Here is a 51,619-nt window from a genome sequence, read left to right on the forward strand (position 1 = left end):
CGGCTTCCGAGCCATCCTCCGCCCCTAAGCCCCACCCGGCGCTGTCCCCCTGAGCCGCGCCCCGCGCCGTCCTCCGCTCCTGAGCCGCGCCCCGCGCCGTCCTCTCCTCCGTCCTCCGCGCCTGAAGTGCGTCCCCCGCGCGGGTCTCCGCCCGCGAAAGGCGCGCCCTGCGCGCGTCCGCGCCGTTCTCCCCGCCCCGAAGGGCGCGTCACGCGCGGTCCTCCGCGTCGTCAGGTGCCGTGCTTCGCGGTTGGGGTGGATCGCTGGGCCATCACAACTGCGCCGCTCGGCGCGCTCGTGCGCTGCGGCGGGTCTCCACGGCTGGATTGTGATGGCGTGGCGATCCGCCATCCAACTGTTCCTCCGAGGTTTACCTGGTGGACCGGCGACCCGCCTGTGCTTTTCATTGGTCCGGACCAATGTTGGTCTTGACGAGAGGAGCGGATGTGCGGGTGGTTGTGGTGGGTGGTGGCGTGCTGGGCACGTTTCATGCCTGGCAGGCGGTACGGCGTGGGTACGAGGTGCTGCACCTCGAGCGTGAGCTTGAGGCGCGCGGCGCGAGCGTGCGGAACTTCGGGCTGGTGTGGGTCAGCGGTCGCGCCGACGGTGCCGAGGTGGAGCTGGCGCAGCGGGCCCGTGACCTGTGGGCCGAGGTGCCGGGGATCGGCGTGCGGACCGCAGGCTCGCTGACGGTCTGCCGGAGTGAGGCCGAGCTCGCGGTCGCCAAGGAGGCGGCGGCCCGCCCGGACGCGGCGGCGCGCGGGTTCCAGGTACTCGACGCGGAGCAGACCCGGGAACGCAACCCCGCGCTGAAGGGCGATCTGCACGGCGCGCTGTGGTGCGCCCGGGACGCGATCGTCGAACCCCGCGAGGTCCTGCCGGCGCTGCGGGCCGAGCTGGAGAAGTCCGGCCGGTACCGCTTCCTCGGAGGACGCGAAGTACGCAACGTCCGGACCGGTGAGGTCGTCGACGACCACGGCGACGTCCACGCGGGCGACCTGGTGTTCCTGTGTACGGGCGCCTGGCACAGCGGGCTGATCCGCGAGCTGACCGACGACCTGCCGGTACGCCGGGTGCGCCTACAGATGATGCAGACGGCGCCGCTCGACGACACGCTCACCACCGCGGTCGCGGACGGTGACAGCTTCCGGTACTACCCGGCCTTCGCCGGTCCCGCGCTCGGGGAACTGCCGCCGCAGGCGAAGGTGGCCGACGAGCACAAGATGCAGCTGCTGATGGTGCAGCGGACGCACGGTGGGCTGACGATTGGTGACACCCACGAGTACGACGAGCCATTCGGGTTCGACGTACAGACCGATCCGTACGACTACCTGCGCGGGGTGGTCGAAAGCATTCTCGGACGGGAACTGCCCGTGATCACCCAACGATGGGCCGGCGTGTATTCGCAGGCCACCAGCAATGAGGTGGTGGTGCGGCGGGAGGTTGCTTCGGGCGTGTATCTCGTGACCGGGCCCGGCGGACGCGGGATGACCATGGCGCCGGCGATCGCCGAGGCGAGCTTCGAGGCGATCGAGGGCGCACGCTCGCCGCGACCCGGATCCCCTGCAGGCGTTGACGACCTGGCTGGACGGGCGTCCGACGAAGGGGCGGGGCGATGATTCAGCTGGCGGTGCTCGACATGGCGGGGACGACCGTTGCCGACGACGGGCTGGTCGAGCAGGCGTTCACCGCGGCGATCGGGGCCCAGGGCATCGAACCGGGGACCCCGCGGTACGACGAGATGATCGCGCACGTCCGCGCCACGATGGGCGAGTCCAAGATCACCGTGTTCCGCGCGCTGCTCGGCGCCGAGGACGCGGCGCAGCGGGCCAACGCGGCGTTCGAGGCGGCGTACGGCGAACTCGTCGACGGCGGACTGGCACCGGTCGACGGGGCCGCCGACGCGATCCAGGAACTCCGGGACGCCGGGATCAAGGTCTGCCTGACCACCGGCTTCTCCGAGACCACTCAACACCGGATCCTGACCGCTCTCGGCTGGCGGCAGCTGGCCGACCTCACTCTCTGCCCGGCGCAGGCGGGCCGTGGCAGACCGTACCCGGACATGGTGCTGAAGGCACTCCTCGAACTGCGCGCCGACGGCGTCCAGAACGTGGCCGTGGCCGGGGACACCGCCTACGACATGACGACCGGGATCCGGGCCGGTGCCGGGATCGTGGCCGGCGTCCTGACCGGTGCCCACGGCAACGAACAACTGACCGCCGCGGGCGCTACGAACGTACTCGAGTCGGTCCGGGACCTGCCCGGCCTGCTCCTCGATCGAAGGCTGGAGAAGTGAAGGCACTCAAGACCCTGCTCGCGACCACCCTCGTACTGACCGTTGCCGCCGCCTGTGGCGGGACCGGTGCGGCCTCGACCACCGGCGACGGTGCGAAGAAGACTGTCACCGTCTACACCGCCGACGGGCTCGCCGACTGGTACAAGACCCGGTTCGACGCGTTCACCCAGAAGACCGGGATCAAGGTCCAGACCGTCGAGGCCGGCTCCGGTGAGGTGGTGTCGCGGCTGCAGAAGGAGAAGTCCAACCCGCAGGCCGACGTCGTCGTCACGCTGCCGCCGTTCATCCAGAAGGCGGACAAGGACGGGCTGCTGCAGAAGTACGCCGTACCGGGCGCGGACCACGTGAAGGGCGTCAAGGGCGACGACTACGTGACGGTCGTCGACAACTACCTGTGTTTCATCGCGAACGCCCAGGCCGGTACGCCGAAGACGTTCGACGACCTGCTCGACCCGAGGTTCAAGGGCAAACTGCAGTACTCGACGCCGGGGCAGGCGGGTGACGGTACGGCCGTACTGCTGCTGCTCCAGCATCTGCTGGGCAAGGACGGCGCGCTCTCGTACCTGAAGAAGCTGGAGGCGAACAACGTCGGGCCGTCCGCGTCGACCGGCAAGCTGCAGCCGAAGGTGAGCAAGGGTGAGCTGCTGGTGGCCAACGGCGACGTGCAGATGAACGCGGCGTCGATCGCCAACGACAAGTCGGCGTTCAGCATCTTCTTCCCGGCGGTCCAGGGCAAGCGGACGACGCTGGCGCTGCCGTACGTGATGGGGCTCGGTGCCGGTGCGCCGAACGCCGACGGTGGAAAGCAGTTGATGGACTACCTGCTGTCGACGGATGCGCAGCAGACGATCTCGAAGGACGCGTACGGGTTGCCGGCGCGGGACGACGTACAGCCGGCCGACGCGAACTTCACGGCGGTCCAGAAGGCGACCGACGGTGTCGAGGTGTGGCAGCCGGACTGGGCCGCCGTACTGACGGATCTGGACGCGGACGTCGCGGCGTACACGAAGGCTGTGGGATGACCGTTCAGCTCGAGGACGTGACGGTGCAGTACGGCCGCACGGTCGCGCTGGAAGGACTGGACCTGAGCGTCGCGGCCGGTGAGACGGTCGCGTTGCTAGGGCCGTCCGGGTCCGGGAAGTCGACCGCGCTGAAGGCGGTGGCCGGGTTCGTCCGGCCGTCCCGCGGGCGGATCCGGCTCGGCGGCCGGGACGTCACCGATCTCCCGCCGGCGCGGCGGGGGATCGGGGTGGTGGTGCAGAACTACGCGCTGTTCCCGCATTTGCGGGTTGCGGACAACGTGGCCTTCGGGTTGAAGGCGGCGCACAAGCCGAAGGCGGAGGTGACCGCGCGGGTTACGGAAATGCTCGACATGGTCGGAATGGCGGAATTCCGGACCCGTTTTCCGCGGGAGTTGTCGGGTGGGCAGCAGCAGCGGGTGGCTATTGCGCGGGCGCTTGCGATCAAGCCGCCCGTGTTGTTGCTCGACGAGCCGTTGGCGGCGTTGGACGCGCAGTTGCGTGCGGACATGCTGGGTGAGCTGCAGAAGCTGCGGCGGGAGGTGCCGGACATCGCGATCGTGTACGTGACGCATGATCAGTCGGAGGCGCTCGCGCTCGCGGATCGGATCGCTGTCATGCGGGACGCGCGGCTGGTCGATGTCGCACCGGCCGCCGAGCTGTACGCCGCCCCGCCGTCGGCGTTCACCGCGTCGTTCCTGGGCGGGGCGAACCTGCTGCCCGTCGAGGTTTCCGAAGGCGCCGTCAGGGTGGCAGGCCACGAGATCCCAGGATTGAAGGCAGAGCCGGGCAAGAGCTTGTTGTGTGTGCGGCCGCATGCAATTCGGCTGGGGGCGGATGCGGGGCTGGGTGGGCGGGTGGTGGGGGTGCAGTGGCGGGGGGACTCCAAGCGGGTTACCTGTGCTGTGGAGGGGTTGGGGGATGTGGTGGTGCGGGTGGATGTTGCGGCCGATCGGTGGGTGCCGGAGTTGGGGGCTTCGGTGGTGATGGGGTTGCCGGTGGAGGCTTGCAGTTTGGTGGTGGGGGACTGATGGCTGTTGAGGCGTTGGGTACCGCGCTGGTGGTGGATCGGGGGCGACGGCGGGACGGGAAGTGGTTGTGGGTCCTGCCGCCGTTGCTGGTGATCGCCGTACTGGTGGTCTATCCGTTGGTGCTGGTGGCGGTGGAGTCGTTGCCGGCCTGGGGCACGGTGGTCGGGTCGGCGGAGTTCCGCGACGCGCTGGTGCGGACCGTGCAGATCGCGGTCGGTTCGACGATCGGATGCCTGATCGTGGGCACGTTCCTGGCCGTCGTGATCAGCTTCGTACCGTTCCCCGGAGCGCGGGTGGTTGCCGGTCTGGTGGACACGATGCTGGCGCTGCCGTCGTTCCTCGTCGCGCTGTCGTTCACCTTCATCTACGGGAGTACGGGCATCCTCCGCGCGGGCGGGTTCCTCACCTCACCGTGGGCGGTGGTGCTGGCCGAAGTCACGTTCTACACCCCCTTCGTCATGAGACCGTTGCTAGCAGCAATGAGTCGCCTCCCACGCGCGCAGCTCGACGTCGCCGCCAGCCTCGGCGCGGGCCCCTGGCGGGTACTGCGGCAGGTGGTGCTCCCCGAGGTACGACCGGCACTGGTGGCCGGCGGCAGCCTGACCTTGCTGCTCACGTTGAACGAGTTCGGCATCGTCCTGTTCCTCGGGGCGAAGAACACCACCACGCTCCCGATGCTCGTCCACACCAAAGGCATCGTGATGTTCGACTACCCGGGCGCGTGCGTGATCGCCGTCGTCCAGATCGCGCTCTCGCTCGGCCTGTACGCCGTACTGCGCGCAGCGCTTGGAGGAGGCCGCCGTGCTCGTCTGGACTAAGTCGGGGAAGGCCGTCGTCTGGACCGCCTTCGCGGTCGTCTTCGGCGTACTCGTGCTGGCACCGTTCCTGGTCGTGATCGCCGCCGCGTTCGCCGGTTCGTGGAACGGCGTACTCCCGTCGGACCCGACCACCAGCCACCTTCAACAGGCCCTGTCCGGTGACGAGCTCGCGTCGCTCTCGGTCAGCCTGCAGACAGCGTTCATGGGCGGGCTGCTCGCGGTCGTGTTCGGCACCTGGGGCGCGCTCTCGGCCGCGAACACCCGGTTCGCCCGGCTCGCGGACGCCATGCACCATCTGCCGATCGCCGTACCGTCCGTGGTCGTCGGGCTCGGTCTGCTGGTCGCGTTCTCCCGGCAGCCGATCCTGCTGAACGGCACCAAGTGGATCGTGGTGATCGCCCACCTCGTGCTGATGGTTGCCTTCAGCTACGGAACGGTCGCGGCCGCCCTGCAGCGCGTCGATCCGTCGTGCGCCGATGTCGCCGCCTCGCTCGGTGCTTCGCCGGCGCGGGTGTTGTGGCGGGTCCGGTTGCCGATGCTGCTGCCCGCGATCGCCTCGGCGGCGGGGTTGTCGGTCGCGCTGTCGATGGGCGAGGTCGGCGCGACGATCATGGTCTACCCGGCGTCGTGGCGGACGTTGCCGGTGAGCATCTTCGCGTTGACCGACCGCGGTCAGGCGTTCGTCGCCGCGGCCGAGGCGGTGGTGTTGCTCGTGGCAACCGTCGTCCTTGTCCTCATCCTCGATCGGCTGCGGGGTCGGGCTGCGGAACGCTGAGCAGCCCGGCCAGGCGGTCGAGTTCGGGATCCCAGCCCATCCGGTGGTTCGCGGCGTCCTCGGCGGTCGCGAACCCGGTGTGGCTGAGCCGCATCCGGGTACCCTCCGGTACCTCGGTCAGCTCGACCTCGACCCGGGTCGGCGCGTCGTCGGTCCCGTCCCACTTCCAGCTGAACACCAGCCGGTTCGGCGGTTCGACCTCCAGGTACGTACCGCGCGCCACATGCGGGCCCATCTCCACGACGTACGCCCCGCCCTCGCGCACGTCCGCGTCGACCTTCAACGCGAGCTGTAGGTTCGGGCAGTACCACCGCGCCAGCAGCTCGGACCGCGTCCACGCGTCGTACACTCGTGCGATCGTTGCCGGAAGCACCCTTTCGATCCGGATCTCAGTGTCCATCGCCGTCCTCCCGTAAGAGCTCTTCCAACCGGTCAACGGTGTCGTTCCAGTACGACGTGAGGTCGCCGAGCCACTGTTCCACCTCGGAGACCGCCTCCCGCCGGAGCGAGCACACCACGGTCCGGCCGGCCCGCTCCCGCCGTACCAGCCCGGCATCGACCAGCACCCGGACGTGCTTGGTCATCGCCGGCGGCGTGAGCCGGTGCGGCCCGGCGAGTTCCCCCATCGTCGCCGGGCCGCGACTCAGCCGGCCCACGATCGCCAGCCTGGTCGGATCCGCGAGCGCCCCGAACGTCCGTGGCAGTCCAGTCAGCACACCCAATACTTCACCAATTGGTGAAGTGTCTTGTCAAGGGCGAACCTCGAAGACTAGGTTGAACGGCGTCTGCGCGACGGTCCGGAACCGGGTGAACCCGGCTGCCTTGGTCACGTCCCGAATCCGCGCCGGGCCGGCCTGCGTACCGAGTGCGAGGCCGACCGGCTGGGACAGCGAGGCCGGTGTGCAGAGCAGCGTGGAGAAGCCGTAGTACGCCCGGCCGACCGGGTTGAGGTTGTCCTCGACATGGTCCCCGGCCATCGGCTCGACCAGCATCCACGTCCCGTCCGGCGCCAGTGCGTCGCGGACGTGCCGGGCGGTCCCGACCGGATCGCCCATGTCGTGCAGGGCGTCGAACGTCGTCACCAGGCCGAACCCGCTCCCGCTGAACCGGTCCGCCGGCGCCACCTCGAACGACGTCCGGTCGCCGACCCCGGCGTCGGCCGCGCGCTGCCGGGCGGTCTCGATCGACGCCTGGTGGTAGTCGGAGCCGGTGAAGGCCGACCGCGGGAACGCCCCGGCCATCAGGATCGTGGACGCGCCGTGCCCGCAGCCGATGTCGGCGACCGTCGTACCGCGCTCCAGCTCGCCCACGACACCCTCCAGCGCGGGCAGCCAGCTGGTCAGCAGATTCGCGTTGTACGACGGCCGGAAGAACCGCTCGCATCCGATGTGGACATCGGACGTGTGCTCGTGCCATCCGATCCCGGCGCCGCTGCGGGCGGCCTCGATCGTCTCGGTGGCGTGGTTGACGGTGCCGAGCGCGATCTGGAAGAAGCCGGGCAGGTACGCCGGGCTGCTCGGATCGGTCAGTGCCACGGTCTGCTCCGGCGGCAACGTGTAGCGGCCGGAGGTCGCGTCGTACTCGACGAGCCCGCCGGCGGCCTGGGCGTTCAGCCACTCCCGCGTGTAGTGCTCGTCGGTGCTGGTCCGCTCGGCGAGCTCGGCCGGTGTCGCCGCGCCGTGGTCGGCGAGTGCCTGGTAGTAGCCGAGCCGGTCGCCCATCACCACGAGCGCCGCGTTCAGCGTCGCGCCCACCTCGTCGACAGCCTTGTAGACCAGGCCCATCAGCTTGTCGGCGTCAATCGCAACAGTCATCGCTCTGTCCCCCTTCGTGGGAATCGGTACGCCGAACGTAGGCAGCCGAGCCCGGCCGTCGCGTCAGGTGGGGCACCTGGTGGCACACTGCGAACATGCTGATCGGGCGGGATGCCGAACGCCGGGCGATCGAGCAACTGATCGCGGGGGCGCGGGTCGGAGCCGCGGGCGTACTGCTCGTGACCGGCGAGCCGGGCATCGGCAAGACCACCCTGCTGGACGAGGCCGCCGTACTGGCCGACGGACTGCAGGTCCTGCGCGCCCGCGGCACCGAGGCCGAGAGCGAACTGCCCTTCGCCGGACTGCTGCAGCTGTTGCGGCCCGCGCTGACCGACCTGGACCGGATCCCCGGCCCGCAGCGGACGGCGCTCGCCGCGGCGCTGGCACTCGGACCGGGCACGGCGGGCGCGGCCGACCGCTTCGCCGTCGGCGCCGCCACCCTCAGCCTGATCTGCCGGTACGCCGAGAACACGCCGGTCGTGCTGCTCGTCGACGACGCGCATCTCCTGGACCGGCCGTCCGCGGAGGCCGTGTTGTTCGCCGCGCGACGGTTGGTGGCCGACCCGATCGCGATGGTGATCGCGGTGCGCAGTCAGCAACTGCAGCCGTTCCAGGCCGACCTGCCGACGCTCCGGCTGGACGGGATCCCGCTCGAGGCCGCGCAGCAGATCATCCGGCACCTCCCCGCGGAACTGGTCGAGCAGTTGCACCACACCGTGGCGGGCAATCCGCTGGCGTTGCTGGAGCTCGCCGATGATCCTGATCGGCTGCTCCGGATACCTCCCGGCGTACCGCTCCCGGTCCCGGCGATGCTCGCGGAAGCCTTTGCCAGCAGGGCGAACGGGCTCAGCCGCGACGCGCGGACCGCCCTGCTGATCGCGGCGGTGGACGACCCGGAGCTCGGGGTCGTGTCCCGTGGGTGCGCCGAGGCCGGTGTCGACGTGGCTGCGCTGGCGGAAGCCGAGGCGGCCGGGTTGATCGCGATCCGCGACAGCCAGGTGCAGTGGCGGCACCCGCTGGTTCGGTCGGCGATCTACACCAGTGCCGACCCGACGGAACGTCGTACGGCGCATCAGGCGGTTGCCCGGGCGGCGCCCGACCCGGACCGGCGCGCGTGGCACCTGTCGGAGGCCGTCCTCGGCGCCGACGACGAGGTGGCGGCCGGGTTGGTCGTTGCGGCCGAGCATGCGGCGGCCCGGGGTGCGTATGCGGTCGCGGCGACGGCGTACGAGCGTGCCGGCCGGCTGAGCCGGGGATCGCCGGACGCCGCGGTCCGACTGGTCGCGGCCGGTGAAGCCGCGTGGTCGGCCGGGCAGGCGGAGCGGGCCGAGGTGTTGCTCGACGACGCGTTGCTGCTGCGGCCGCCGGCGCCGGTCGCGATCCACGTCCAGGCGATTCGCGGCGACATCGAGATGAAGTGCGGGTCGCCGCGGCGGGCGCGCGACATCCTGGTCGCGGCCGCGGCCGAGTCCACCGAACCGGACGTCGCCGTCGGACTGCTCGCCGATGCGGTCGCGGCCTGTCTGCAGTTGTGCGACACCGCCGCCGGACTCGACGCAGCCGGCCGGCTCGACAGTTTGCTGCCGGTGCTGGAGCGGCCGGGCGCGCGGATCGTCGGGATGCTGGCGAGCGGCGTCGCGAAGGTCCTCGCCGGCGGCAGCGGCGGAACGGACCAGATCCGCGACGCCCTCGCTCTGACGCCTGACGACGAGGCCGGCAGGGATCGGCGTCGGCAGTACTGGACGGTGATGGGGGCGTTGTTCCTCCGGGAGACCGGGACCGGGCGGGCGTTGCTGCAGCAGGCGATGCACGAACGGCGTGAACAGGTCGCGCTGGCGGCCCTGCCCGGGCTGCTGTTCCTGCTCGCCCGCGACGACGCGACGACCGATCGGTGGGCCGACGCCGAGGCGTCGTACGACGAGGCGATCCGGCTGGCACGGGAGACCGGTGAGACGACCGAAGAGGCGATGAACCTGGCCGGACTGGCCTGGCTGATGTCCCACCAGGGCAGGGCGCGGTCCCAGGAGCTTGCGCTGCGATGCCTGCGGATCTGCGCACAGCACGAGATCCACATCGGTACGACGTGGTCGCTGTTCGCGCTCGGCGACCTGGAGCTCGCCCGGGGCGACCCGGCCGCGGCGTTGCCGCAGTACGAGCGGCTGGTCGACAGACTGGCCGAGTACGGCATCAAGGATCCGGACCTGTCGCCGGCGCCGGAGCTGGTCGAGGTGTATCTGCGGTTGGGGCGTCCGGACGATGCACGGCGGGTGGCCCTCGAGCACTCCGTACTCGCGGAGGCGAAAGGGCAACCGTGGTCGCTGGCGCGCGCAGCCAGGGCGCTCGGGGAGGCCGGCGAGAGCGAGCAGGAATTCCTTGCCGCGCTCAGCCGGCACGAGCAGACGCCGGACGCCTTCGAGCTGGCCCGGACCCGGCTCGCGTACGGCGCCTGGCTCCGGCGGGTGCGGCGGCGGGTCGACGCACGGACCCAGCTCCGGCTCGCGGTGCAGGGGTTCGACCTGCTCGGTGCGCTCGGCTGGGCCGACCAGGCGGCGGCCGAACTCAAGGCGACCGGCGAGACCGCACGGCGCCGGGTGCCGAGCACCGCGGACGACCTGACGCCGCAGGAGCGCCAGATCGCCGTACTGCTGGTGGACGGGAACAGCATCCGGGAGGCCGCGGCCCGGCTCTTCCTGAGCCCGAAGACCGTCGAGTACCACCTGCGCAAGATCTACGCGAAGCTCGGCATCCACTCCCGCGGCGAGCTGGCCGAACACCTGGCCTCGGGCCGAACGTAGGCTGGCCGCATGCGCCAGCCGTTCACCGAGGTCAGTGGCATCGCCCGGCACTGGGGGTTCGAGGACCTTGCTTCCACCGGGCCCGTGCAGCGGTTCACGATGTTCACCGGTGTGCCGGTGCAGCTCGTCACCGGGTACGCCGAGACGCGTGAGCTGCTCGCCCATCCGGACGTGGTGCGGTCGTCGATGGAGGGTCCGCACCGGGACACGGTGATGGACGACCTGATCGCGAGCACCGAGCTGCACATGCTGAACCTGAACCCGCCGGACCACACCCGGCTGCGGAAGCTGGTCGCGGCCGCGTTCACCCGGCGCCGGATCGAGGCGCTCGAGCCGCGGATCCGCGAGATCGCCACCGGCCTGCTCGACGAGATGGCCGGCGCGGACGCTGGACCCGTGGACCTGGTGAACGCGTACAGCTATCCGCTGCCGATCACCGTGATCTGCGAGCTGATCGGCATCCCCGCGGTCCGCCGGGACGACTTCCGCCGCTGGTCGTCGGTGTTCGTGAACGCGGCCGTGCACACCCCGGAGGAGTACGTCGAGGCGATCACGCTGATGCGCGAGTTCGTGCACGACCTGATCGCGCAGAAGCGGCAGGCGCCGACCGGCGACCTGCTGTCCGGGCTGATCGCCGTCCAGGAGGACGGTGACCGGCTGAGCCAGGACGAGCTCACGTCGATGGTGTTCCTGCTGCTCGCGGCCGGCCACGAGACCACGGTCAGCCTGATCAGTAACGGAGTACACGCTCTGCTCCGGCATCCGGACCAGCTCGAGCTGCTGAAGTCCGAGCCCGAGCGGCTGCCCGCCGCCGTCGAGGAGCTGCTCCGGTACGACGGCCCGCTGCAGGCCGCGATCCCGTACGTCGCCCGCGCGCCGATCGACGTCTCCGGGCGGCGGATCGAGGCCGGCGAGGTGATCGTGTTCGCACTGCTGCCGGCGAACCGGGACGTGCGGAAGGTGGAGCGCGCCGACGAGCTGGACATCACCCGCTCGGACTCGGCGCACCTCGCGTTCGGGCACGGGATCCACCACTGCCTCGGCGCTCCGCTGGCCCGGCTGGAGGGGCGGATCGCGCTCGGGATGCTGTTCGAACGGTTCCCGCGGCTGCGGCTCGCCGTACCGGCGCAGGACCCGCCGCGGCACCCGAGCTTCCTGATGAACGCGATCCGCGAACTGCCCGTGCTGCTCTGAACATCGGGTGAAATGACATCGATGGGATTGCGGCGATCTTGACCGGCAATGGCATCCTTTCGGGGTGACGGAGTTGATGGAGGTCGCGCGGCACCTGCTGAGCATCGCGATGCAGTCGCACTGGCTGCTGCTCATCCTGTTCGTCGCCGCCGCGGTCGACGCGGTGTTCCCGGTGGTGCCCAGCGAGGGCATGGTGATCACCGCCGGCATGGCCGCGGCCGCCGGCCACCAGAACCTGCCGCTCGTGATGGCGGTCGCGATGGCCGGCTCGGTGATCGGCGAGTCCTTCTGCTACTTCCTCGGCCGCGGCTCCGGTCCGGCGCTGCACCGCTGGATGAAGCGCCAGGAGCGCCGCCAGCAGCTCTACGACAAGGTCTCCGGCGCGCTGCACAAACGTGGCGGGCTGATCCTGATGACGGTCCGCTACATCCCCGGCGCCCGGATGGTCGCGACGCTGACCGCGGGCGCGACCCGGTACTCGTTCAAGAAGTTCCTGATCTTCACGTTCTTCGGCGTGACGATCGCGTACACGTACGTCGCGATGCTCGGCTACCTCGGCGGCGACGCGTTCGCGCACGACCAGCTGAAGGGGCTCGCGTTCAGCCTGAGCCTGGCCGCGGTGATCGGTCTCGTCGTCGAGACGTCCCGCCGGATCGCGAACCGGCGGCGCGCCGCGAAGGTCACGGGCGCCTAACGATCCCCGCGCGGGTTTGCGCGCGGACGCGTGTCCCGGGCCAACCTTTTCGCCGATCCGTGCGTCAGTAGACAAGTGGTGAGGCCTGGGGTGAACCTCGCGGCCGTTGCGGTTGTCGTCGCGGCGGTCGTCGTCGGGTGTGCCGACGTACCGCCGGACGGCGCTCCGAAGCCCAGCAAACACACGGTCCCCATGACCGGGGTGACGCCGACGACGAAGCCCACAACTCCTTCGATCACGCCGTCGACGGGGAGGCTCCCGGCTGCGGCGCCGGTGCTGCGGTCGTTCCCGGCGCGGCTGCCGAACGGGAAGCCGCCGCTGTTCGTGGTGGTCTCCTTCGACGGTGCGGGCGACCTCGGGCTCTGGGCGCACTGGCGCGCCGTCGCCAAGCAGGTCAACGCGCGCATGACCTTCTTCCTGTCCGGGCCGTACCTCTACCCGGAGGACCACCGCACCGACTACAAACCGCCGTACAAGAAGCCTGGCGCGTCCGACATCGGCTGGGGTGACACCGCGAACATCCTCGGCCGGACGACGGTACTGCGGGACGCGATCGCCGAGGGCCACGAGATCGGCACGCACGCGAACGGGCACTTCTGCGGCACGAACGGCATCGGCCGCTGGACCACGGCGCAGTGGACCGCCGAGCTGAACGCGTTCGACCGGATGGTCCGGACTGGGCCGACGCTGGCCGCGGGCAAGGCCGTCGAGCCGCCGTTCGACCCGTCGACGGTGAAGGGCATGCGGACGCCGTGCCTGGAGGGCAACCGCGCCGCGTACCGGGCCGCGATGGTCCGCCGCGGCATGCTGTACGACGCCTCCACGCCCGGCTACCTCGCGTGGCCGAAGAAGGAGAACGGCGTCTGGAACTTCCCGCTCGAGTCGGTGCCGCTCGCCGGGACGAAGAAGATCACGCTGACGATGGACTACAACCTCTGGTACTCGCAGACCAAGGCGAAGCGGGCGCCGATCGCCCAGGCGCCGGCGATGAAGGCGCAGGTGCTCGCGACGTACCGGCAGACGCTGGCCAAGTCCCGCGCCGGCGACAACCCGCCGCTGTTCCTCGGCAACCACTTCAACCACTGGAACAACAGCGTGTACTCCGACGCGCTCACCCAGTTCGTGCTGGAGACGTGCAAGCAGCCCGACGTCCGTTGCGTGTCGAACATGGAGCTGGCCAGCTGGCTCGCGAAGAACGGCGTACCAGCGCGGTCATAGCTCCAGGTAGCCGAACCCGCTCTGCCAGGTGCCGCCGTCCTTGATCCGCCCGACCACGAGCCGCTGCAGCGTGGTGTCCTGCGGCAGCTCGTCGAGGTGGTCGGTGCCGTGCGTACGGAACGTGAAGAAGATCGCGCTGTCCTGGCTGTCGACCGGCGTCCCGTACTGCGTGAACCGGCGGCCGAACTTCACCATGTTCGAGTCCTGCGGCAGGTGGTCCAGCAGGTACGGGTCGATCAGCCACGACCAGAGCGTCGCGATCCGGACCGGGTGCTCCGGGAAGTACCGCGGGAAGAACTCGCGCGCCTGCCGCAGGCTGTCGTCGACCAGCTCCGGCGTCAGCGGGCCGGTCTCCGGGATGTGTACGCCGATCACCCACTCGCCGGTCGCGACGCCCGGAACCGGGTCCTTCTCGGTGACCTCGTAGATCATGTACTGCAGCCGGCCGAGCGAGTAGATCTGCCCGTTCCAGAAGTGCCGCAGCCACCAGTGCGTCTCCAGGCCGTAGTCACCGTGGGTACGCCGGTTGACCTTGAGCTGCTGCCCGAGATCCGCGAGCGAGGCCCAGCTGACCTCGTCCGGGATACCGCGCCCGGCGTGGAACCGGCGGATGTCCGGCACGGTGTCGAGGTACGCCTGCACCGAGTTCCGCGGGTCCTCGGGGAACATCGGCTCAGGCTCCTGCCCGAGCTTGCCAACCGCGCCGCGCAGCTGGCCGACGAGCTCCTTCACCGCCACCGGATCCGGCGTGAACACCTCGGCCGCCTCCCGATCAAGCCCCGAAAACCCCAGCAGCCGGTACTCCTCAGCAGTCGTCACCGCTCAACGGTAACCGATGTAGGAGGGAGAGGGGGAGGAGGGGAAAAGAAGAACAGCAAGGAGAACGGAAGGAAAGAACAGCGAAAAGAAAAATAGAGTGGGAGTTGGGTGCCTGGTTGGGTTCGGCGGTCCGGTGCCGGTCGCCGTGTCAGAAGAGCAGATCAGAGTGGTTGGCGCGCAGGTCTACTTGATATGCATGCCGGCCGCTTCGACTGCTTTGTGGAGCTGACCGATGGCACAGAATGGTTCGCCGGCCAACTCCCAGACGGCAATCCCGCGGACCTCGGCGGGAGCAACCAGGACGCCGACAGTTTCACCGTGCGAGGTGGCCAGTTCGGGCCAGGGGCGGTTGAGTTCGGACATTGCGTCCGACTGAAGTTGGTATGCCGCGAATGCGCAGGCCTGCTCGACGCCGCGGCCTTCGACAGCAAGGGGAAACTCATGTTCACCCGCGACCAGAATGAGGTCGTCACCAGGTTCCCCGGTCCAGGCAGGATCGACCTGGAACTTGACCTCCGCAAGGCCGGTGCCGGCGAAGTCGGCGTTCAGCCGATCGGCCACGAATGCCTGCGCGGCGGCGGCACCGTTCTCGGTCGAGGTATCCATACAAGCTCCCAGTTCGTGAGTCAGACTAGCTTGCACCTGATGAAGAACTGTTGCACGACCGCCCCCTTGGTGTTGTACGAGGTTCCGGTGGCGTCGGCGTTCCGGGCGCGCCGATCGCCACCGACCCACTAAACTCGGTCACGCACCCAAATCCCGACTCTATTTTGTTTCTATCTTTGATCTTTCCTCGGGGAGACTCCTGGGCAACCCTCTGCTTGTTTCCCTTTTCTTTCTCTTCTTTCCCGAAATCGTCCTTAAGTCTTTCCTCCTCTACATCTCCTCTCCGTCAGCGTTCTTCGGCTAGGCCGAGGTAGAGGATCTTTGGGTTGGCGGGGTTGAAGGCTAGGGAGGGGATGCCGTCGTTCTTGTTGTGTTGTTTGGTGAGGGCTCCGGTGGAGGGGACGAAGCGGTAGAGGTCGGCGCCGAAGTTGGCGAAGGACGTGCCGTAGCTGAAGTAGAGCAGGTCGGGGTCGACCGGGGAGGCCCACATCCGGTTGCCGTTGATCAGGTCGGCGCGGCTCTGGTCCAGGACCTCGCGGAACTTCAGTCCGCCGTCGTCGGACTGCCAGATGAACCGGGTCGAGCGGTCCCGGTCGTACCCCTCCAGCCACACCTTCGACGGGTCCGCCGGCGAGATCGTCAGGCTGAACGCGTTCACCCGCTCCACTGCCCGCGCCCGCGTCCAGCTCCGGCCGCCGTCGTACGTCGTGTAGACGCCGTCCGACATTACCCCGACGACGATGTGGTCAGGGTTCCGCGGGTCCACCACCGCGTCGTACAGGAAGAGATCGGCAGCCGCCGGTACGCCGACCCGCTGCCAGGTCGTGCCGTCATCGGTGGAGTCGTAGATCTGCCCGTCCGTCGACACCGCACGCAACCGCCCGGCGCGGGCGTCGAGCGCCGCCAAGCCGTTCCACTCGACCGGCCCGAGCGTCGCGGTGACCTGTGAGCCGTGGATGCGGTAGATCGGCTGGTCGTTGACGCTGTAGACGTACGCCGAATCGCCCGGCCCGGCCTGGACGTCGTACGTGCTGAGATCGTCGGGCGACTTGTCCAGCAGCTGCCAGCTGCACCCGGCGTCGCTGGACCGCTGGATCGACCGCTGGCCGATGCTGATCAGTGTGTTGGGCTCCTGAAGGGCGGCGACCTTCGCGTACGTGACGGCCTGCAGGGTGCCGGTTGTGTTCGCGAGGACCTGGCCGTCGGTGTCGGTGAAGGTCACCGAGCCGTCGCCGTACACCTTTCCGCAGTGTGGACGGTTCCAGGACCAGCCGGGGTCCGCGGCGTCGGCGTACGCGGGAAGCAGGGTGAGGAGGGCGGTTAGGGCGCTGGTGATCGCAAGGCGGCGTGAGGTCATCCCTTAGATGTAAGGGCTTTCGGGTACGCCGATCCAGCGCCTGCCGTGGCCGACAGGCGCCATGACGGAAAGCGGTCAGGCCGCGGCGGTGTCGATGTGCCGCGCGAGCACGAGGTCGTCGTCGGTGAGCCCGCCGGCCTCGTGGCTGCTGACCCGGAACGTGATCGTGGTGTAGCGGATGTCGATGTCCGGATGGTGGTTCATCGACTCGGCGAGCTGCGCGACAGTCGCCACCAGCCGGATGCCGTCCAGGAAGTTGTCCCTCGTGACGCTGCGGACCAGTTCGCCGTCCACGACCTTCCAGTTCGGCAGGTGGTCGCGCAGTGCGAGATCGATCTGGTCGTCGGTCAAGAGGTCAGCCATGCGCTCACTCTAGACCTATCCGTTTGGTGGCGAGCAGACCTGCGGCTGCGGCGACGGCGCCCGCGGTGATGATCGTGCCGAAGACCCAAGGCCGTGGGTTGTCGGCGTTGAAAGCAAGGAGGGTGCCGCTGATCGCGAGGCCGGTGGCGATGCTCATCGTGGACGCCATCTGACCGGCGCTGGAGTTGCGGCCGGAGTTGTTCTGGTCCGAGAGGTCCAGGGTCAGTACCGACAGGCTGGACGAGCTGAGGCCCATCCCGATGCCCGCGAAACCCCAGCCGATCAGGCCGAACCACGTCGTCGCGCCGGTCCACGCGAGCAGCGAGGTCACGGCCAGCCCGACCGTCATGAACGCCAAGCCGGTCCGCAGTACGGCGACCCGCGCGAACCCGTGCTCCCGGCCCTGCAGCCACGACCCGAACGCCCAGCACACCCCGGTGATCGACAACGTCACGCCGGCCTTCGACGGGCTGAAGTGGTGCTGCAGCGTGAGCAGCAACGGCAGGTACGCGCCGACGCCGGCGAATGCGGCGCCGCCGAGTCCGCGGACCGCGACCACGGCAGGGAACCCGCGACGGGCGCTGAACGTGCCCGCGGGCATCACCCGGACGGCGGCCCGTCCGAGGACCAGGAGAGCGACGAGTACCGCCGTACCGCCGAGCACCGGGTGTGCTTGGAGGTGGTCACCGGCGACGGTCATCGTGAATAGCGCGACCGATGCGGCGAGCGCCCAGGGGAGCGCCGCGCGCCAGGCCGCCAGCTCGGCCGCGTCCTCCGCGGTGCGCTCCGGCGCCGGTGCGCCGGCGGACTGGCGCATCGCCGGCCGGAGCAGGAGCCAGCTCGGGACGAGCAGCGCGACCGCGCCGAGGAACACCCAGCGCCAGCCGAACTGTTCGGTGACGACACCGGTCAGCACCGGCCCGAGCACCGACGGCAGGATCCACATCGCGGCGAACAACGAGAACATCCGCGGTCGCAGTACGGCGGGCAACGCCCGGGCCACCAGCACCATGAGCGACACGTCGAGCAGGCCTTCGGCGAGACCGCTGAGCAGGCGGCCGGCGACCACCATCGGCATCGCGGCCGCCGTACCGACGAGCAGCTGGGCGAGCGCGAACGAGATCGCGCCGGCCCGCAGCGTCGGGATCGGGCCGCGGCGGTCGGACCAGAGGCCGGCGATCGCCAGCGAGATCAGGTAGCTCGCGTTCGGGGCCGCGTTCGCGAGGCCGAAGCTGCCGAGCGCGTCGAACTCGCGGACCATCGTCGGCAGCGCCGTACCGACCGCGCGGTTCTCGAACGCGCCGAGCGTGACGAGGCCGATCACCCCGAGAACCAGGGGGAGGTGTTGTCCGGTGAAGAGCTTGGGGCGGGCCTCGGTGACGGTCATGCCCGCTATCGTCGAAGTTGAAGTGAGGTTTAAGTCAAGCGATTACCTGGGAGGCGGAAGATGAGCACCAGGACGCGGAGCACGAGGACGGCGCAGATCACCAGCAGGTTGTAGCCGAACAGCTGGAACAGCGACATCGACTCGGTGATCTTCGGGCCGCCAGGGGTGCCGAGCAGGAGCACAGCCATGATGCCGGCGGTGGCGCCGAGGATCACCAGCAGCACCTGGTGGAGCAGCCCGGTGACGTGCCGGCGGTCGCGTTCGTCGGCGAGCAGCCGGACGTTCACGCCGAGCCGGCCGCTCTCCGCGGCGGCCGCGATCCGGTCGATCCGCCGGGGGAGGCGGCGCAGCATCGGGAGCAGGTGGGCGAGCTCCTCGGTCGCCGTACGGCGGAGTGAGTCCGGGGCGAGGCGGTCGATCACGTGCGCGCCCGCGAACTGGCGGGACGCTGCCACCAGGTCGAAGCCGGGGGAGATGCGGGAGATCGTGCCCTCGATCGTCGCCAGTGCGCGGAACACCGCGGCGACCTCCGGGGGTACGCCGAGCTCGTGCGAGGTGATGATCTTGAACAGGTCGTTGAACATCGCCGGCCCGAGCGCGACGCCGGCGGACAGATGCTTGGTCATGAACTGGCCGACGGAACGCTCCAGCGAGCGCTCGTCGATCACGTCCGGGCGGTAGACGATCTCCAGCAGCGCGTCGGCGGCCGCGACCGGGTCGCCGTGGTCGATCGCGAGCAGGAACCGCTGCAGGGCCTCGCGGGTGGCCGGGTCGAGGCGGCCGACCGAGCCCAGGTCGAGCATCCCGATCCGGCCGTCGGTGAGCAGCAGGAAGTTGCCCGGATGCGGATCCGCGTGGAACACCCCGTCGATCGCGACCTGCCCGAGCAGACAGTCGAACAGGGTGCGGCCGAGACGGACCGGGTCCAGCCCGCGGTCGGCGATCGCTTGCCGGGCGTTCCCGAGACCGATGCCGTCGAGGCGCTGCATGGTCAGCACCCGGCGGGTACTGCGCTCCGGGTACAACCGCGGTACGACGAGATCATTGCTGGCGGCAACGGAACGTCCGGCCGCGACGGTGGTCATGTTGCCCGCCTCGACCGTGAAGTCCAGCTCCTCCCGCATAGCATCCGCAAACCCGTCAGCCAGGGCGCGAACCCCCATCACCCGCCCCCAGTCCGTGTTCCGCTCCAGCAACCGCGCGAGCCGCCGCACGATATCCAGATCCCGCTCCACCAGCCCCCCGATCCCCGGCCGCTGCACCTTCACCACCACCTCAACCCCACCGACCGGCCCAGCCGCGCCTCCGGCGCGGGAAGCAGAGGAGGCAGCGCCCGCCGGGGTGGTGGCGGCGCCTGCCGGGGTGGTGGCGGAGGCGCCTGCCGGGGTGGTGGTGGCGTCTGCCGGGGTGGTGGCGGAGGCGTCTGCCGGGGTGGTGGTGGCGTCTGCCGGGGTGGTGGCGGAGGCGTCTGCCGGGGTGGTGGTGGCGGCTGCCGGGGTGGTGGCGGCGCCTGCCGGGGTAGCGGAGGCGGCGCCGGCCGTGAAGGTGGTGGAGGCGGTGCTCGCCGTGGAGACGCCCGGCTGCATGGCCCCGTCCTCGGTCGCCGCCCCGTCCTCGGCTGCCGCCCCGTCCTCGGCTGCCGTGCTGTCTCCGGTCGTCGGGTCCGCCTCCTCCATCCTGTGACCGGTGGGTCCTTCGGGGAGGCGGGCGGTGTAGACCTGGGCTACCGAGGCGGCGGCCAGTGGGGTGGGGTTGAAGTCGGCGTACAGGTGGTTGAGGGGGGCGCCGAGTTCCTCCACGAGGACCTGTTCGACGGCCGGCCAGGGGGCGGGGGTTACCTGGTCCTGGAGACGGCTCAGTTCGGTGGCCACGGATGCCGGGATGAGGTCGCTGCGGGTGGAGAGGACCTGGCCCAGTTTGACGAACGTGACGCCTGCCTCGTCGAGAGCGAGGCGGAGGGAGCGGGCCAGTTCTGCCTGGCCGGCGGCGTTCTCGCGGCCGGGGCGGCGGCGGCCGCGGAGGTACGGGCCGAGGCCGTGCTTGATCGCGATCCGGAGGATCTGCAGGTAGCGCCGGGTGCGGGCGATCCGGCCGCTGACGTCGCGGCGCAGATCGCGGGCCCGGGGCAACGACCCGGTCGGCACCAGCGCCTCCGCGAGGACCAGGAACACCAGCCCGGCGACCATCGACACCAGCGCGATCAGCGCCATGTACGCGACCGCGGCGCCGTTCGACCCGGTCCACGGCGGCGTACCGACCATCGCGACCGCCAGCGGCCCGGACACGCTCAGCGTGATCAGCGCACCGACTGCCAGCCGCCCGAACCCGAACCGCACCCCGAGCAGCCGCTGCGCGATCGGCACGAAGATCACCATGAACAGGACCAGGTTGGTCAGCCGCAACACGACAACGTCCATGCCGGGAACCCTAGGCGTTCTCCCGCCCCGCTCGACTCCCCCACGCGAGGGGTTGCCCCCTGAGCTGGAGGGTTGCCCCCTCGAATTCCCAGTGGGCAACCCTCCAGCTGAGTGGATACCCCCGCAACTGGAGGGTTGTGCACGAATGGGCGAGCCCCCGGGACCAGGCTTCTTGGGTTCCGGGGGCTCGGTGTGCTGCGGGTATCAGGCGCGGCGGCGGATCTTGTTGCCGAGCCAGACCAGCGGGTCGTACTTGCGGTCGACGACCCGTTCCTTCATCGGGATCAGCGCGTTGTCGGTGATCTTGATGTGTTCGGGGCAGACCTCGGTGCAGCACTTGGTGATGTTGCAGAAGCCGAGACCGTGCTGCTCCTGCGCCGCGTTCTGGCGGTCGGCGGTGTCGAGCGGGTGCATGTCGAGCTCGGCGATCCGCATCAGGAACCGCGGACCGGAGAAGTTCTCCTTGTTCTCCTCGTGGTCCCGGATCACGTGGCAGGTGTTCTGGCACAGGAAGCACTCGATGCACTTCCGGAACTCTTGCGAACGCTCGACGTCCTCCTGCTGCATCCGGTACTCACCGGGCTTCAGGTCCGCCGGCGGCTTGAAGGCCGGCACCTCGCGGGCCTTCTGGTAGTTGTACGAGACGTCCGTGACCAGGTCCCGGATCACCGGGAACGTCCGCATCGGCGTGACCGTGACGACCTCGTCCTCGGCGAACGTGTTCATCCGGCACATGCACATCAGCTTCGGCATGCCGTTGATCTCGGCGCTGCAGGAGCCGCACTTGCCGGCCTTGCAGTTCCACCGGACCGCCATGTCCGGCGTCTGGGTCGCCTGCAGCCGGTGGATGACGTCGAGGACGACCTCGCCCTCGTTCACCTCGACCTCGTAGTCCTTGAGCTCACCGCCCTCGGAGTCCCCACGCCAGACGCGGAACTTACCTTGGTAACTCATGTGGCCGGCAGCTCCTCATTCGTCAGGTACTTCTTCAGTTCGTCGACCTCGAACAGCTCGAGCAGGTCCTCGCGCATCGGGATCTGCTGCTCCTCGGACACGTTCACGTGGCCCTCGGCGTCGAGCTTGCAGACCAGCAGCTTCTTGCGCCAGTCGGCCGACATCGCCGGGAAGTCGTCCCGGGTGTGACCGCCGCGCGACTCCTGCCGCAGCAGCGCCGCACCGGCCACGCACTCGGACACGGTCAGCATGTTCCGCAGGTCCAGCGCCAGGTGCCAGCCCGGGTTGAACTGCCGGTGACCCTCGACCGTCATCTTCGTGATCCGGCCGCGGAACTCGGCCAGCCGGCCGAGCGCCTGCTCCATCTCGGCCTCCTTGCGGATGATGCCGACCAGGTCGTTCATCGACTGCTGCAGTTCCTGGTGGATCGTGTACGGGTTCTCGCCGCCCTCGAGCTCGAACGGCGCCAGCGCCTCCTCGGCGGCCGCGTCGACGTCGGCCTCGTCGATCGTCGGCCGCGCGGCCAGCGAGTCGACGTACGTCGACGCACCGAGGCCAGCGCGCCGCCCGAAGACCAGCAGGTCGGACAGCGAGTTGCCGCCGAGCCGGTTCGAGCCGTGCATGCCGCCGGCCACCTCACCGGCCGCGAACAGGCCCGGTACGACCGACGACGCGGTGTCCGGGTCGACCTCGACGCCGCCCATCACGTAGTGGCAGGTCGGGCCGACCTCCATCGGCTCCGCGGTGATGTCGACGTCGGCCAGCTCCTTGAACTGGTGGTGCATCGACGGCAGCTTCTTGATGATGGTCTCGGCGGGCAGCCGGCTGGACACGTCCAGGAAGACGCCGCCGTGCGGGGATCCGCGGCCGGCCTTGACCTCGGAGTTGATCGCCCGCGCCACCTCGTCGCGGGGCAGCAGCTCGGGTGGGCGCCGGTTGTTGGCCTGGTCCTCGTACCAGCGGTCGCCCTCCTCCTCGGTGGTCGCGTACTGCTCCTTGAACACGTCCGGGATGTACTCGAACATGAACCGCTTGCCCTCGGAGTTCGTCAGTACGCCGCCGTCGCCGCGGACCGACTCCGTCACCAGGATCCCCTTCACCGAGGGCGGCCAGACCATGCCCGTCGGGTGGAACTGGATGAACTCCATGTTGATCAGCGTCGCGCCCGCCCGCATCGCGAGGGCGTGGCCGTCACCGGTGTACTCCCACGAGTTCGAGGTGACCTTGAAGGACTTGCCGACGCCGCCGGTGGCGAGCACCACGGCGGGCGTCTCGAAGACGACGAAGCGACCCGACTCGCGCCAGTACCCGAAGGCACCCGAGATGGCGTCGCCGTCCTTCAGCAGGTCGGTGATCGTGCACTCCGCGTAGACCTTGAGGTTCGCCTCGTAGTCGCCGGTCTTCTCGAAGTCCTCCTGCTGCAGCGAGACGATCTTCTGCTGCAGCGTCCGGATCAGCTCGAGGCCGGTGCGGTCACCGATGTGCGCGAGCCGCGGGTACGTGTGGCCGCCGAAGTTGCGCTGGCTGATCCGGCCGTCGGGCGTCCGGTCGAACAGCGCGCCGTACGTCTCCAGCTCCCAGACCCGGTCCGGTGCCTCCTGGGCGTGCAGCTCGGCCATCCGCCAGTTGTTCAGGAACTTGCCGCCGCGCATGGTGTCGCGGTAGTGCACCTGCCAGTTGTCGTCCGAGTTCACGTTGCCCATCGCCGCCGCGCAGCCGCCCTCGGCCATCACGGTGTGCGCCTTGCCGAACAGCGACTTGCAGATGATCGCGGTGCGCTTGCCCTGCTCGCGGGCTTCGATCGCGGCGCGCAGGCCGGCACCGCCGGCCCCGATCACCACGACGTCATAGGTGTGTCGTTCGAGCTCAGTCATGACATCCTCAGTTGATGAAGCGCAGGTCGGAGAACCATCCGGCGGAGACCGCCATGATGTAGAAGTCGGTCAGGATCACGGTGAACAGCGACGTCATCGCGAAGGTGCCGTGCTTCGGGTTCAGCTTGGACACGAAGGTCCAGTACCGGTAGCGCATCGGGTGCTTGGAAAAGTTCTTCAGCCGGCCGCCGACGATGTGCCGGCAGGCGTGGCAGGACAGCGTGTACAGCCACAGGCAGACGAGGTTGATCCAGATGATCAGCGTGCCGAGGCCGATGCCGAAGCCGCCGCCCTTGCCGTGGAAGGCCTGGACGCCGTCGTAGATGTTCAGCAGGCCGAAGAGCAGCGCACCGTAGAAGAAGTAGCGGTGCAGGTTCAGCGCGATCAGCGGGAACTTCCGCTCACCGGTGTACGCCTTGTGCGGCTCGGGCACCGCGCACGCGGCCGGCGCGAAGAACAGCGACCGGTAGCCCGCTTTGCGGTAGTAGTAGCAGGTGCCGCGGAAGCCGGCCAGGACCACGAACGTGATCAGGCTGAACGGCAAGAAGCGCGGGAAGTTGCCGAACCAGGTGCCGAGATGGCTCGAGCCCTCGACACAACTACTCGTCACACACGGCGAGTACAGCGGGGTGAGGTAGTGGTACGCATCGACCCAGTACCACTTGTTCATGAAGATCCGGATCGTCGCGTAGACGATGAAGAACAGCAGGATCACGCCGATGCGCAACGGCGCGAGCCACCATTTGTCGGATCTTGCGGTCTTGAGGCCAACTTGAGCGCGGCCCGGGCTGCTTACACCGGTGGCCATCAGGGGGCGTGCCTATCTGGGGCGCCGAAGCCTTCATGCTCCGCGCCGGTCCACATGGACGCGTCATACTCCACGTCGGGAATCTCCTCGAGTTCCTCCGGAACTGGTCCGGGCCTGTGCCTGGGGTCGGGCGGGCCCAGCTCCGCGAGATCGTCGCTCAGCCGGGCCACGTCGGACACCAGGCGGCGGATGCCGAGGGTGTCACCGTACTCCTGGCTGAGTCTGCCGACGGCGGCGTGCAGCCCTTCGAGTGCGCGGGCGACTGCGGCAACCTCGCTGTTGCTCATGCCGACTCCAGTGATGGTGATGTAGCTGTCAGTATGGGCACACTTTGCCCCTGCCGAGCGCGCAACGGAAGACCCCTCGGTACGGCGTGTTTCCAGTTAGGCTTACCTCAGTTGCGACCGGCCGTCGGGTGGAGTAATGGAGCGAATCCGGCCTGCAGTACAAGAAGATTCGCGGGCGGCGTCAACGTCTCGACCTGCTCCAACCCACGCGGCCGCACCGGCAACCCGTACCCGTCCCATGCCCAAGGCAACACCCGTCCACCCAGCACCAGCGCAGGCGCCCCGTCGAACCGCACCATGGCCCCATCAGGCAGTTCAGAGAAGTTCTGGGTAGTAGTCCGCTGCCGCCGGGTACGAGATTCGACCCGCTGGTAGTGCAGCACGGCATCCATCTCGGCCGCCCGCGGACGCTCGCCCAGAGAGTTGGCGGCAGCCCAGGCCCCGGCGTACGACAAGAAATCTCTACGCCTGCAGTAATGACAAGGACGGTGCCCGGCTGCCAGCGCCACCGCCTCGTCGAAGAAGAACAGCGCGGTCCAGCGCCCCGGCGGCATCGGATCGCGCCGGATCCCCTTCCACTCAAGGACGCAGCAGATCCACGCATTCGAGCGCCAGCGGGTCGTCCCGAGTGTCCGGTCCGGGCGGTGGATGCTGCCGCGGTTGCCCATCAGCAACCCGCGGCCGGTGCCGGCCACGATCTCCTGGGTGGGCAGAACCCTGTTCTGCAAGGGCATATGAGCATCGTGCCGCATGGCGCGGACAGTTTCTGGCAGAGTCGCGACATGAAGACTGTGGTCGGAGTGGCCGTGGTAGCGGACGGCCGGGTGCTGGCGGCGTACCGGCCGGGGGTGGACGGCGGGTGGGAGTTCCCGGGCGGGAAGGTGGAGCCGGGGGAGACCGACGAGCAGGCCGCTGTCCGGGAGATCCGCGAGGAGCTGGACTTCGAGATCAAGGTCGGGGAATCGCTCGGGCCCGCGGTGAACATCTCGGCCGAGTACCAGCTGCACGTCTATCTCGCGACAGTGGTTTCCGGCGATCCGGTACTGCGGGAACACTCGGAGCTGAGGTGGTTCGCGGCCGCCGAGCTGGACGAAACCGGCTGGCTGATCCCGGATCGGCCCTTCGTCAGCGAACTCCGTACCAGATTGTAAGTGGTACACATCACACCGCCGCCCGGCGCCGAGTGCTCACGCTCCGGAACTGTATGGGTCGTTTGTATGGGTTGTACCTGGCGAGTGGTCCAGCCGCCGGATGAGAATCCTTGCCTGACTCTTGGGGAGGAGTGACGCATGTCGGTGTACCCGGCAGTTCCGGTGGTGCGGAGAGAAGACTTCGCGCCGGAGGTCGTGTGTGAGGTGTACGAGCTCGGTTCGCACCGGCGGACGCCCGCCGCGGTCAAGGAGCTGACCAGCCGCCAGGTGGCGATCGGCCGGATGATGTCGACCGGTGCCAAGGACGCCGCGATCGCCCGCGACCTCGGGCTCTCGCTGCGGACCGTGCGCGCCGAGATCAGCGCGCTGATCAAGGGCCTGGGCGCGAAGTCGCGATTCCAGGCGGGCTGCCTGCTGGTTCGCCGCTTCGGCTGAGAACTGTCCGGAGGCCGACGTAGGCTTTCGGCATGGTTGAGCTTGCTGAGCGCCGGCTGCTGCTGGTGCACGCCCACCCGGACGACGAAACCATCAACAACGGTGTGACGATGGCGCGATATGTGGCCGAGGGAGCGCACGTCACGCTGATCACCTGCACCCTCGGCGAAGAGGGCGAGGTGCTGGTCCCCGAGCTGGCGCACCTGGCCGCCGACCAGACCGACGGCCTCGGCCGGCACCGGATCGGCGAGCTGGCGAACGCGATGTCCGAGCTCGGTGTCACCGACCACCGGTTCCTCGGCGACGCGGGCAAGTACCGCGACACCGGGATGATCTACAACGACCACGGCAACGCGGACGTCCCGCCGGAGACCCGCAAGGACAGCTTCTGGCAGGCCGACCTGCTCGACGCGGCGAACGACCTGGTCCCGGTCATCCGCGAGCTCCGCCCGCAGGTCCTGGTCACCTACGACCAGTGGGGCAACTACGGCCACCCGGACCACATCAAGGCGCACCGGGTCGCCATGTACGCCGCGGACCTGGCCGCCGCCCGCTCGTACCGTGAGGACCTCGGCGAGGCCTGGGCCATCCCGAAGATCTACTGGACCGCGATGGCCGAGTCGCCGATGCGCGAGCAGCTGCGGGCGCTCCGCGACGCCGGCGACACCACGACGTTCGAGGGCATGGACCCGGACGGCCCGCTGCCGCCGATGATCACCCCGGACCGGCTGATCGACTGCGTGATCTCCGGCGACGAGTACCTGGACCGGAAGATGAACGCGATGAAGGCGCACGCCACCCAGATCACCGTGGACGGCCCGTTCTTCGCGCTGTCCAACAACAACGGCAACCAGATCTGGGCGTCCGAGCCGTACCGGTTGGTCCGCGGCACCGCCGCACCGGACGCCGACGGCCTCGAGCACGACCTCTTCGCCGGCCTGTAGACCGGCGCTGAGGTGACCCTTTCCACACGCTCGGTCGAGTGAACAAGGCATAACCTGCTGACGTGTCCTCGACCGAGCCCAGTGGGAGCGTCCCCGCCGCGGAGTTCCGTGCCGCGCTCGGGCGGTTCGCGTCCGGGATCACGATCATGAGCACGTTGCAGGACGGCGTCGCGCACGCGATGACCGCGAACGCGTTCACCTCGGTGTCGCTCGATCCGCCGCTGGTGCTGGTCTGTGTGGACAAGGGCGTCCGGATGCACGCCGCCGTCCTGGACTGCGGGTACTGGGCGATCTCGGTGCTGGCCGCGGAGCAGCAGCCGGTCGCGGAGCGGTTCGCCCGGTCCGGGCGGGACCTGTACAGCCAGTTCGACGGCATCGCCACCACGGCCGGCCCGAAGACCGGGTGCGCGACCGTCGACGGGGCGCTGTCCTGGCTGGAGTGCCGCACCTGGGCGACGTACGACGGGGGCGACCACACGATCGTGGTGGGCGAGGTGCTGAGCCTCGGGACCGGCGGTCCGGACGATCCGGGAGCGCTGCTGTACTCGTCCGGTCACTACCGGAAACTGCCCGGAAACTGACCGTTGTCCCCGGGGCAACCCGGGGCTGCCCCGCTGGCCTGCCGGACCTCGAGCGTCCCGTAGGATGTGCGCTTGTGCCCTGACCACGGCTCGTGCAGGAGGACTCTTTCCGGTGGGGAGAAAGCAGCTCGCGGGGATCATCGCCGCCGCGGGGCTCGGTGTGATCGTCGTCGGGTACGGCGCCGCGTTCGCGTTCGCAGGCGCCAAGATCCCGGCTGACACGACCGTGCTCGGGATCCCGATCGGGGGCCTCTCGAAGGACGCCGCGCAGGCGAAGCTGACCGACGGCCTGAAGGACCGGGTGGCCGCGCCGATCGCGCTGACCGCCGGCGGGTCCAAGTTCCAGGTGGTGCCGGCCGACGCCGGGCTGTCCGTGGACGTCGGCAAAACCGTCGACGCCGCCGGTGCGGGCCGCAGCCTGGCGCCCGGCCGGATCTGGCACGCGCTCACCGGCGGCGACGCGGTCGACCCGGTGGTCACCAAGGACGACGGGAAACTGAAGGCCGCGGTCGACAAGCTGGCCGCCCAGGTGAACCGCAAGGCCACCGAGGGCACGATCACGTTCAAGGGCACCCAGCCGGTCAAGCACGAGCCCGCCGAGGGCCTTGAACTCGACACCGCGAAGGCGACCGACGCGGTGGTCGCGGCGTACCCGGCGGACGGGCAGCCGAAGGAGCTGCCGGTCAGTACGACGAAGCCGCAGGCCGCCTCCGAGGCGATCGACAAGGCCGTCAAGGACTTCGCCGAGCCGGCCATGGCCGGTCCGGTCCGGCTGGCGGTCGGCTCGAAGTCGGTCGACCTGACGCCCGCCGAGCTCGCTCCGGCGCTGTCGGTCACCGTCCAGGAGGGCAAGGTCATCCCGGCGCTGAACACCAAGGCCCTGGAGCCGCTGTTCCAGCAGCGTTTCAAGACCCTGGAGACGCTGCCGAAGGACGCGACGGTGCAAATCGTCGGCGCCGGCCCGAAGGTGGTCCCGGCCGTCGACGGCGTGGTCGTCGACCGGACGAAGATCGGCGCCGCGATCCTGTCGGTGCTGCCGAAGCCGGCCGGCGAACGGCGGGCCGTCGTACCGCTGATCCCGACCAAGGCGAAGTTCACCACCGAGCAGGCGACCGCGCTCGGGATCACCCAGAAGATGGGCGAGTTCCAGACCGAGTTCCCGGACGCGGCGTACCGCAACATCAACATCGGTACGGCGGCGCGGAAGATCAACGGGACGCTGCTGAAGCCGAACGAGATGTTCAGCCTGAACAAGATCGTCGGCGAGCGGACCAAGGAGAACGGGTTCACCGAGGGCTACATCATCAGCGGCGGGAAGTTCGAGAAGGACCTCGGCGGCGGTGTCTCGCAGTCGGCGACCACGACGTTCAACGCGGCGTTCTTCGCCGGGCTGAAGCTCGTCGAGCACAAGGCGCACAGCGTCTACATCAGCCGCTACCCGGTCGGTCGCGAAGCGACTGTCGCCTGGCCGTCGCTGGACCTGAAGTTCCAGAACGACTCCGGCCACGGGGTGCTGGTGCAGACCGTGTTCAAGTCCTCGACCGCGGGCAGCAAGGGCAGCATCCGGGTGATCATCTGGGGAACCAGGTTCTGGGACGTCACCGCCGGGCAGTCCTCGAAGACGAACGTCCGGCAGCCGAAGGTCGTCTACAACACCGCCGCCAAGTGCGAGGCGCAGGCGCCGACGCCGGGCTTCGACATCACGATCTACCGGTACCTGGCGAAGAACGGCGTCCGGCAGAAGACCGAGTCGTTCACCACCAAGTACAACGCGGCCGACGACATCCGCTGCGGACCGCAACCCGGCACGGTCACCCCGCCGCCAGGCACCACGACAACCCCACCGCCACCAGGCCGAGGCCACAAACCGAACTAACCCCGGTGGAGTTTGTGCAGTCCCGCCGCGACCTGGTCGAAGAGTTCCTGCTCGATGACCGCGCCTTCGCGGCGGACCTGCTGCGGGTCGATCCGTAGCACCCGGTCCAGCCGTACTTCGCTGTTCCGGTGCTCCTTGTCCCACGGGCCGCTGCCGATGTCCAGCCAGACCCGGCCCCAGCGCGCCTCGTCGGCGGCGTCCCGGTCGTGGTCCTTGCTGGTCAGGATCAGTGCGAGCAGGTACGGCTCGTCCCAGCCGACCACGAGCACCGGCCGGTCCTTGCCGCGGGTGTAGTCCTCCTCGAACGGCACCCAGGTCCAGACGATCTCACCCGGATCCGCCACCCCGTCGTCCGGATGCGGTGTGTACTCGACCCGCACGGTCCCCTCGAAGTCCCCCGCGTACTCCGGCCGCTCGACCACGTGATCCGCCATGGCATGCGAGCGTAGCGCCCTCACATCTCGGTGGGCTCACACCGTTCAACGCACGTGCTCATCACTCGCAACCGGGGCGCGGTACTCGCCGTGCTGCTCACCGGTCAGTTCATGGCCAACATCGACAACGCGGTGGCGAACATCGCCGGACCGTCGATCGGGACCGACCTGCACGCCTCGCCGGGCGCGGTCGGGCTGGTCGTCTCCGGGTACGTCGTCGCGTTCGCCGTCCTGCTTGTCACCGGCGCTCGGCTCGGCACGTCGCTCGGCTACCGCCGGACGTTCCTGCTCGGCCTGACCGTCTTCACCGCCGCGTCCCTCGCCTGCGGTCTCGCGCCCGGCCTCGGCACGCTGGTCGGGGCGCGCTTCGTCCAGGGCGCCGGGGCCGCGCTGATGGTGCCGCAGGTGCTCAGCGGCATCCAGCTGCACTTCCACGGCCGCGACCGGCTGAAGGCGCTCGGGTACTTCTCGATCGCGCTGTCCGGCGGCGCGGTGGCTGGGCAGTTGCTCGGCGGCGTACTGATCGCCGCGAACCTGTTCGGCACCGGCTGGCGCCCGATCTTCCTGGTCAACGTGCCGATCGGCGTCGGACTGCTGATCGCCGGCCGCCGCCTGCTCCCACCCGACCCGGCCGGCCGCCGGGACCGCCTGGACCTCGGCGGCGTCTTCGTCCTCTGTACGGCGGTTCTGCTCGTCATCGTGCCGCTCCTGCTCGGTGCTGAACGCGGATGGCCCACCTGGTCCTGGCTGTGCCTCCTGCTGAGCGTTCCGGCGCTGCTGCTCTTCGAGCACGGCGAACGGCGTACGGCGGCACGTGGTGGTCGACCGCTCATCGCGCGGGAGGTGCTCGGCAGCAGGTCTGTCCGCGCGGGGCTGCTCGCCCACGGGTGCACCAGCGGCTCGTACTTCGCCCTGCTGTTCGTACTCGCCCTTTACCTGCAGGGCGGGTTGCACAAGGGTCCGGCGTACTCCGGGTTCGCCATGGTGGTGTGGGTGGCTGCTTTCGGGCTGGCGGGGCCTGTGCTGCCGAAACTGCGCAGGGGAGTGCAGTGGATGCCTGTTGTGGGCTGTTTGGTGCTGGCGGCGGGCTATGTGTGCGTGCTGGCGTATCTGGTGCTGGGCGGGCGTAGCGGGCCGTTGCTGTTCGTTCTGCTCGGTGTTGGCGGGTTGGGGCTGGGGATCAGCGCCAACACGTTGATCGGCGCGGTGACGTCCAGCTTGCCGCCGTCGTACGCCGCTGACCTGTCCGGGGTGGTTGCTACCAACGCACAGCTGTCTGGTGCGTTGGGGGTTGCTGTGGCGGGCTCTGCGTACACCGCGCTCTCTGCTGATCCCGGGAGGGCGCTGAGCGTCGTACTGGCCGGGTTCGCGGTGCTGGCGCTGGTCGGGGCCGGTGCGGCTCAGCGGTTGGTGAGGTAGCGGTAGCGGTACGCCTCGTGATAGCCGAGGTGGGTGTAGGTGGTCAGCGCTGGGGTGTTCTCCAGCAGGACTTCCAGGTAGGTACGGCGGCCGCCCTCCGGGCCCGACCAGCGCGCCAGACCCTGGACGATCGCCGTACCGAGCCCGCGGCGGCGGAACCCGTCCGCCACGCGGATCGAGTCCACCCCGAGCCAATGCCCCGTCATCGACCCCCGCCCGACCGCCACAACCCGCCCGTCCAGGCTGATCGACGCAAACCTCGCCTTCGCCGCCCCTTCCAGTACCTGCGGTGCAACAACCGGTACTGGGCCCTCGAAAGCAGCCGCATACCACGCATCATTCGGCCGCTCAGTCAGCTCAACCTCGTACCCAGGTGCAGCATTCACATGATCCAGTGTGGTGTGCATGACGAGTACGTCGGACTGCTCCGGGCGGGCATCCACCCAGCCGAGAGCACGAATCTCCTGGTCGAACGGACTACCGACGCGGACCTGAACCTGTGGGCGGAGTTGACGCTCTGTATAGAACGCGACCGTCTGGTCGAGGGCCTCCGCGAGCGGGACGCCGGGGTTGCCGCCGGGGAGCAGGGAGTTGGCGCGGCCGGTCCAGCCGGCGGATGCCCGGAGCAACCACTGGCCGATGTACGCCCGTTCCACGGCAGGGCGGCCGAGCGACGCGGTCAGGAACAGTTGGTCGACGTCCACCGGGCGGAGCGGCAGTTCGGGGATCTGCTTGGCAGCGGCGATGTCCGCGACCGGGATGTCGTACAGCGTGCTGTCCGCGTGCCGGACGGTGACGAGTTCCGGCGTACCTGCCTGCAGGACGCCGATCACGTCGGTCAGGCCGCCGGGAATGCGGTGCCGGACGACGACACGGTGGCCGATATCACGGACACCAAGGCCTGACACGATCCGGACTCCTGGCACAGTGGGCGACGTACTACCGTGATACTAGAGATACTCGCATCACCGCATCGCAGCACCCCGAAATCAGCGCTGCGCTTGCCTGCCATAGGAGGAGTAGCAGTGACCTACGTCATCGCGCAGCCGTGTGTTGACCTGAAGGACCTCGCGTGTGTCGAGGAGTGCCCCGTCGACTGCATCTACGAGGGCAACCGGATGCTGTACATCCACCCCGACGAGTGCGTCGACTGCGGAGCCTGTGAGCCGGTCTGCCCGGTGGAGGCGATCTACTACGAGGACGACACTCCGGAGCAGTGGAAGGACTACTACACCGCGAACGTCGACTTCTTCAACGACCTCGGCTCGCCGGGCGGTGCGTCCAAGCTCGGCAAGATCGACAAGGACCACCCGTTCATCGCGGCCCTGCCGCCGCAGGAACACGACGAGTAGACAGTAGCTGACAGAGAGTAGGGCATCCGAGCGGGTGCCCTACTTCTGTTATTGCGCCAGAACGTCCACGTGGACGTGGTCGAGGTGCCTGAGGATCTTCGGGTCGCCGGATCGTTCCGGTGGGGTGTACTTGCGCCAGCCCGCGTCCGACTGCCCGCCCGCGGTCCAGATCTTGTCGCTGAAGATCACCGTCTGGATGTTCAGCAGCTTCGCCCGGGCGACCAGGTACTGCGCGATCGCCCACCCCCTGGTGGTGTTCGCCGCCGAGATCGGCCGGACGAACACGTCGATCGCCCGCCCGTCGTAGTGCGCCGACCCCTCCATGTGCCCGGTCCGCACCCCGCCTGCCTCGTACCCGCCGGTCGACAGCTTCCCGAACGTCCGCGCCAGGTCCTTGCGGACCGCCTCCGCGCGCGGGGTCAGCCCGTTCTTCCCCATCGTCTCCTGCGGTACGTCGGTCGTGTTCACCGTGCAGCTGAACACGCTCTCCGACTGCCCGGTCAGCGACGACGCCAGCACCCGGGCGTCCGCCTCGTGGTCGGCGTACGCGTTCGGGAACGCGCTGCGCTGCACCTTGTCCGCGGCGACCGTGATCGGGAGGCTCTGGTAGTTCGCGATCTTCACCAGCGCGTCGTAGAACCGCCCGGTCGCGTAGTACGGGTTCTGGACCTCTTTCGCCGTACCCCAGCCCTGCGACGGCCGCTGCTGGAACAGCCCGAGCGAGTCCCGGTCGCCGTGCGCGAGGTTCCGCAGGTTCGACTCCTGGTACGCCGTGGCGAGCGCGATCGTCGCCGCCCGGGCCGGCAGCCCGCGGCGGACCGCGATGCCCGCGATGATCGCCGCGGACTCGGCCTGCTCGAAGTCGAGCACGACCTGCTGCCCGTTCACGGTCGCGGTGCACTGCTCGGGCGGCGGCAGGATGTTCGCGATGTTCTTGCCGCCGAGCCAGGCGATCCCGGCGCCGATCGCGAGGCTGAGCACGCCGATGCCACCCAGGACGACGAGGGCACCACGCTTCACCGGCATACCGCTCCCAACGGTCGAGGGCAGCAGACAGTTTCGCGGGTCACGTACTGATTGACGTGGTCAGCCTCACGGTGGTTGGCAAAGTCATCCTTTCGGACGATCAGGCGTTGGCGTGCAGTGCCTCGTTCAGCGTGATGCCCTCGCCCTGCCGCGGGCGGGCCTCGACGGCGCCGGTGACCGAGTTCCGGAGGAACAGCAGGCCGGGCTGCCCGGACAGGTCGCGAGCCTTCACGACCGTGCCGTCGGGGAGCGTGACCTTGGTGCCGGCGGTCACGTACAGCCCCGCCTCGACCACGCAGTCGTCGCCGAGCGAGATGCCGGTGCCGCCGTTCGCGCCGAGCAGGCAGCGCTTGCCGATCGAGATCACCTGCTTGCCGCCGCCGGACAGCGTGCCCATGATCGACGCGCCGGCGCCGATGTCGCTGCCGTCGTCGACCACCACACCGGCGACGATCCGGCCCTCGACCATCGACGTACCGAGCGTGCCGGCGTTGAAGTTCACGAAGCCCTCGTGCATCACGGTGGTCCCGGAGGCGAGGTGCGCGCCGAGCCGGACCCGGTCCGCGTCGCCGATCCGGACCCCGGACGGTACGACGTAGTCGGTCATCCGCGGGAACTTGTCGACGCTGGTCACGCTCAGGTGCTGGCCCGCGGCGCGGGTGCGCAGCCGGACGTTCTCGACCTCGTCGACGGGGACCGGGCCGAGCGACGTCCACGCGTTGTTCGGGAGCGCGGCGAAGATGCCGTCCAGGTTGACGCCGTGCGGGCGGACGAGGCGGTGGCTGAGCAGGTGCAGCCGCAGGTACGCGTCCGCCGTACCGCTCGGGGCCTCGTCGAGGACCAGCTCGGTCGTGACCACCGCACGCCGTACCTGCCGGAGGTCGTCGTTCCCCTCGGCGGCGACCAGCTCGGCCGGGGCCTTGGCGTCGGCCGGCCGGGACCCGAGCGCGGGCGCCGGGTACCAGACGTCCAGGACGTCCCCGGCGGTGGTAACGGTGGCAAGGCCGAAGCCCCAGGCGTGGTTCGTCATGCGTACACCCTAATTCGGGAGCCCTCGGTGCCGGAGCGTGGTCTACTTTTCGGATGCTTCCTGGATGGATACCGCGGGACGTGGTGCTGGAGGCGTTGGCTGCGCCGGCACTCGAGGCGGTGCATTCCGAGCTGCTGCGGCAGTGGGGATCGTCGGAGGTACGGCGGCTGTCGTACGGTTTGCGCAGCGTGATCGTGAAGCACGGGACGGACGCGCAGGCCGGCGAGGAGACGGCGTACGAGAGGTACGTCGTACCGCTGGGGCTGCCGGCGCCGGAGCTGTTGTACGGCGGCGACGGCGTGATCGTGCTGGCCGACGTGGGCCGGGTGACGCTGGAGCAGGAGCCGGCCGCGGACGGGTTCGTCGCGGGGGCCGAGCTCGCGGCGCGGATCCACGGCGCGACCGTGGACGGGGTGAGCGGGTTCCCGCCCGGTCAGGTGAAGGAGCTGGCGGGCCGGATCGGCCGGATCGACTTCGACCTGGATCCGCTGGTGGAGGCGGTCGACCGGCTGCACCGGGAGGCGCCGCTCGGGGTGGTGCACGGGGACTTCGTACCGAAGAACCTGGTCACCGACGGCACCCGCTGGACCGCGGTCGACTGGCCGCTGGCGCATCTCGCCCCGCACCTGAGCGACCTGTACACGTTGATCCGCGATGCCGTTGCCCTCGGCTACGACCGCGGCCCGATCGTCGCGCGGTACGTCGAGGTCTCGGGCGCGGACCCGTTCCTGGTGGACCGGCAGCTGCTGGTCGGCGGAGCGTGTTTCTGCCTGCTCGCGCTGGCGTTCGTGGTCGAGGAGGGTGTCCGCACGATCCCCGGCTCGGAGGACTGGATCGACCCGCTGCTGGTCGAGCTTGCCGACCTCGTCGGGCAGTTGTCATGAGGCTGCTGGTCCTCGGCGGTACGAAGAACCTCGGCCGGCACGTCGTCGAGGCGGCGCTCCGGAACGACCACGAGGTGACCCTGTTCAACCGCGGCCGGACGAACCCGGCTCTCTTTCCCGACGTACGGCGGATCACCGGCGACCGGGCCGCGCCCGGCGTACTGGCCGGCGGCGAGTGGGACGGCGTGATCGACATGTCCGGCTTCCTCGTCCGCGACGTGTCGCTGAGCGCCGCCGTACTGCGGGACCGCTGCGGGCACTACACGTACATGTCGTCGATCGCGGTGTACGCGAGCAAGACCGACGTCGGCATGACCGAGTCCGCGCGGCTCCTCGAATGGCCCGCCGGCGCACCCGAGCACCACTTCACGATGGACCTGTACGGCCCGTCGAAGGTCCGCAACGAATCGTTGCTCACCGCCACCTTCGGCGCCCGCACCGCGTCCGTCCGCTCGGGTTTCGTGATCGGCCCGTACAACCCCGACTTCGGCAACTGGGGCCGGGCCCTCGCCCACAACCTCCCGCTGGAATGCGCTGCCCGCCCCACCCAGCCCATCCAGTACGTCGACGCCCGCGACCTCGCCAACTTCCTCCTGCACGTCACGGTCTCCCGCCTCCCCGGCCCCTTCAACGCCGTCGGCCCCACCTGCCGGATGTCTGACCTCGCCGAAACCTGGCGCTCCGTGGTCCCCAACCCGCCACCCATCGACTGGTCCCCGCCGACAGACGCCTTCCACCTCCCCCACGACGGCTCCAACGACGGCACCTTCCAGCTCGTCAACACCCACGCCCTCACCCACGGCCTCCACCTCCGCCCCGACACCCAGTCCGCCCGCGACTACGTCGCCTGGGTTCGGAGCGGAAACATCCCGCCGGAACCGCCGCACTGACGGGGCAACCTGGGGCATTCTGGGGCAGATATCCACAGGCCCGTTTCGCGGCCCGCCGTACTCACGGAATGACACCTAAGGTGTCACCCCATGTACTTCGAACGACCACTTGTGCGTGCCTACGTGGACGAGACCGGCGATCGCGGATTGTCTGCGCGCGCGTCGCGGTACTTCGGAATGGTCGCGGTGGTCGTCGCGGACGAGGACGACGCGCTGCTCCGTCGTGCGATCGCGGACTGTCGTCGACGGCTGTCGGTTCCGCCCGGCAAGCCGCTGCACTGGACCGAACACGTCAAGAGGTTTCCACGTCGGCAGTTCGTTGCCGGCCAACTGTCGGTCGTTCCCGGGGTGGTGCTGAACGTCGTCCTGGTCGAGAAGGCAGCCGTTGCCCAGGACATCTCCAACCAGGTTGCCTTCTACAACTTCGTGGCGGGCGTGCTGCTCCAGCAGGTCCTGGAGTCGGCCGACGAATGGCCGGGCGGCCGGCGGGATCTCGTGATCACCTTCGGACATGTTCGCGGCTTCGACCATGCTGAGACCTTGGCGTGGTTCGAGAAGCTGCGGGCGCAGCCCACGACTCAGGTCTCGTGGGAGTTGCTGCGAGGCAAGCCGTCCTTCCTCGGCCCGGGGCAGCTCGACGGTCTGCAAGCGGCAGATCAGTACTGCGGCATGCTGCGGGCAGCTCTCGAGGCGGATGAGTACGGGGGTTTCGAGGAGCACCACCTGGTGGCGGTGCGGCATCAGATCCGGCGGCCCGGTGGATTCGAGGCGCTGGTGCTGCCCGAAACACCCGCGGCCTACAGATGGTGGCCGCCAGACGGATTCTGAAACGACGAGGCCTTCGATGGACCGGAGCGCCGCACCTGTCAGGCGGGTCTGGCAGCAGACCTGGCGTTCTCTCCGCGGCCATCGAAGGCCTCGTGGCCACAACAATAGCAGCAGTCGCCTGGGTCCACGATGGAAACGTTCCACCCGCGGCGCCGCATTGATTCGTAGGATTGCGCCCGTGGATATCGAGACTGGCGGTGGACCGGGCGGCCCGACGAGTTCGCGGGGTGGGTTCAGCAGTGTGGACGGGACGCGGTACTCGGGGGTTGCCGGTGCGCGGCAGGAGGTGGAGCTGCCGGGCCGGGGACAGTTGGTCGCGGTGGGGGATCGGCTGCGGTACAAGGTGTATCCGGAGCTCGACGCGGGGCTGACGTACGCGGCGACGTACGTCGCGGTCGAGGTGGTGTTCGCGGACGGGACGCGGTACGCCGGGACCGATCAGTACGGGAAGCCCGCCGACGCCGCGGGGCAGGGCGACGCGAAGATCCTGTACGCCGACCAGTGGAACGACGTGCAGGTCGACCTGACCGCCGCCGCGGGAAAGACGATCGCGCAGCTGGTGCTGGTGGTCGACGCACCGGGCGACGGGGACTTCGCGGGCTGGATCGACGATGTCGAGGTCGGGCCGGCGCCGGTGGAGCCGGACAGGTCGGATCTGGCGGCGTACGTCGACACGCGGCGCGGGACCAACGCCAGCCACGGCTTCTCCCGCGGCAACACGCTCCCGATCACCGCCTGGCCGAACGGGTTCAACTTCGTCACCCCGGTCACCGACGCCTCGACGTACCGCTGGCCGTACGAGTACCACCGCGCCAACAACGCGGACAACCTTCCCGAACTGCAGGGCCTCACGTTCTCGCATCAGCCGAGCCCGTGGATGGGCGACCGCGACCAGCTCACGATCATGCCGGTCGCGGCCGCCGAACCGCTCGGCGACCCGAAGGCGCGGGCCGTCGCGTTCCGCCACGACGACGAGATCGCCCGGCCCGACCTGTACTCCGTCGCGCTCACGAACGGCGTCCGCGCCGAGCTCACGCCGACCGACCACGGCGCGATCTTCCGGTTCACGTTCCCGACGGACGCGGCCGGGCGGCACCTGGTCTTCGACACGATCGACGAGAACGGCGGCTTCTCCTACGACGGGACCGCGGTCACCGGCTGGGTCGAGAACGGGTCGGGGACCGGCCGGACCCGGATGTACTGCTACGGCGAGTTCTCCAGTACGCCGACCGGGTTCGGCCCGGCGTCCGGCGGGCGGGACAACGCCCGCGCCGCGAGCTTCGACGTACCCGAGGTGACGTTGCGGGTCGCGACCTCGTTCATCGGCGTGGACCAGGCGCGGCACAACCTGTCGCTGGAGCTGGGCGGTTCGTTCGAGGAGATCCGGAGGGCCGCCAACGCGGTCTGGAACGAGCGTCTGGGAGTCATTCGTCCGGAGGGTGCTACTCCGCCGCAGCTTCGGACTGTTTACGGCAACCTGTACCGGCTGAACCTCTATCCGAACTCGCACTTCGAGAACGTGGCGAGCGTGGAGAACCCGGACTACCGGTATGCCAGTCCAGTACTGCCCGCAGAGGGGGAGGCCACGAGCCTTGTCACCAATGCGGTGGTCCGGCCCGGGAAGATGTATGTGAACAGCGGGTTCTGGGACACGTACCGGACCGCGTGGCCGGCGTATGTGCTGTTCTACCCCGAGCTGGCGGCCGAGCTGGTGGACGGGTTCGTGCAGCAGTACCGCGACGGCGGGTGGATCGCGCGCTGGTCGTCGCCGGGGTACGCCGATTGCATGACCGGCACGAGTTCGGACGTGTCGTTCGCGGACGCCTTCCTGAAGGGCGTCGCGCTGCCGGATCCGCTGGCGACGTACGACGCCGGGCTCCGGAACGCGACTGTGGCGCCGGCGGCGACCGAGGTCGGGCGGAAGGGCGCCGAGACCGGGTTCTTCGCCGGGTACGTGAGCACGGACACCGAGGAGAGCGTGTCGTGGTCGCTCGAGGCGTACCTGAACGACTTCGGTCTCGCGCAGATGGCGCTGCAGCTGGCGGAGGCCTTTCCGGAGCGGCGTACGCAGCTGCTCGAGGAAGCGGAGTACCTGCGGCGCCGGTCGCTGAACTACGTGCTGCTGTTCGACGACGCGGTCAACTTCTTCCAGGGCCGCCGTCCGGACGGGAGCTTCGCGAAGACGCCGGCCGAGTTCGACCCCGAGGAGTGGGGCGGCGACTTCACCGAGACCGACGGGTGGAACTTCGCCTTCCACGTCGCGCACGACCCGCGCGGGCTGGCGAACCTGTACGGCGGTCCGCACGGGCTGGAGGCGAAGCTCGACGGGTTCTTCGCGACGCCGGAGCTCGCCGTCAAGAAGGGCACCTACTCGATCGTGATCCACGAGATGGTCGAGGCGCAGGCCGTCCGGATGGGCCAGTTCGGCTTCTCGAACCAGCCGGCGCACCACATCGCGTGGATGTACAACTACGCCGGTACGCCGTACAAGACCCAGGCGATCGCCCGCGAGGTGCTGGACCGGCTGTACGTCGGGGAGCAGATCGGGCAGGGGTATCCCGGTGACGAGGACAACGGGGAGATGTCCGCGTGGTACCTGTTCGCGGCGCTCGGGCTGTATCCGCTCCGCGTCGGCGCTCCGGAGTACGCGATCGGGTCGCCGCTGTTCCCGCGCGTGGTGGTGTCACCGCTGGGCGGGAGCCCGCTGACGATCACCGCGACCGGGGTCGAGAACCCTTACGTCCAAGACCTCCGGGTCGACGGCAAACAGTTGCCCGTAGCATCCATCACCCACGCCGACCTGACCGCAGCCACCCGGCTCGACTTCACCCTCGGCGCCGAACCGTCCGATTGGGCCAGCCTGGAGTCCCCGCCTTCGCTGACCACCGACGACCGGGTCGCCACGCCGCTCGTCGACCTGATCCCGGTGGACCCGGGCAGCCCGGTCTTCGACGACACGTCGGCCACCGAAGCCGTCTTCGAGTCCGTCAGCTGGTCACTGCCCGCACCGGCGAGCCCAACTCTCTACACCTTGACGTCAGGCACCGGCGAGCCTCCCACCGGTTGGCAGCTCGAAGCCTCGGCCGACGGCACCACCTGGACCGTCCTCGACACCCGCGCCGACCAGTCCTTCCGCTGGCCCCGCCAGACCCGCCCCTTCAAGATCCCGACCCCCGCCCCTCACCAGCACTACCGCCTGACCTTCCCGACCCCGTCGGCCCTCGCCCAGCTCGAGCTGCTGGCCTGACGGCCGTGCGCCGAGTCGTGAGAACCGGCTGCGCTGAGCAGCCGAAGTCCACGACTCGGCGGGCGGGGCCGGAGCCGTTAGCCACGACTCGGTAGCTCAGGTCGATGGGTGGACGGTGACGGAGCGGATTCGGGTGGTCTTGTCGGGGACGGAATCAGCGACGGGGCGGGTGACCACCAGGCGGACGTAGCGGGCCGTGAACGGGGCGACCGTGCGGTCCGTCGTGGCGGCGGTGTTGCCCCGCACGGTGTCGCGGGTGGTCCACAGTTTGTTGTTGTCGCTGGACTGGAGCTGGAAGTCGCGCGTGTTCAGATCCGCGGCGCCGGCGTGGGCGATGGAGTAGCGGGCAACCCATCGGTCCGCACCAAGGTCTATGGACAGCCAGGCGTTGGGAGACGGGTTGACCCACAAGCCGGCCGTGGGGTCGGTGACGTAGTGGGCGGTGGTGTTCTCGGCGCTCGCCAGGACGGGACAGTAGCGCGCCAGATCCGGTACGTCGGCGGTGTCGGCGACCGCGGCAAACTCCAGCACCCGCACGGTCGTGTCGTCGGATTGCGTGGCGCGCTGGACGGTCAGCCGGAGGTAGCGTGCCGGGACCGGGTACGGGAAGCGCCGATCGGTCAGGTTGTGGATGTTGCCCGTGACAACATCCACCGGGCGCCACGGCCCGGTCGCTCGCTGGGCGGCCTCGACGGTGAAGTCCCTGGTGTTGAAGGCGGTCTGACCACCCTCGTACCCGGCGTGTTTGATGCGGTACCCGGAGACCGTCCGGAGCCCGTCCAGATCGAGTACCCGACCGCCGGACGCCAGGTCGGTGGTTGCCGACAGCACCGGCGGTTCGTCGGCGAAGCGATGAAGGTCCAGCCAGACGAAGCGTGGCCGGTAGATCTCGGTCGTCGACGGATCGGCTCCGAGGCGGTTCACGTTGTAGCTGATCAGCAATCGCCCGTCCTCGGACAGACTCGGATGCGCTTTCGCGTTGTAGCAGTACGTCCCGCCCGCGGTCTGCGCCTCGTACACATAGGGTTCCGAGCAGTTGTAGAACCGCACGCCCGGACCGAACGGCCCGATCGGCGACGACCCGATCGCGTACTCGAGCCCGGTCGAGTTCACGTTCCGCAGATACACGAGCAGGTACCGCCCGTCCGGGATCGGCGTCACGCTCAGCTCGGTCGACACGTCGGCATGCAGTACGGCGGCGTCCTGGACACTGACCGTGATGTCCGGGCTCCACGACGCACCGCTCCAGAACCGCCAGGACGCGATGTCGGCGAACTCCTCGCGGCGGACCCGCGCGCAGACCAGGTCCTTCTGCCCGCCCGCCAACGTGTTCCGGTACCCGTAGACGTACACGAAGCCGTCCGGACCGGGCATGATCCCGACGCCGAACATCACGATGTACGTGCCGTCCCGGACCAGTAGCCCGACGTCCTCGGTACGGCGTACCGCGGTGTAGTCCGGGACTCCGCCGGCCAACGGTACGGCGATCAGGTCGACCCGGGCCGCGTTCCAGTCGGAGTCAGGCGCGAACCCGGTGGCGTACAGGGTGTCGCCGATCGCGATCCCGTCGTTCATCCAGAACCCGCTGCCGAACGCCCCGTTCGCACCGAGCACGAACGTCGTCCGCGCGGGGTCGGGCCGGTTGCCGGCCAGGACAGCCGAGGAGTTGTTGACGAACCCGGTCTGCCGGTAGGTCAAGGTGTCCGGATCGACGGTGCCGATCCGGGTGTCGCTGAAGATGAACGCGGTCCGCGAGCCGGGCGTCGCGGCGCCGATGCCGTCGCGACCGTCGAGCGGGACCGAGTAGATCCCGTCGGCGCCGATCCAGCCGGAGCGGCGGTCGAACAACTCGGTCCACTCGTCGGCGCGGGTGGCACGGAGCGGCCGGCCGGCATGGGAAGTGGTGGGGGAGGAAGTGGTGGGGGAGGACCAGGACGGCGCCGGGAGTGCGGCGGAGGCGCTCAGGCCGGCGGCCAGAGCGGCGTTGGTGCGCAGGAAGGTACGGCGGGAAACGGTGCTCACCGCAGGCACCTTAGGAAGAAATGTCAACGTTGACAAGGCTATGTCAACGTTGACATCATCAAATCGCTTCGCACTTGTTGCTGTCACTCAGTGAGGGAGTACCAACCGTGCGTCAATCCCGCATCCCCCTCGTCCTGGCGGCGCTGCTTGCCGCCACCGCCCTCTCCTCCCCGGCCGAGGCATCCCCGGCCAGGCATCGCGCTTCGAACCTGGTGGTCGAGAGTGCGACCGAGCTCGGCCCGATCACCCAGAATCCGCACAACGCCGCCCGCGACAACGGTCAGAGTGTCCGGTACGGCAACCAGTCGGTGTGGTTCTTCGACGACACGATCCTGAAGAACCCGGACGGCTTCCTGACCAGTACCGCCGCGACCACGAGCGACCTGGACGCGAGCGACAACATCACGCTGACCTCGGCGAACCCGCTCGACGAGCGCTCCACCGGCGTACCGCCGGAGTTCGTCCCGTTCTCCGCCGCCGAGACCGCGTTCCAGCAGCAGCACGCGTCCGCGGACTGCACGAACTCGGCCGACGAGTACTGCGGGACCGTGTTCGCGCACTGGCCCGGGCCGGCCGTGGTCGACCAAGCGCGGCACCGGATCCTGGTGTCGTACGGCAAGCTCTGCCGCGGCGGTCGCGTCGGTACGCCGTGCGAGTCCGGCTTCGTCGGCCAGGCGCAAGGCACCGGCCTCGTCTCGGTCGACATGAACAGCAAGACCATCACCCGGCTCACCGCGACCAACCGCCCGGCCGACATCCCGAGCCCGGAAGGCACCGACAACACGCTGTTCTTCCCGCCCGGCCAGGACTGGGGCGGTCAGGCGATGGTGCTTGTCGGCAGCACGCTCTACGGCTACGGCAAGTGCACCCTCGACGGCTGCGCGGTCGCGAAGGTCCCGGTCGCGCAGGTCACCGACATCTCCCAGTGGCGCTTCTACACCGGTGCCGACGGCAACGGTAATCCGCAGTGGTCGACGGATCCGAGCAAGACCGTGCAGGTGAAGGCGAACGGCGCGGCCGGCTCGACCGTGTACTGGGACAGCGCGTTCGGCGCCTACGTCAACACGTTCATGCAGTTCCAGTCGCAGGACGTCCAGTACCAGACGGCGCCCAACCCGTGGGGCCCGTGGAGTACGCCGACCAAGCTCTTCACCGCCGCGAAGACCAGCGGCATCGAGTACGCCGCGTTCGCGCACCCGGAGTACACCAGCGCGGACGGCCTGACGAAGTACTACACGTACTACACCTCGTCCACCGGCGCCCAGATGCTCGTCAAGGTCCGCTTCGCGAAGGGGTCGTGATGCATCAGCATCCACAACGCACGATCGACCGGGCGCGCCGGATGCTCGACGAGCGGGTACAGCCCGCCGTCGAGCGCCGGACGGCGGCGCTGAACCTCTCGGTACGGCGCCTGCCCGGCGAACCCGAACCGTTCGAGCAGGCGACCGCCGGACCGTTCGAACCGTTCACCGCCGGGTCCACCTGGGGCCCGGCGTGGACGACCGCGTGGTTCCACCTGCAGGGCGACGTCCCGGCCGGCTGGGACGCCGCGGTCGTGGTCGACCTCGGCTTCGACGGCGGCCCCGGCTTCCAGTGCGAGGGCCTGGTCTACCGCGCGGACGGCAGCATCGTGAAGGGCGTGCACCCGCGCAGCCGGTACGTCCGGCTCGACCCGGGCACGACGACGGTCGACCTGTACGTCGAGGCCGCGGCGAACCCGGACATCGCCGCGAAGGCGTTCCGGCCGACCAACCTCGGCGACGGGCTCGACGCCGGCGGCGAACCGCAGTACCGGTTCCGCCGGGCCGAACTGGTCGCGCTCGACGACCGGGTCGACGCGCTCGCGGCCGATCTCGACGTACTGATCGGCTGGGCGGTCGAGCTGGCCGCGGACGACCCGCGCCGGTCGAAGATCCTCCGGGCGCTCGACCTTGCCTGCGACGTGATCGACCCGGACCGGATCCACGACTGCGTGGACGCCGCACGGGCCGAGCTCGCGCCGGTGCTCGCGCCGCCGGCGGCCGCGAGTACGCACCGGGTCGCGGCGGTCGGGCACGCGCACATCGACTCGGCCTGGTTGTGGCCGATGCGGGAGACCGTGCGCAAGTGCACGCGGACGTTCGCGAACGTGCTGGCGCTGATGGACGACTACCCGGAGCTGCGGTTCGCCTGTTCGCAGGCGCAGCAGTACGCGTGGATCGAGGAGCACCAGCCGAAGCTGTTCGCGCGGATCAGCGACGCGGTCGCTGCCGGGAAGTTCGTCCCGGCCGGCGGGATGTGGGTCGAGTCCGACACGAACCTGCCGGGCGGCGAGGCGCTCGTCCGGCAGTTCGTGCACGGCAAGCGGTACTTCGCCGAGCGGTTCGGGGTCGAGCCGCGGGAGGTGTGGCTGCCGGACTCGTTCGGGTACTCCGCCGCGCTGCCGCAGATCGCCGTACTGGCCGGGTTCCGGTGGTTCCTGACCCAGAAGCTCGCCTGGCATCCGACGAACCCGTTCCCGCACCACACGTTCTGGTGGGAGGGCATCGACGGCAGCCGGCTGTTCGCGCACCTGCCGCCGGTCGACACGTACCTGTCCGAGCTGACCCCGGCCGAGCTGAACCACGCGACGAAGAACTTCCGCGATCATGCGGGTGCGACCACGTCGCTGGTCCCGTTCGGGCACGGCGACGGTGGTGGCGGGCCGACCGCGGTGATGATGGAGCGCGCCCGCCGGCAGGCCGATCTCGAGGGTGCGCCGCCGATCGAGCACCTGACGCCGACGGCGTTCTTCGAGCGCGCCGAGGCGGAGTACCCGGACGCGCCGGTGTGGGTCGGCGAGCTCTACATGGAGGCCCATCGCGGCACGTACACGTCGCAGGCGGCGATGAAGCGCGGCAACCGGCGCAGCGAACACCTGCTGCGCGAGGCCGAGCTGTGGTGTACGACGGCCACGATCCGGACCGGTACGCCGTACCCGTACGAGGAGTTGGACCGGATCTGGAAGACCGTGCTGCTGCACCAGTTCCACGACGTACTGCCGGGGTCGTCGATCGCGTGGGTGCACCGGGAGGCGCGGGAGGCGTACGCCAAGGTCCGCGAGGAGCTGGAGGAGTTGATCGGGGCTGCTCTCGAGACGTTGACCGGTGCGGGCGACACCCCGATCCGGTTCAACGCGGTCCCGCTGGCGATCGACGGCATTCCCGCGCTCGGCGCGTCCGACGTACCGCAGCCGATCGGGGCGAGCGTGGCGGCGAGGTTCGACGGTGCGCAGTGGATCGTCGACAACGGCGTACTGCGGGTCACGATCGGCGCGGACGGGACGATCACGTCGCTCGTCGACACCCGGTACGACCGCGAACTGGTTGCCGAAGGCCACCGGTTGAACGACCTGGTCCTGCATCACGACCTGCCGAACGCGTTCGACGCCTGGGACCTGGACTCGTTCTACCGGACGTCGGCCGCGCCGCTCCGGACGGTCGACTCGGTGCGCGTCACCGAACGCCCCGACGCGGTGGTGGTCGAGGTACGCCGGGTGCACGGCGCGTCGACGTACGAGCAGACGATCACGGTCCCGGCCGGCGCGGACCGGGTGGAGTTCGCGATCGACGTGGACTGGCACGAACGGGAGAAGTTGCTGAAGGCAATGTTCGGCGTGGACGTCCGCTCCGAGCACGCGACCGCGGAGATCCAGTTCGGGCACCTGCGGCGGCCGACGCACGACAACACCACCTGGGACGAGGCGAAGTTCGAGGTGTGCGCGCATCGCTGGGTGCACGTCGGCGAGCCGGGCTTCGGCGTCGCGGTCGCCAACGACTCGACGTACGGGCACGACGTCCGGAGGCTGTCCGGTTCGGCGGGCGATCCGCTCGCGGGCCGGGCGGGCACCGGGATCGGGCTGTCGCTGCTGCGGGCGCCGCGCTACCCGGACCCGGAGACCGACCAGGGCCGGCACCACGCGCGCTACACGCTGGTGTCCGGCGCCGGCATCGACGACGCGGTCGAGGCCGGTCTGCGGCTGAACATCCCGGTCCGGGAGATCCGCGGTACGTCGGCACCGGCGCCGCTCGTCACGGTCGAGGGTGCCGGGGTCGTGATCGAGACCGTGAAGCTCGCCGAGGACCGTTCGGGCGACGTGATCGTCCGGCTGTACGAGTCCCTCGGTGCGCGGACGACGGCGCGGCTGAGCTGGGATTTCGTTGCCGTGGGCGCCGACATCGTGGATCTGCTCGAACGCCGGCTCGATACGGTCGACGAGCCACGGTTCGAGCTGCGGCCGTTCCAGATCCTCACCGTGCGCATCCGGGTGGCCGATGATGAGTAAACGACGGCGGGACACGATTCTCGGGTACCTGTTCATCTCACCGGCGATCATCGGGCTGCTGCTGTTCGTGGCGTACCCGATGGTGACGTCGCTCTACCACTCGTTCACCCAGTGGAACGGGCTGACACCGGCCAAATGGGTCGGCCTGGACAACTACAAATTCCTGTTCACCAGCGACCCGACGTTCTGGCCGTCGTTGAGGGTGACCGTGCTGTGGGTGGTCATCTCGGTCCCGGCGACGTTGGCCGCGGGCCTGGCGCTGGCGGTTGTGGTGAACCGCACGATCAAGGGCGTCAAGGTGTTCCGGACGATCTTCTACCTGCCGGTCGTGCTGCCCGCGGTCGCCGTACTGACGTTGTGGAAGTACATCTACGACCCGACGTACGGGCTGGCCAACCAGCTGCTGACGTTCCTGCACCTGCCGACGAGCCTGTGGCTGGGCGACGCGCACGTGGCGCTGGCGGCGATCCTGATCGTCGGCGTGTGGAGCGTCGGCGGCACGATGATGATCTTCCTGGCCGGCCTGCAGGCGGTGCCGGAGGAGATCCAGGAGGCGGCCAAGGTCGACGGCGCGAACGCGTTCCGGCGGTTCACCCGGATCACGCTGCCGATGATCGGGCCGATCATGATGCTCCAGTTGATGCTGGCGCTGAACGGCGCGTTCCAGACCTTCAACCAGGTCGCGATCCTGACCAAGGGCGGACCGGGGCACTCGACCAACCTGTTGATGTACAAGATCTACAACGACGGGTTCGCCGACTTCATCACCTCGCCGCAGCTCGGGTACGCGACCGCCGAGGTGTGGGTGCTGTTCGTGATCGTGATGCTGGTGACCGTCGTGATGCTGCGCCTCACCCGCAGCCGCGTCTACCAGGGAGAGGGCGCATGACCGCCGAGGCTCTCGTCGTACCGCGGCCTGCTGCCCTGACGCAGCGGGTGCCGTTCATGGTGTCGCGGGTTGCCTGGTACGCGTTGTGCGGGCTGCTCGCGGTGTCGATGCTGCTGCCGCTGGTGTGGATGATCAGCATCGCGCTGAAGGGCAACGGCGACATCAACCAGCTGCCGCCGGCGTTCCTGCCGCGCGAGTTCCGGGCCGCGAACTTCGTCGACGGGCCGGCCCAGATCGGGTTCTACCGGCTGCTACTGAACACCGTGATCGTCACGGTACTGTCCACCATCGGTGCGGTCGTCAGCTCGATGATCGTCGGGTACGGCATCTCCCGGATCGACTTCCCGGGCCGCCGGTTCTGGTTCGCGCTGATCTCCGGCAGCATCTTCGTACCGGGGATCGTCGGGCTGATCCCGCTGCAGCACCTGTACATCAGCCTCGGGCTGATCGACACCTGGGTGCCGCTGATCCTGCCCGCGTTCTTCGGCAGCCCGATCTTCGTGTTCCTGGCGCGGCAGTACTACCAGTCGATCCCGAAGTACCTGGACGAGTCGGCCACCATCGACGGCGCGGGGCACTGGATGATCTTCACCCGGATCATGGTCCCGCTCACCAAGCCGGTCTGGATCACGGTCGCGATCATGTCCTTCCAGCTCTCCTGGAACGACTACCTGAGCCCGCTGGTCTACCTGCAGGACGCGAAGAAGTTCACGCTGCCGCTCGGGATGGCCGCGTTCCTCTCCGACCAGGCCGGCTCTCAGTACAACTACTACATGGCGACGAACCTGCTGTTCGTCGTACCGCCGCTGGTGCTGTTCTTCCTCGCCCAGCGCTACTTCATGGAGGGCCTCGGCGCCCTCGGAACCATCGCGAAATGAGGAGATCGATCATGCCCCGAATCCGGGCGACAGCAGTGCTGGTCGTCGCCGGTCTCGCCCTCGCGGGGTGCGGCGGCGGCTCCGGATCCGCTCAAGGCGGGACCGTCAGCTACATGACTTGGGAGTCCGTCCCGACCAACCAGGCCCTCGACAAGAGCATGGCCAAGCTGCAGGGCGTCACGGTCAAGCGCGAGGAGTCGCCGAACGCGGACTACGCGCAGAAGCTCGCCTCGCTGATCATGTCCAAGAAGGCGCCGGACTTCTTCTGGTGCTCGAACTCGCAGGAGCAGAACCTGGCCGCGGAGGGCCTGCTGTACGACTGGTCGTCGTACCTGAAGAAGGGCGACGGACTGCAGGAGGACAAGTTCTCGCCCGGCTCGCTCGACCTGTGGCGGAACCCCGAGGGCAAGCTGTACGGGATCCCGACGCTCGCGAACACGTACGGGTTCTTCTACAACAAGGCCGACTTCGACAAGGCCAAGCTGAAGGCCCCGGCGATCGGCTGGACCTGGGACGAGTTGTACGCCGACATCGCCGCGTTGAAGAAGACCGACGCCAAGACGACGCCACTGGTGAACGCGTGGGCGTTGCTGGAGAGCCCGCAGGGCGTCTCGGCGTACTCCGTCGCGAACGGCGGCGCGCCGATCGTCGAGAAACCGATCGGGTCCAAGCAGGTGCAGGCCGACGCGACGTTCCGGACCGGGGCCGAGCGGATGGCGAAGGCGATCAAGGCCGGCGAGATGACCAACCCGGACTACGACGGCACGAACGCGGTCGCGAAGTTCGCGAACGGCGGCATCCCGCTGATGTTCGGCGGCCAGTGGCTGCACCAGTCGATCACCCAGAACAAGCCGAAGTTCGACTGGGGCTACGCGCCCTGGCCGGCCGGTACGGCGAAGTCCGTGCAGCCGATCGAGACCAACGGCGTCTGCTCGCCGGCCACGCTGAAGGACCCGGACAGCACCTGGAAGGTGATCAGCTACATGGAGGTCACCGGGTTCAACGAGACGATGAAGGACCAGCCGATCGCACCGATCGCGTACGAGCCCGGCTCCAAGGGGTACTACGAGTCGTTGCGGGCCGGCGACGCGGCGGCGAAGACCATCGCCGCGACCGCGACGTACGAGCTCGGGGTGAAGGACAAGTTCGTCACGCAGTTCCTCGACCCGTGGTCGACGCCGGCCGGCGACGTCGTCGGGACCACCTGGAACCCGGCGCTGTCCGGGAAGAAGGACCTGGCTGCGGGGATCGACGGGATGGTTGCCGGGATCAACAAGCTGGCGGCCAAGTGAGTGCGCCGGCGGTCGACTACCCGTTCGGCCCGTTCGTGCCGCGGCCGGAGAACCCTGTATTGAGGCCGGGGCGGCACGAGTGGGAGTCGGCGAACGTCTACAACCCGTCGGCGCTGGTGGTCGACGGGCGGGTGGCGCTCGTGTACCGGGCGCACGCGGACGACATCGTCTCGCATCTCGGGCTCGCGTGGTCCGACGACGGGATCACGTTCGAGACCGAGCCGGATCCGATCATGGTGCCGACCGAGGACTACGAGCGCTACGGATGCGAGGATCCGCGCGTCGTCTTCGTTGGCGGGACCTACTACCTGACCTATACCGGGTGGGACCGGCACACCGCCCGGTTGTGCCTGGCGACGTCGACGGACCTGCGGACGTGGGACAAGCACGGGCCGATGTTCCCCGGCGTCAACACGTTCGCCGGGGTGCGTGAGACGCCGGGGCCGGAGTGGAGCAAGGGCGGGGTGATCCTGCCCGAGCCGATCGACGGGCGGTACCTGATGTGGTTCGGCGAGGGGAACATCCACCTCGCCGTGTCGGACGACCTCCTGCACTGGAAGGCCGAGCCCGAGCCGGTACTGCGCCCCGAGCCGGGCACGTTCATGGGCGACCTGGTCGAGACCGGGCCGCAGCCGATCCGGACGCGGACCGGGCATGTGCTGCTGATGCACAATAGCGCGGTGGTTCAGCCTGGCGGCGGCGTGTACTACGCCTGCGGGCAGGTGCTGATCGATCCGGCACGACCGGACACTGTGGTCGCGAAGCTGACCGAGCCTTGGCTGGAGCCGAGTACGTACGAGGATCAGAACGGGCTGGTGAGCAACGTGACGTTCGTCGAGGGGCTGGTGTTCCATCGCGGGACCTGGTTCGCGTACTACGGGCAGAGCGACACCACGATCGGTGTCGCGACGTACACCCCGTCATGACGAGGCCGCGGGTGATGTTCACCGGGGACTCGATCACCGACTGCCATCGCCGGGAGACCGACAATCCGCTCGGGTACGGGTACCCGCTGCTGGTCGCCGGGCAGTGGGGGTTGCGGCGGCCGGCGGAGACGCCGGTGTGGATGAACACCGGGATCTCCGGCGACACGCTCGCCGGACTCGGCGGGCGCTGGCGGGACGACGTACTGGATGCGCGGCCGGACGTGGTGTCGATCCTGATCGGGATCAACGACACCGGGTACCGGTTCTCCTTCGGGCATCCGGAGGTGCCGGCGGAGACGTTCCGGGCCGGGTATCGGCGGTTGCTGGAGCCGCTGGCCGACGTACAGCTGGTCCTGATCGAGCCGTTCCTGCTGCCGGTGAAGGAGGAGCAGTGGGCGTGGCGGCCCGACCTGGACGCGAAGATCCAGGTGGTCCGAGAGCTGGCCCGTGAGTTCGGGGCGCGGCTGGTGGCGGCGGACGGGCTGTTCGCATCGCTTGCCGCAGGCAACAAGAGCCCGGAGCACTGGCTCTTCGACGGCGTACACCCGACCCCTGCCGGTCACGCGGCGCTGGCCGAGGCCTGGCTCCGCCAGCTCAGCTGACCCGGTCGTGGAACACTCGCTGGGGTGGGGGGGGGGGCGGGGGGCGGTCGGGGGGGGTGGCGGACACGGAGGTAGCCTGGCGGG

The 51,619-nt window shown here is 69.2% G+C and carries 47 protein-coding genes; 28 read left to right on the forward strand and 19 right to left on the reverse strand.

All coding sequences use genetic code 11. The annotated features are described in order from the left end of the window. Positions 1-446: 446 nt before the first annotated feature. Genes ACFV9C_RS14830 through ACFV9C_RS14855 form a run of 6 tightly spaced genes read left to right on the forward strand, consistent with a single transcriptional unit; the run spans position 447 to position 5,939 of the window. Positions 447-1,619: a TIGR03364 family FAD-dependent oxidoreductase gene (locus ACFV9C_RS14830; RefSeq protein ID WP_380193850.1), complete on the forward strand. Its 1,173-nt coding sequence runs from the start codon at positions 447-449 to the stop codon at positions 1,617-1,619. Beyond that, positions 1,616-2,296: a phosphonatase-like hydrolase gene (locus tag ACFV9C_RS14835; RefSeq protein WP_380193852.1), complete on the forward strand. Its 681-nt coding sequence runs from the start codon at positions 1,616-1,618 to the stop codon at positions 2,294-2,296. Before ACFV9C_RS14830 ends, ACFV9C_RS14835 begins: the two co-directional genes overlap by 4 nt. Then, on the forward strand, positions 2,293-3,318 hold the full coding sequence (locus ACFV9C_RS14840; RefSeq protein WP_380193854.1) for a 2-aminoethylphosphonate ABC transporter substrate-binding protein: 1,026 nt from the start codon (positions 2,293-2,295) through the stop codon (positions 3,316-3,318). The genes ACFV9C_RS14835 and ACFV9C_RS14840 overlap by 4 nt, the downstream gene beginning before the upstream one ends. Continuing rightward, the gene (locus ACFV9C_RS14845) at positions 3,315-4,346 is read left to right on the forward strand and encodes an ABC transporter ATP-binding protein (RefSeq protein ID WP_380193856.1); all 1,032 of its coding nucleotides are present in this window, start codon (positions 3,315-3,317) and stop codon (positions 4,344-4,346) included. The genes ACFV9C_RS14840 and ACFV9C_RS14845 overlap by 4 nt, the downstream gene beginning before the upstream one ends. Beyond that, entirely contained in the window at positions 4,346-5,164 is an 819-nt protein-coding gene (locus ACFV9C_RS14850; protein WP_380193857.1) for a 2-aminoethylphosphonate ABC transporter permease subunit, read from the forward strand. Before ACFV9C_RS14845 ends, ACFV9C_RS14850 begins: the two co-directional genes overlap by 1 nt. Further along, positions 5,148-5,939 carry an ABC transporter permease gene (locus tag ACFV9C_RS14855; RefSeq protein WP_380193859.1) on the forward strand — a complete coding sequence of 264 codons (792 nt, stop codon included), beginning with the start codon at positions 5,148-5,150 and terminating at the stop codon, positions 5,937-5,939. The genes ACFV9C_RS14850 and ACFV9C_RS14855 overlap by 17 nt, the downstream gene beginning before the upstream one ends. On the opposite strand, the gene ACFV9C_RS14860 is transcribed toward ACFV9C_RS14855, so the two are convergent. From ACFV9C_RS14860 to ACFV9C_RS14870, 3 genes are read right to left on the reverse strand one after another with little or no spacing between them, the layout of a single operon-like run. Then, entirely contained in the window at positions 5,899-6,339 is a 441-nt protein-coding gene (locus tag ACFV9C_RS14860) for an SRPBCC domain-containing protein (RefSeq protein WP_380193861.1), read from the reverse strand. The two genes, ACFV9C_RS14855 and ACFV9C_RS14860, sit on opposite strands and share 41 nt — an antisense overlap. Then, positions 6,329-6,655, reverse strand: a complete 327-nt coding sequence (locus ACFV9C_RS14865) for an ArsR/SmtB family transcription factor (RefSeq protein WP_380193862.1) — start codon at positions 6,653-6,655, stop codon at positions 6,329-6,331. The genes ACFV9C_RS14860 and ACFV9C_RS14865 overlap by 11 nt, the downstream gene beginning before the upstream one ends. A 33-nt stretch (positions 6,656-6,688) precedes the next feature. Then, a complete protein-coding gene (locus ACFV9C_RS14870; RefSeq protein WP_380193863.1) occupies positions 6,689-7,753 on the reverse strand; it encodes a class I SAM-dependent methyltransferase in 1,065 nt (354 codons plus the stop codon). A gap of 95 nt (positions 7,754-7,848) precedes the next feature. Between ACFV9C_RS14870 and ACFV9C_RS14875 the strand changes: the two genes are divergently transcribed. From ACFV9C_RS14875 to ACFV9C_RS14890, 4 genes are all read left to right on the forward strand, one after another. Beyond that, positions 7,849-10,548, forward strand: a complete 2,700-nt coding sequence (locus ACFV9C_RS14875; protein ID WP_380193865.1) for an AAA family ATPase — start codon at positions 7,849-7,851, stop codon at positions 10,546-10,548. Between the two features lie 9 nt (positions 10,549-10,557). Beyond that, on the forward strand, positions 10,558-11,742 hold the full coding sequence (locus ACFV9C_RS14880) for a cytochrome P450 (protein ID WP_380193867.1): 1,185 nt from the start codon (positions 10,558-10,560) through the stop codon (positions 11,740-11,742). 64 nt (positions 11,743-11,806) lie between these two features. After that, entirely contained in the window at positions 11,807-12,436 is a 630-nt protein-coding gene (locus tag ACFV9C_RS14885; RefSeq protein ID WP_380193868.1) for a DedA family protein, read from the forward strand. A gap of 75 nt (positions 12,437-12,511) precedes the next feature. Then, positions 12,512-13,654 (forward strand): hypothetical protein, encoded by a 1,143-nt coding sequence (locus tag ACFV9C_RS14890; protein ID WP_380193870.1) that lies wholly within the window; start codon positions 12,512-12,514, stop codon positions 13,652-13,654. Here the strand turns inward: ACFV9C_RS14890 and ACFV9C_RS14895 are convergent. From ACFV9C_RS14895 to ACFV9C_RS14945, 11 genes are all read right to left on the reverse strand, one after another. Beyond that, positions 13,649-14,473 carry an acyltransferase domain-containing protein gene (locus ACFV9C_RS14895; RefSeq protein WP_380193871.1) on the reverse strand — a complete coding sequence of 275 codons (825 nt, stop codon included), beginning with the start codon at positions 14,471-14,473 and terminating at the stop codon, positions 13,649-13,651. The genes ACFV9C_RS14890 and ACFV9C_RS14895 overlap by 6 nt on opposite strands. A gap of 183 nt (positions 14,474-14,656) precedes the next feature. Further along, positions 14,657-15,079 (reverse strand): hypothetical protein, encoded by a 423-nt coding sequence (locus ACFV9C_RS14900; protein WP_380193873.1) that lies wholly within the window; start codon positions 15,077-15,079, stop codon positions 14,657-14,659. A gap of 286 nt (positions 15,080-15,365) precedes the next feature. Then, complete coding sequence (locus tag ACFV9C_RS14905) at positions 15,366-16,436, reverse strand: hypothetical protein (RefSeq protein WP_380193874.1); 1,071 nt, start codon at positions 16,434-16,436, stop codon at positions 15,366-15,368. A 75-nt stretch (positions 16,437-16,511) separates the two neighbouring features. Then, on the reverse strand, positions 16,512-16,799 hold the full coding sequence (locus ACFV9C_RS14910; RefSeq protein ID WP_380193876.1) for a 4a-hydroxytetrahydrobiopterin dehydratase: 288 nt from the start codon (positions 16,797-16,799) through the stop codon (positions 16,512-16,514). A 4-nt stretch (positions 16,800-16,803) separates the two neighbouring features. Continuing rightward, the gene (locus tag ACFV9C_RS14915; RefSeq protein ID WP_380193878.1) at positions 16,804-18,186 is read right to left on the reverse strand and encodes an MFS transporter; all 1,383 of its coding nucleotides are present in this window, start codon (positions 18,184-18,186) and stop codon (positions 16,804-16,806) included. A gap of 29 nt (positions 18,187-18,215) precedes the next feature. Further along, positions 18,216-20,603, reverse strand: a complete 2,388-nt coding sequence (locus tag ACFV9C_RS14920) for an ABC1 kinase family protein (protein ID WP_380193880.1) — start codon at positions 20,601-20,603, stop codon at positions 18,216-18,218. Between the two features lie 204 nt (positions 20,604-20,807). Then, entirely contained in the window at positions 20,808-21,557 is a 750-nt protein-coding gene (locus tag ACFV9C_RS14925; RefSeq protein ID WP_380193882.1) for a succinate dehydrogenase/fumarate reductase iron-sulfur subunit, read from the reverse strand. Then, positions 21,554-23,431: a fumarate reductase/succinate dehydrogenase flavoprotein subunit gene (locus tag ACFV9C_RS14930; RefSeq protein WP_380193883.1), complete on the reverse strand. Its 1,878-nt coding sequence runs from the start codon at positions 23,429-23,431 to the stop codon at positions 21,554-21,556. The genes ACFV9C_RS14925 and ACFV9C_RS14930 overlap by 4 nt, the downstream gene beginning before the upstream one ends. Before the next feature lie 7 nt (positions 23,432-23,438). After that, positions 23,439-24,239, reverse strand: coding sequence for a hypothetical protein (locus ACFV9C_RS14935; RefSeq protein WP_380193885.1), 801 nt, complete (start codon positions 24,237-24,239; stop codon positions 23,439-23,441). After that, positions 24,239-24,526, reverse strand: a complete 288-nt coding sequence (locus tag ACFV9C_RS14940; protein WP_380193886.1) for a hypothetical protein — start codon at positions 24,524-24,526, stop codon at positions 24,239-24,241. The genes ACFV9C_RS14935 and ACFV9C_RS14940 overlap by 1 nt, the downstream gene beginning before the upstream one ends. Positions 24,527-24,633: 107 nt before the next feature. Further along, a complete protein-coding gene (locus ACFV9C_RS14945) occupies positions 24,634-25,260 on the reverse strand; it encodes a hypothetical protein (RefSeq protein WP_380193888.1) in 627 nt (208 codons plus the stop codon). A gap of 48 nt (positions 25,261-25,308) precedes the next feature. On the opposite strand from ACFV9C_RS14945, the gene ACFV9C_RS14950 reads away from it, so the two are divergent. The 5 genes from ACFV9C_RS14950 to ACFV9C_RS14970 all read left to right on the forward strand — a co-directional run bounded on the left by ACFV9C_RS14950 (position 25,309) and on the right by ACFV9C_RS14970 (position 29,513). After that, complete coding sequence (locus tag ACFV9C_RS14950; RefSeq protein WP_380193889.1) at positions 25,309-25,677, forward strand: (deoxy)nucleoside triphosphate pyrophosphohydrolase; 369 nt, start codon at positions 25,309-25,311, stop codon at positions 25,675-25,677. Between the two features lie 138 nt (positions 25,678-25,815). Beyond that, positions 25,816-26,112: a LuxR C-terminal-related transcriptional regulator gene (locus ACFV9C_RS14955; RefSeq protein ID WP_380193891.1), complete on the forward strand. Its 297-nt coding sequence runs from the start codon at positions 25,816-25,818 to the stop codon at positions 26,110-26,112. Positions 26,113-26,144: 32 nt separating this feature from the next. Further along, positions 26,145-27,056, forward strand: coding sequence for an N-acetyl-1-D-myo-inositol-2-amino-2-deoxy-alpha-D-glucopyranoside deacetylase (gene mshB, locus ACFV9C_RS14960; protein WP_380193893.1), 912 nt, complete (start codon positions 26,145-26,147; stop codon positions 27,054-27,056). A 62-nt stretch (positions 27,057-27,118) separates the two neighbouring features. Continuing rightward, positions 27,119-27,637, forward strand: a complete 519-nt coding sequence (locus tag ACFV9C_RS14965) for a flavin reductase family protein (protein WP_380193894.1) — start codon at positions 27,119-27,121, stop codon at positions 27,635-27,637. 112 nt (positions 27,638-27,749) lie between these two features. Next, positions 27,750-29,513, forward strand: a complete 1,764-nt coding sequence (locus ACFV9C_RS14970) for a VanW family protein (RefSeq protein ID WP_380193896.1) — start codon at positions 27,750-27,752, stop codon at positions 29,511-29,513. Here ACFV9C_RS14970 and ACFV9C_RS14975 read toward each other — a convergent pair. Then, the gene (locus ACFV9C_RS14975; RefSeq protein WP_380193898.1) at positions 29,510-29,947 is read right to left on the reverse strand and encodes a type II toxin-antitoxin system PemK/MazF family toxin; all 438 of its coding nucleotides are present in this window, start codon (positions 29,945-29,947) and stop codon (positions 29,510-29,512) included. The two genes, ACFV9C_RS14970 and ACFV9C_RS14975, sit on opposite strands and share 4 nt — an antisense overlap. Positions 29,948-30,001: 54 nt before the next feature. Here ACFV9C_RS14975 and ACFV9C_RS14980 point away from each other — a divergent pair, with 54 nt between their 5' ends. Further along, entirely contained in the window at positions 30,002-31,366 is a 1,365-nt protein-coding gene (locus ACFV9C_RS14980; protein WP_380193900.1) for an MFS transporter, read from the forward strand. On the opposite strand, the gene ACFV9C_RS14985 is transcribed toward ACFV9C_RS14980, so the two are convergent. Beyond that, positions 31,348-32,274: a GNAT family N-acetyltransferase gene (locus tag ACFV9C_RS14985; RefSeq protein ID WP_380193902.1), complete on the reverse strand. Its 927-nt coding sequence runs from the start codon at positions 32,272-32,274 to the stop codon at positions 31,348-31,350. The two genes, ACFV9C_RS14980 and ACFV9C_RS14985, sit on opposite strands and share 19 nt — an antisense overlap. A gap of 117 nt (positions 32,275-32,391) precedes the next feature. Between ACFV9C_RS14985 and fdxA the strand changes: the two genes are divergently transcribed. Continuing rightward, positions 32,392-32,718: a ferredoxin gene (gene fdxA / locus ACFV9C_RS14990; protein WP_012923087.1), complete on the forward strand. Its 327-nt coding sequence runs from the start codon at positions 32,392-32,394 to the stop codon at positions 32,716-32,718. A gap of 48 nt (positions 32,719-32,766) precedes the next feature. Here the strand turns inward: fdxA and ACFV9C_RS14995 are convergent, their stop codons facing one another. Then, positions 32,767-33,744, reverse strand: coding sequence for a hypothetical protein (locus tag ACFV9C_RS14995; protein ID WP_380193904.1), 978 nt, complete (start codon positions 33,742-33,744; stop codon positions 32,767-32,769). Positions 33,745-33,844: 100 nt separating this feature from the next. After that, on the reverse strand, positions 33,845-34,774 hold the full coding sequence (gene dapD, locus ACFV9C_RS15000) for a 2,3,4,5-tetrahydropyridine-2,6-dicarboxylate N-succinyltransferase (RefSeq protein WP_380193906.1): 930 nt from the start codon (positions 34,772-34,774) through the stop codon (positions 33,845-33,847). A gap of 53 nt (positions 34,775-34,827) precedes the next feature. Between dapD and ACFV9C_RS15005 the strand changes: the two genes are divergently transcribed. The 4 genes from ACFV9C_RS15005 to ACFV9C_RS15020 all read left to right on the forward strand — a co-directional run bounded on the left by ACFV9C_RS15005 (position 34,828) and on the right by ACFV9C_RS15020 (position 40,623). Further along, entirely contained in the window at positions 34,828-35,658 is an 831-nt protein-coding gene (locus tag ACFV9C_RS15005; RefSeq protein ID WP_380193907.1) for a phosphotransferase family protein, read from the forward strand. Next, complete coding sequence (locus ACFV9C_RS15010) at positions 35,655-36,548, forward strand: NAD-dependent dehydratase (RefSeq protein ID WP_380193909.1); 894 nt, start codon at positions 35,655-35,657, stop codon at positions 36,546-36,548. Before ACFV9C_RS15005 ends, ACFV9C_RS15010 begins: the two co-directional genes overlap by 4 nt. A 90-nt stretch (positions 36,549-36,638) precedes the next feature. Next, a complete protein-coding gene (locus ACFV9C_RS15015; protein WP_380193911.1) occupies positions 36,639-37,376 on the forward strand; it encodes a DUF3800 domain-containing protein in 738 nt (245 codons plus the stop codon). 178 nt (positions 37,377-37,554) lie between these two features. Next, positions 37,555-40,623 (forward strand): GH92 family glycosyl hydrolase, encoded by a 3,069-nt coding sequence (locus ACFV9C_RS15020; RefSeq protein WP_380193912.1) that lies wholly within the window; start codon positions 37,555-37,557, stop codon positions 40,621-40,623. Positions 40,624-40,719: 96 nt separating this feature from the next. Here ACFV9C_RS15020 and ACFV9C_RS15025 read toward each other — a convergent pair whose 3' ends face one another. Next, positions 40,720-42,645, reverse strand: a complete 1,926-nt coding sequence (locus ACFV9C_RS15025) for a discoidin domain-containing protein (protein ID WP_380193914.1) — start codon at positions 42,643-42,645, stop codon at positions 40,720-40,722. Between the two features lie 107 nt (positions 42,646-42,752). Between ACFV9C_RS15025 and ACFV9C_RS15030 the strand changes: the two genes are divergently transcribed. From ACFV9C_RS15030 to ACFV9C_RS15060, 7 genes are read left to right on the forward strand one after another with little or no spacing between them, the layout of a single operon-like run. Beyond that, a complete protein-coding gene (locus tag ACFV9C_RS15030) occupies positions 42,753-43,946 on the forward strand; it encodes a DUF4185 domain-containing protein (protein ID WP_380193916.1) in 1,194 nt (397 codons plus the stop codon). Next, entirely contained in the window at positions 43,946-46,948 is a 3,003-nt protein-coding gene (locus ACFV9C_RS15035) for an alpha-mannosidase (protein WP_380193917.1), read from the forward strand. The genes ACFV9C_RS15030 and ACFV9C_RS15035 overlap by 1 nt, the downstream gene beginning before the upstream one ends. Next, the gene (locus tag ACFV9C_RS15040) at positions 46,941-47,837 is read left to right on the forward strand and encodes a carbohydrate ABC transporter permease (protein ID WP_380193919.1); all 897 of its coding nucleotides are present in this window, start codon (positions 46,941-46,943) and stop codon (positions 47,835-47,837) included. The genes ACFV9C_RS15035 and ACFV9C_RS15040 overlap by 8 nt, the downstream gene beginning before the upstream one ends. Then, entirely contained in the window at positions 47,834-48,715 is an 882-nt protein-coding gene (locus tag ACFV9C_RS15045; protein WP_380193921.1) for a carbohydrate ABC transporter permease, read from the forward strand. The genes ACFV9C_RS15040 and ACFV9C_RS15045 overlap by 4 nt, the downstream gene beginning before the upstream one ends. An 11-nt stretch (positions 48,716-48,726) precedes the next feature. Beyond that, positions 48,727-50,007, forward strand: a complete 1,281-nt coding sequence (locus ACFV9C_RS15050; RefSeq protein WP_380193922.1) for an ABC transporter substrate-binding protein — start codon at positions 48,727-48,729, stop codon at positions 50,005-50,007. Next, positions 50,004-50,933, forward strand: coding sequence for a glycoside hydrolase family 130 protein (locus ACFV9C_RS15055; RefSeq protein ID WP_380193924.1), 930 nt, complete (start codon positions 50,004-50,006; stop codon positions 50,931-50,933). Before ACFV9C_RS15050 ends, ACFV9C_RS15055 begins: the two co-directional genes overlap by 4 nt. Then, positions 50,930-51,535, forward strand: a complete 606-nt coding sequence (locus tag ACFV9C_RS15060) for an SGNH/GDSL hydrolase family protein (protein WP_380193926.1) — start codon at positions 50,930-50,932, stop codon at positions 51,533-51,535. Before ACFV9C_RS15055 ends, ACFV9C_RS15060 begins: the two co-directional genes overlap by 4 nt. Positions 51,536-51,619 lie beyond the last annotated feature (84 nt).

The organism is Kribbella sp. NPDC059898, assembly GCF_042730855.1.
Taxonomy (GTDB): Bacteria; Actinomycetota; Actinomycetes; order Propionibacteriales; family Kribbellaceae; genus Kribbella.

Excerpts from the sequence above, each read along its gene's own strand:
- ACFV9C_RS14835 (WP_380193852.1), top strand. The coding sequence starts at position 1,616 with ATGATTCAGCTGGCGGTGCTCGACATGGCGGGGACGACCGTTGCCGAC.
- ACFV9C_RS14845 (WP_380193856.1), top strand. The coding sequence starts at position 3,315 with ATGACCGTTCAGCTCGAGGACGTGACGGTGCAGTACGGCCGCACGGTC.
- ACFV9C_RS14850 (WP_380193857.1), top strand. The coding sequence starts at position 4,346 with ATGGCTGTTGAGGCGTTGGGTACCGCGCTGGTGGTGGATCGGGGGCGA.
- ACFV9C_RS14860 (WP_380193861.1), bottom strand. The coding sequence starts at position 6,339 with ATGGACACTGAGATCCGGATCGAAAGGGTGCTTCCGGCAACGATCGCA.
- ACFV9C_RS14870 (WP_380193863.1), bottom strand. The coding sequence starts at position 7,753 with ATGACTGTTGCGATTGACGCCGACAAGCTGATGGGCCTGGTCTACAAG.
- ACFV9C_RS14875 (WP_380193865.1), top strand. The coding sequence starts at position 7,849 with ATGCTGATCGGGCGGGATGCCGAACGCCGGGCGATCGAGCAACTGATC.
- ACFV9C_RS14880 (WP_380193867.1), top strand. The coding sequence starts at position 10,558 with ATGCGCCAGCCGTTCACCGAGGTCAGTGGCATCGCCCGGCACTGGGGG.
- ACFV9C_RS14900 (WP_380193873.1), bottom strand. The coding sequence starts at position 15,079 with ATGGATACCTCGACCGAGAACGGTGCCGCCGCCGCGCAGGCATTCGTG.
- ACFV9C_RS14905 (WP_380193874.1), bottom strand. The coding sequence starts at position 16,436 with ATGACCTCACGCCGCCTTGCGATCACCAGCGCCCTAACCGCCCTCCTC.
- ACFV9C_RS14910 (WP_380193876.1), bottom strand. The coding sequence starts at position 16,799 with ATGGCTGACCTCTTGACCGACGACCAGATCGATCTCGCACTGCGCGAC.
- ACFV9C_RS14915 (WP_380193878.1), bottom strand. The coding sequence starts at position 18,186 with ATGACCGTCACCGAGGCCCGCCCCAAGCTCTTCACCGGACAACACCTC.
- ACFV9C_RS14920 (WP_380193880.1), bottom strand. The coding sequence starts at position 20,603 with ATGGACGTTGTCGTGTTGCGGCTGACCAACCTGGTCCTGTTCATGGTG.
- ACFV9C_RS14925 (WP_380193882.1), bottom strand. The coding sequence starts at position 21,557 with ATGAGTTACCAAGGTAAGTTCCGCGTCTGGCGTGGGGACTCCGAGGGC.
- ACFV9C_RS14930 (WP_380193883.1), bottom strand. The coding sequence starts at position 23,431 with ATGACTGAGCTCGAACGACACACCTATGACGTCGTGGTGATCGGGGCC.
- ACFV9C_RS14935 (WP_380193885.1), bottom strand. The coding sequence starts at position 24,239 with ATGGCCACCGGTGTAAGCAGCCCGGGCCGCGCTCAAGTTGGCCTCAAG.
- ACFV9C_RS14940 (WP_380193886.1), bottom strand. The coding sequence starts at position 24,526 with ATGAGCAACAGCGAGGTTGCCGCAGTCGCCCGCGCACTCGAAGGGCTG.
- ACFV9C_RS14945 (WP_380193888.1), bottom strand. The coding sequence starts at position 25,260 with ATGCCCTTGCAGAACAGGGTTCTGCCCACCCAGGAGATCGTGGCCGGC.
- ACFV9C_RS14950 (WP_380193889.1), top strand. The coding sequence starts at position 25,309 with ATGAAGACTGTGGTCGGAGTGGCCGTGGTAGCGGACGGCCGGGTGCTG.
- ACFV9C_RS14955 (WP_380193891.1), top strand. The coding sequence starts at position 25,816 with ATGTCGGTGTACCCGGCAGTTCCGGTGGTGCGGAGAGAAGACTTCGCG.
- mshB (WP_380193893.1), top strand. The coding sequence starts at position 26,145 with ATGGTTGAGCTTGCTGAGCGCCGGCTGCTGCTGGTGCACGCCCACCCG.
- ACFV9C_RS14975 (WP_380193898.1), bottom strand. The coding sequence starts at position 29,947 with ATGGCGGATCACGTGGTCGAGCGGCCGGAGTACGCGGGGGACTTCGAG.
- ACFV9C_RS14995 (WP_380193904.1), bottom strand. The coding sequence starts at position 33,744 with ATGCCGGTGAAGCGTGGTGCCCTCGTCGTCCTGGGTGGCATCGGCGTG.
- dapD (WP_380193906.1), bottom strand. The coding sequence starts at position 34,774 with ATGACGAACCACGCCTGGGGCTTCGGCCTTGCCACCGTTACCACCGCC.
- ACFV9C_RS15005 (WP_380193907.1), top strand. The coding sequence starts at position 34,828 with ATGCTTCCTGGATGGATACCGCGGGACGTGGTGCTGGAGGCGTTGGCT.
- ACFV9C_RS15010 (WP_380193909.1), top strand. The coding sequence starts at position 35,655 with ATGAGGCTGCTGGTCCTCGGCGGTACGAAGAACCTCGGCCGGCACGTC.
- ACFV9C_RS15015 (WP_380193911.1), top strand. The coding sequence starts at position 36,639 with ATGTACTTCGAACGACCACTTGTGCGTGCCTACGTGGACGAGACCGGC.
- ACFV9C_RS15035 (WP_380193917.1), top strand. The coding sequence starts at position 43,946 with ATGCATCAGCATCCACAACGCACGATCGACCGGGCGCGCCGGATGCTC.
- ACFV9C_RS15040 (WP_380193919.1), top strand. The coding sequence starts at position 46,941 with ATGAGTAAACGACGGCGGGACACGATTCTCGGGTACCTGTTCATCTCA.
- ACFV9C_RS15045 (WP_380193921.1), top strand. The coding sequence starts at position 47,834 with ATGACCGCCGAGGCTCTCGTCGTACCGCGGCCTGCTGCCCTGACGCAG.
- ACFV9C_RS15050 (WP_380193922.1), top strand. The coding sequence starts at position 48,727 with ATGCCCCGAATCCGGGCGACAGCAGTGCTGGTCGTCGCCGGTCTCGCC.
- ACFV9C_RS15060 (WP_380193926.1), top strand. The coding sequence starts at position 50,930 with ATGACGAGGCCGCGGGTGATGTTCACCGGGGACTCGATCACCGACTGC.